Origin of the sequence: Stenotrophomonas sp. RG-453 (genome assembly GCF_033843685.1) — a bacterium.
GTDB classification, from domain to species: domain Bacteria; phylum Pseudomonadota; class Gammaproteobacteria; order Xanthomonadales; family Xanthomonadaceae; genus Stenotrophomonas; species Stenotrophomonas bentonitica_A.
The window spans coordinates 339048-394256 of sequence record NZ_JAMYED010000002.1 but is presented as its reverse complement, the minus strand read 5'-3'; the positions used below and the strand labels follow the sequence as shown (position 1 = coordinate 394256).

Annotated in this window: 57 protein-coding genes, 1 tRNA gene and 1 pseudogene (2 of these 59 running past the window's edge); 38 read left to right on the top strand and 21 right to left on the bottom strand. The window is 67.1% G+C overall.

Annotated elements, in window-relative coordinates; genetic code table 11:
* From NJD74_RS04395 to NJD74_RS04340, 12 genes are all read left to right on the top strand, one after another.
* On the top strand, positions 1–389 hold the end of the coding sequence (locus tag NJD74_RS04395; RefSeq protein ID WP_319623729.1) for a beta-ketoacyl-ACP synthase III. It extends 589 nt beyond the left edge of the window; only the last 389 of its 978 coding nucleotides appear in the window; the start codon falls outside the window, past its left edge; it ends in the stop codon at positions 387–389.
* 75 nt (positions 390–464) lie between these two features.
* A complete protein-coding gene (locus tag NJD74_RS04390; RefSeq protein WP_019185347.1) occupies positions 465–1247 on the top strand; it encodes a serine/threonine protein kinase in 783 nt (260 codons plus the stop codon).
* 81 nt (positions 1248–1328) lie between these two features.
* The gene (gene fabD / locus NJD74_RS04385; protein ID WP_026070121.1) at positions 1329–2273 is read left to right on the top strand and encodes an ACP S-malonyltransferase; all 945 of its coding nucleotides are present in this window, start codon (positions 1329–1331) and stop codon (positions 2271–2273) included.
* Positions 2274–2347: 74 nt separating this feature from the next.
* Positions 2348–3091 carry a 3-oxoacyl-ACP reductase FabG gene (fabG, locus tag NJD74_RS04380; protein WP_070426748.1) on the top strand — a complete coding sequence of 248 codons (744 nt, stop codon included), beginning with the start codon at positions 2348–2350 and terminating at the stop codon, positions 3089–3091.
* A 153-nt stretch (positions 3092–3244) separates the two neighbouring features.
* Complete coding sequence (gene acpP, locus NJD74_RS04375) at positions 3245–3484, top strand: acyl carrier protein (protein WP_017357544.1); 240 nt, start codon at positions 3245–3247, stop codon at positions 3482–3484.
* 136 nt (positions 3485–3620) lie between these two features.
* The gene (gene fabF / locus NJD74_RS04370) at positions 3621–4883 is read left to right on the top strand and encodes a beta-ketoacyl-ACP synthase II (RefSeq protein ID WP_070426749.1); all 1263 of its coding nucleotides are present in this window, start codon (positions 3621–3623) and stop codon (positions 4881–4883) included.
* Between the two features lie 95 nt (positions 4884–4978).
* A complete protein-coding gene (locus tag NJD74_RS04365; RefSeq protein WP_019185351.1) occupies positions 4979–6334 on the top strand; it encodes an aminodeoxychorismate synthase component I in 1356 nt (451 codons plus the stop codon).
* Positions 6335–6400: 66 nt separating this feature from the next.
* On the top strand, positions 6401–7462 hold the full coding sequence (mltG, locus tag NJD74_RS04360; RefSeq protein WP_026070122.1) for an endolytic transglycosylase MltG: 1062 nt from the start codon (positions 6401–6403) through the stop codon (positions 7460–7462).
* Positions 7459–8127 (top strand): dTMP kinase, encoded by a 669-nt coding sequence (gene tmk / locus NJD74_RS04355; protein WP_070471840.1) that lies wholly within the window; start codon positions 7459–7461, stop codon positions 8125–8127. The genes mltG and tmk overlap by 4 nt, the downstream gene beginning before the upstream one ends.
* Positions 8120–9079: a DNA polymerase III subunit delta' gene (locus tag NJD74_RS04350; protein ID WP_319623728.1), complete on the top strand. Its 960-nt coding sequence runs from the start codon at positions 8120–8122 to the stop codon at positions 9077–9079. The genes tmk and NJD74_RS04350 overlap by 8 nt, the downstream gene beginning before the upstream one ends.
* The gene (locus NJD74_RS04345; protein ID WP_019185355.1) at positions 9076–9429 is read left to right on the top strand and encodes a PilZ domain-containing protein; all 354 of its coding nucleotides are present in this window, start codon (positions 9076–9078) and stop codon (positions 9427–9429) included. Before NJD74_RS04350 ends, NJD74_RS04345 begins: the two co-directional genes overlap by 4 nt.
* A gap of 65 nt (positions 9430–9494) precedes the next feature.
* Positions 9495–9569: transfer RNA gene (locus NJD74_RS04340), tRNA-Val, on the top strand.
* Positions 9570–9689: 120 nt separating this feature from the next.
* Here the strand turns inward: NJD74_RS04340 and NJD74_RS04335 are convergent.
* Both NJD74_RS04335 and NJD74_RS04330 read right to left on the bottom strand, forming a co-directional pair.
* Positions 9690–11348: a hypothetical protein gene (locus tag NJD74_RS04335; protein WP_319623727.1), complete on the bottom strand. Its 1659-nt coding sequence runs from the start codon at positions 11346–11348 to the stop codon at positions 9690–9692.
* A 121-nt stretch (positions 11349–11469) separates the two neighbouring features.
* Positions 11470–11661, bottom strand: a pseudogene (locus NJD74_RS04330) (IS30 family transposase); the annotation flags it as partial.
* 265 nt (positions 11662–11926) lie between these two features.
* On the opposite strand from NJD74_RS04330, the gene NJD74_RS04325 reads away from it, so the two are divergent.
* Positions 11927–12838 (top strand): type II CAAX endopeptidase family protein, encoded by a 912-nt coding sequence (locus NJD74_RS04325; protein ID WP_070471850.1) that lies wholly within the window; start codon positions 11927–11929, stop codon positions 12836–12838.
* Between the two features lie 60 nt (positions 12839–12898).
* Here NJD74_RS04325 and NJD74_RS04320 read toward each other — a convergent pair whose 3' ends face one another.
* Positions 12899–13789 (bottom strand): LysR family transcriptional regulator, encoded by an 891-nt coding sequence (locus NJD74_RS04320; protein WP_070473895.1) that lies wholly within the window; start codon positions 13787–13789, stop codon positions 12899–12901.
* Positions 13790–13901: 112 nt separating this feature from the next.
* On the opposite strand from NJD74_RS04320, the gene NJD74_RS04315 reads away from it, so the two are divergent.
* From NJD74_RS04315 to NJD74_RS04285, 7 genes are all read left to right on the top strand, one after another.
* A complete protein-coding gene (locus NJD74_RS04315; RefSeq protein WP_102789132.1) occupies positions 13902–14960 on the top strand; it encodes an alpha/beta hydrolase in 1059 nt (352 codons plus the stop codon).
* A 51-nt stretch (positions 14961–15011) separates the two neighbouring features.
* A complete protein-coding gene (locus NJD74_RS04310; protein ID WP_319623813.1) occupies positions 15012–16166 on the top strand; it encodes an MFS transporter in 1155 nt (384 codons plus the stop codon).
* A gap of 137 nt (positions 16167–16303) precedes the next feature.
* On the top strand, positions 16304–16651 hold the full coding sequence (locus NJD74_RS04305) for a cyclophilin-like fold protein (RefSeq protein WP_070473889.1): 348 nt from the start codon (positions 16304–16306) through the stop codon (positions 16649–16651).
* A 158-nt stretch (positions 16652–16809) separates the two neighbouring features.
* Positions 16810–17478, top strand: a complete 669-nt coding sequence (locus NJD74_RS04300) for a carboxymuconolactone decarboxylase family protein (RefSeq protein ID WP_019185358.1) — start codon at positions 16810–16812, stop codon at positions 17476–17478.
* Positions 17479–17527: 49 nt separating this feature from the next.
* Positions 17528–17905: an antibiotic biosynthesis monooxygenase family protein gene (locus NJD74_RS04295; RefSeq protein WP_202803186.1), complete on the top strand. Its 378-nt coding sequence runs from the start codon at positions 17528–17530 to the stop codon at positions 17903–17905.
* A gap of 651 nt (positions 17906–18556) precedes the next feature.
* Positions 18557–19582 (top strand): DJ-1/PfpI family protein, encoded by a 1026-nt coding sequence (locus NJD74_RS04290; RefSeq protein ID WP_319623726.1) that lies wholly within the window; start codon positions 18557–18559, stop codon positions 19580–19582.
* A 14-nt stretch (positions 19583–19596) separates the two neighbouring features.
* A complete protein-coding gene (locus NJD74_RS04285) occupies positions 19597–20601 on the top strand; it encodes a GlxA family transcriptional regulator (protein ID WP_319623725.1) in 1005 nt (334 codons plus the stop codon).
* Between the two features lie 326 nt (positions 20602–20927).
* On the opposite strand, the gene NJD74_RS04280 is transcribed toward NJD74_RS04285, so the two are convergent.
* Positions 20928–21632, bottom strand: coding sequence for a LytTR family DNA-binding domain-containing protein (locus tag NJD74_RS04280; RefSeq protein ID WP_019185363.1), 705 nt, complete (start codon positions 21630–21632; stop codon positions 20928–20930).
* On the bottom strand, positions 21620–23329 hold the full coding sequence (locus tag NJD74_RS04275; protein WP_019185364.1) for a sensor histidine kinase: 1710 nt from the start codon (positions 23327–23329) through the stop codon (positions 21620–21622). Before NJD74_RS04275 ends, NJD74_RS04280 begins: the two co-directional genes overlap by 13 nt.
* Positions 23330–23488: 159 nt before the next feature.
* Between NJD74_RS04275 and NJD74_RS04270 the strand changes: the two genes are divergently transcribed.
* The 4 genes from NJD74_RS04270 (at position 23489) to NJD74_RS04255 (ending at position 26872) form a co-directional block, all read left to right on the top strand.
* Positions 23489–25006, top strand: a complete 1518-nt coding sequence (locus NJD74_RS04270; protein WP_319623724.1) for an alpha/beta fold hydrolase — start codon at positions 23489–23491, stop codon at positions 25004–25006.
* Positions 25007–25103: 97 nt separating this feature from the next.
* Positions 25104–25400 (top strand): hypothetical protein, encoded by a 297-nt coding sequence (locus tag NJD74_RS04265; RefSeq protein ID WP_019185366.1) that lies wholly within the window; start codon positions 25104–25106, stop codon positions 25398–25400.
* A gap of 123 nt (positions 25401–25523) precedes the next feature.
* Positions 25524–25907 (top strand): YbjQ family protein, encoded by a 384-nt coding sequence (locus tag NJD74_RS04260; protein ID WP_019185367.1) that lies wholly within the window; start codon positions 25524–25526, stop codon positions 25905–25907.
* 86 nt (positions 25908–25993) lie between these two features.
* Entirely contained in the window at positions 25994–26872 is an 879-nt protein-coding gene (locus tag NJD74_RS04255; protein ID WP_026070125.1) for an SDR family NAD(P)-dependent oxidoreductase, read from the top strand.
* A gap of 73 nt (positions 26873–26945) precedes the next feature.
* Here NJD74_RS04255 and NJD74_RS04250 read toward each other — a convergent pair whose 3' ends face one another.
* From NJD74_RS04250 to NJD74_RS04230, 5 genes are all read right to left on the bottom strand, one after another.
* Positions 26946–27758: a sugar phosphate isomerase/epimerase family protein gene (locus NJD74_RS04250; protein WP_070473880.1), complete on the bottom strand. Its 813-nt coding sequence runs from the start codon at positions 27756–27758 to the stop codon at positions 26946–26948.
* 88 nt (positions 27759–27846) lie between these two features.
* Positions 27847–28029 carry a hypothetical protein gene (locus NJD74_RS04245; protein WP_019185370.1) on the bottom strand — a complete coding sequence of 61 codons (183 nt, stop codon included), beginning with the start codon at positions 28027–28029 and terminating at the stop codon, positions 27847–27849.
* On the bottom strand, positions 28026–29162 hold the full coding sequence (locus NJD74_RS04240; RefSeq protein WP_319623723.1) for a PepSY-associated TM helix domain-containing protein: 1137 nt from the start codon (positions 29160–29162) through the stop codon (positions 28026–28028). Before NJD74_RS04240 ends, NJD74_RS04245 begins: the two co-directional genes overlap by 4 nt.
* Positions 29163–29303: 141 nt before the next feature.
* Positions 29304–30674, bottom strand: a complete 1371-nt coding sequence (locus NJD74_RS04235; RefSeq protein ID WP_319623722.1) for an ATP-binding protein — start codon at positions 30672–30674, stop codon at positions 29304–29306.
* The gene (locus NJD74_RS04230) at positions 30667–31350 is read right to left on the bottom strand and encodes a response regulator transcription factor (RefSeq protein WP_019185373.1); all 684 of its coding nucleotides are present in this window, start codon (positions 31348–31350) and stop codon (positions 30667–30669) included. The genes NJD74_RS04235 and NJD74_RS04230 overlap by 8 nt, the downstream gene beginning before the upstream one ends.
* Positions 31351–31527: 177 nt before the next feature.
* Between NJD74_RS04230 and NJD74_RS04225 the strand changes: the two genes are divergently transcribed.
* The 3 genes from NJD74_RS04225 to NJD74_RS04215 all read left to right on the top strand — a co-directional run bounded on the left by NJD74_RS04225 (position 31528) and on the right by NJD74_RS04215 (position 36185).
* A complete protein-coding gene (locus NJD74_RS04225) occupies positions 31528–32733 on the top strand; it encodes an efflux RND transporter periplasmic adaptor subunit (RefSeq protein ID WP_051010540.1) in 1206 nt (401 codons plus the stop codon).
* Between the two features lie 7 nt (positions 32734–32740).
* Positions 32741–35854, top strand: a complete 3114-nt coding sequence (locus tag NJD74_RS04220; RefSeq protein WP_019185375.1) for an efflux RND transporter permease subunit — start codon at positions 32741–32743, stop codon at positions 35852–35854.
* Between the two features lie 112 nt (positions 35855–35966).
* Positions 35967–36185 (top strand): hypothetical protein, encoded by a 219-nt coding sequence (locus NJD74_RS04215; protein WP_235319017.1) that lies wholly within the window; start codon positions 35967–35969, stop codon positions 36183–36185.
* Here NJD74_RS04215 and NJD74_RS04210 read toward each other — a convergent pair.
* Entirely contained in the window at positions 36182–36592 is a 411-nt protein-coding gene (locus NJD74_RS04210) for a GFA family protein (protein WP_319623721.1), read from the bottom strand. The genes NJD74_RS04215 and NJD74_RS04210 overlap by 4 nt on opposite strands.
* 212 nt (positions 36593–36804) lie before the next feature.
* On the opposite strand from NJD74_RS04210, the gene NJD74_RS04205 reads away from it, so the two are divergent.
* On the top strand, positions 36805–37782 hold the full coding sequence (locus NJD74_RS04205; protein ID WP_019185378.1) for a DUF4105 domain-containing protein: 978 nt from the start codon (positions 36805–36807) through the stop codon (positions 37780–37782).
* Positions 37779–39728 (top strand): alpha/beta hydrolase, encoded by a 1950-nt coding sequence (locus NJD74_RS04200; RefSeq protein ID WP_319623720.1) that lies wholly within the window; start codon positions 37779–37781, stop codon positions 39726–39728. Before NJD74_RS04205 ends, NJD74_RS04200 begins: the two co-directional genes overlap by 4 nt.
* Positions 39729–39748: 20 nt before the next feature.
* On the opposite strand, the gene NJD74_RS04195 is transcribed toward NJD74_RS04200, so the two are convergent.
* Entirely contained in the window at positions 39749–41122 is a 1374-nt protein-coding gene (locus tag NJD74_RS04195; protein ID WP_102789127.1) for an MFS transporter, read from the bottom strand.
* A 90-nt stretch (positions 41123–41212) separates the two neighbouring features.
* On the opposite strand from NJD74_RS04195, the gene soxR reads away from it, so the two are divergent.
* Complete coding sequence (gene soxR, locus NJD74_RS04190) at positions 41213–41647, top strand: redox-sensitive transcriptional activator SoxR (RefSeq protein WP_172838051.1); 435 nt, start codon at positions 41213–41215, stop codon at positions 41645–41647.
* Positions 41648–41713: 66 nt separating this feature from the next.
* On the opposite strand, the gene NJD74_RS04185 is transcribed toward soxR, so the two are convergent.
* The 3 genes from NJD74_RS04185 to NJD74_RS04175 form a co-directional block, all read right to left on the bottom strand.
* Positions 41714–42316, bottom strand: a complete 603-nt coding sequence (locus NJD74_RS04185; protein WP_019185382.1) for a short chain dehydrogenase — start codon at positions 42314–42316, stop codon at positions 41714–41716.
* 150 nt (positions 42317–42466) lie between these two features.
* Positions 42467–43288: a pyrroline-5-carboxylate reductase gene (proC, locus tag NJD74_RS04180; protein ID WP_019185383.1), complete on the bottom strand. Its 822-nt coding sequence runs from the start codon at positions 43286–43288 to the stop codon at positions 42467–42469.
* Between the two features lie 27 nt (positions 43289–43315).
* The gene (locus NJD74_RS04175) at positions 43316–43996 is read right to left on the bottom strand and encodes a YggS family pyridoxal phosphate-dependent enzyme (RefSeq protein ID WP_019185384.1); all 681 of its coding nucleotides are present in this window, start codon (positions 43994–43996) and stop codon (positions 43316–43318) included.
* 108 nt (positions 43997–44104) lie between these two features.
* Between NJD74_RS04175 and NJD74_RS04170 the strand changes: the two genes are divergently transcribed.
* From NJD74_RS04170 to NJD74_RS04155, 4 genes are all read left to right on the top strand, one after another.
* On the top strand, positions 44105–45142 hold the full coding sequence (locus tag NJD74_RS04170) for a type IV pilus twitching motility protein PilT (RefSeq protein WP_019185385.1): 1038 nt from the start codon (positions 44105–44107) through the stop codon (positions 45140–45142).
* Positions 45143–45193: 51 nt separating this feature from the next.
* A complete protein-coding gene (locus tag NJD74_RS04165) occupies positions 45194–46330 on the top strand; it encodes a PilT/PilU family type 4a pilus ATPase (RefSeq protein ID WP_019185386.1) in 1137 nt (378 codons plus the stop codon).
* 111 nt (positions 46331–46441) lie between these two features.
* A complete protein-coding gene (locus NJD74_RS04160) occupies positions 46442–47005 on the top strand; it encodes a hypothetical protein (RefSeq protein ID WP_319623719.1) in 564 nt (187 codons plus the stop codon).
* A 277-nt stretch (positions 47006–47282) separates the two neighbouring features.
* The gene (locus tag NJD74_RS04155; protein WP_019185388.1) at positions 47283–48266 is read left to right on the top strand and encodes an aldo/keto reductase; all 984 of its coding nucleotides are present in this window, start codon (positions 47283–47285) and stop codon (positions 48264–48266) included.
* 103 nt (positions 48267–48369) lie between these two features.
* Here NJD74_RS04155 and NJD74_RS04150 read toward each other — a convergent pair whose 3' ends face one another.
* Complete coding sequence (locus tag NJD74_RS04150; RefSeq protein ID WP_019185389.1) at positions 48370–49191, bottom strand: alpha/beta hydrolase; 822 nt, start codon at positions 49189–49191, stop codon at positions 48370–48372.
* Between the two features lie 204 nt (positions 49192–49395).
* Between NJD74_RS04150 and NJD74_RS04145 the strand changes: the two genes are divergently transcribed.
* Complete coding sequence (locus tag NJD74_RS04145) at positions 49396–50103, top strand: YitT family protein (RefSeq protein WP_019185390.1); 708 nt, start codon at positions 49396–49398, stop codon at positions 50101–50103.
* A 6-nt stretch (positions 50104–50109) separates the two neighbouring features.
* Here the strand turns inward: NJD74_RS04145 and NJD74_RS04140 are convergent, their stop codons facing one another.
* Together NJD74_RS04140 and NJD74_RS04135 are read right to left on the bottom strand one after the other, a co-directional pair.
* Positions 50110–51249: a hypothetical protein gene (locus NJD74_RS04140; RefSeq protein WP_037553868.1), complete on the bottom strand. Its 1140-nt coding sequence runs from the start codon at positions 51247–51249 to the stop codon at positions 50110–50112.
* Positions 51246–51782, bottom strand: a complete 537-nt coding sequence (locus NJD74_RS04135; protein ID WP_319623718.1) for a DNA-3-methyladenine glycosylase I — start codon at positions 51780–51782, stop codon at positions 51246–51248. The genes NJD74_RS04140 and NJD74_RS04135 overlap by 4 nt, the downstream gene beginning before the upstream one ends.
* A gap of 110 nt (positions 51783–51892) precedes the next feature.
* On the opposite strand from NJD74_RS04135, the gene NJD74_RS04130 reads away from it, so the two are divergent.
* The 3 genes from NJD74_RS04130 to NJD74_RS04120 are packed head-to-tail and all read left to right on the top strand — an operon-like array spanning position 51893 to position 53916.
* Entirely contained in the window at positions 51893–52459 is a 567-nt protein-coding gene (locus NJD74_RS04130) for a YqgE/AlgH family protein (RefSeq protein ID WP_019185393.1), read from the top strand.
* Positions 52452–52949 carry a Holliday junction resolvase RuvX gene (ruvX, locus tag NJD74_RS04125; RefSeq protein WP_019185394.1) on the top strand — a complete coding sequence of 166 codons (498 nt, stop codon included), beginning with the start codon at positions 52452–52454 and terminating at the stop codon, positions 52947–52949. Before NJD74_RS04130 ends, ruvX begins: the two co-directional genes overlap by 8 nt.
* 16 nt (positions 52950–52965) lie before the next feature.
* Complete coding sequence (locus NJD74_RS04120; RefSeq protein ID WP_019185395.1) at positions 52966–53916, top strand: aspartate carbamoyltransferase catalytic subunit; 951 nt, start codon at positions 52966–52968, stop codon at positions 53914–53916.
* 122 nt (positions 53917–54038) lie between these two features.
* Here NJD74_RS04120 and NJD74_RS04115 read toward each other — a convergent pair whose 3' ends face one another.
* From NJD74_RS04115 to mgtE, 3 genes are all read right to left on the bottom strand, one after another.
* On the bottom strand, positions 54039–54839 hold the full coding sequence (locus NJD74_RS04115; protein WP_102789124.1) for a prolyl oligopeptidase family serine peptidase: 801 nt from the start codon (positions 54837–54839) through the stop codon (positions 54039–54041).
* A gap of 67 nt (positions 54840–54906) precedes the next feature.
* On the bottom strand, positions 54907–55173 hold the full coding sequence (locus NJD74_RS04110; protein WP_319623717.1) for a hypothetical protein: 267 nt from the start codon (positions 55171–55173) through the stop codon (positions 54907–54909).
* A gap of 13 nt (positions 55174–55186) precedes the next feature.
* A protein-coding gene (mgtE, locus tag NJD74_RS04105) for a magnesium transporter (RefSeq protein WP_019185398.1) crosses the window boundary here: on the bottom strand, positions 55187–55209 show its final stretch. The gene runs 1339 nt beyond the window's last position; the window shows 23 of its 1362 coding nt (coding positions 1340–1362); its start codon lies beyond the right edge, outside the window; it ends in the stop codon at positions 55187–55189.

The following is a 55209-nucleotide window of genomic DNA, read 5'->3' as shown; positions in this document are numbered from 1 at the left end:
TGGGCGTCTCGGCCGGTTTCGGCGAGGGCGACAATGCCCGCGGCGCGATCCTGATGAAGGGCAACGACGTGTTCAAGTACGCCGTCAAGGCGCTGGACTCGGTCGTCGATGAGACCCTGGAAGCCAATGCGCTGACCAAGGCCGACCTGGACTGGCTGATCCCGCACCAGGCCAACCTGCGCATCATCGAAGCCACCGCCAAGCGCCTGAAGATGTCCATGGACCAGGTGGTGGTGACGGTCGACAAGCACGGCAATACGTCCTCGGCCTCCGTGCCGATGGCGCTGGACCACGCGGTCCGCTCCGGCCGTGTGGAGCGCGGCCAGCTGCTGCTGCTGGAAGCCTTCGGCGGCGGCTTCACGTGGGGTTCTGCTCTGCTGCGCTATTGATAGTGTCAGTTACGACAACGTGACGCTGTCGTTACGGCCCCATTACGGGGCCGTAAGCATTTCAGGAGAACTGTCATGGTTGAGCCCATCGTCATCGAAGGGCAGCGCGCCTGGCTGAAGCAGTACGGCGAAGGAAGCCGCGTGGTCGCGCTGGGGCTGCTGAACTTCATCGCCCGCCGCTTCCAGCTTGATGCCCTGCGCCCACCACCGCACCGCGGGGGCGATGCCGCCCGCGAAACCGAAGCCCGCCGCCTGGCCGAACTGCAGGCCCAGGGCGTCAACGTCCCCAGCGTGATCGGCAGCGGCCACGCCGCCCTCGTGCTGGGCGACAACGGTTCCTCGTTCAACACCTGCCTGCGCGAAGCCGACGATGCCGGCCGCGACCGCCTGGTGTCCGCGGCGATGAACGCCATCGCCCAGGCCCACCGCAAAGGCGCTTATTTCGGCCAGCCACTGCCGCGCAACCTGACCTGGGACGGCAACGAGATCGGCTTCATCGATTTCGAAGAAGACCCCCTGGAAGTCATGGACCTCGCCCAGGCCCAGGCCCGCGACTGGCTGATGTTCGGCTACGGCGTGGCCAAGTACTACGAAGATCGGCCGCAGCAGCTGCAGAGCCTGATGGCGCAGGCCATGGACGGCGCCGAAGCGCCGGTCCTCGCCCATGCCCACGATGTCACCGGTCGCCTCCAGGGGCTGGCCCGTTACAGCATGAAAATGGGCCGCTCGGCCCGCGCGCTGGCCCACTCGATCCTGATCGTCCACGGCGCCACGACCCTGGGCGTGCTGATGCTGGCCGTGATCTGCATCGACTTCTTCAGCGACGGCGACCTCGACATCCTCCAGCTGTTCACCTGAGCCCACATACGCGGCAGTACAGACGAAGGGCGACGTTCCCCTTTATCATTCGCCGTTCGATTTTTGCAGGCGGATGATCGCGTGACCGATACCAATCTCGCATTCGTGTTCCCGGGCCAGGGCTCGCAGTCGCTGGGCATGCTGGCCGAACTGGCCGAGCTGCACCCGCAGATCCGCGAGGCCTTCACCGAGGCCTCCGACGGCGCCGGTGTCGACCTCTGGGCCCTTTCCCAGGGCGGCCCGGAGGAAATGCTCAACCGCACCGAGTACACCCAGCCGGCCCTGCTGGCGGCCAGCATCGGCGTCTGGCACGCCTGGAACGCCGTTGGCGGCGCCAAGCCGGCCGTCCTGGCTGGCCACAGCCTGGGCGAGTACACCGCCCTGGTCGCCGCCGGCGCGCTCTCGCTGCGTGACGGCGCCCATCTGGTGCGACTGCGCGGCCAGTTGATGCAGGAAGCCGCCCCGACCGGCGTGGGGGCCATGGCCGCCGTCCTCGGCGCGGAAGACGCCCTCGTCGTAGAGGTCTGCGAACAGGCCGCCGGCAGCCAGGTGGTCGTCCCGGCCAACTACAACTCGCCCGGCCAGATCGTCATCGGTGGCGACGCCGCCGCCGTGGACCGCGCGCTGGCCCTGTTGGCCGAGAAGGGCGTCCGCAAGGCCGTCAAGCTCGCCGTCAGCGTGCCCTCGCACACCCCGCTGATGCGCGAAGCCGCCAACCGCCTGGCTGAAACCATGGCTGGCCTGGACTGGCGCGCCCCGGCCCTGCCGGTGGTGCAGAACGTCGATGCCCGCGTGCATGACGGCGTGGACGCCATCCGCCAGGCGCTGGTCCAGCAGCTGTACCTGCCTGTCCAGTGGACCGGCTGCGTGCAGGCGCTGGCCGCCCGCGGCGTCACCCGGGTGGCCGAATGTGGCCCGGGCAAGGTGCTGAGCGGATTGATCAAACGCATCGACAAATCGCTGGACGCGCGCACACTGTCCACGCCCGCCGATTTCGAGACGGCCCGCGAGACCTGGGCCGCCTGATGTCTTCCGATCGTGCCCGCGCTGGACTGGCCTCGCGCCAGACCGGCCAGGCCGATCCCGTTCGAGGAAATGAGATGAGCAAGCCCCTTCAGGGTGAAATCGCACTGGTCACCGGCGCCAGCCGGGGTATCGGTGCCGCGATCGCCGACGCACTGGCCGCGCAGGGCGCGACCGTCATCGGCACCGCCACCACCGACGCCGGTGCCGCCGCCATTGGTGAGCGCCTGGCTGCCGTGGGTGGCCACGGCCGCGCGCTGAACGTCACCGACGCTGCTGCGCTGGAGGCCGTGCTGGACGGCATCGCCAAGGAATTCGGCGCCATCAGCATCCTGGTCAACAACGCCGGCATCACCCGCGACAATCTGTTGCTGCGGATGAAGGAAGAAGACTGGCAGGCGATCCTGGACACCAACCTGACCAGCGTCTTCCGCACCTCCAAGGCCGTCATGCGCGGCATGATGAAGGCGCGCAAGGGCCGCATCATCAACATCGCCTCGGTGATCGGCGTGACCGGCAATGCCGGCCAGGCCAACTACGCCGCGGCCAAGGCCGGCATCATTGCCTTCTCCAAGTCGCTGGCCAAGGAAATCGGCTCGCGCGGGATCACGGTCAACGTGGTCGCGCCGGGCTTCATCGACACCGACATGACCAAGGCCCTGCCGGAAGAGCAGCGCACCGGCCTGGTCAAGTCGATCGCCCTGGAGCGGCTCGGCGAGCCGTCCGATATCGCCAACGCGGTGGCGTTCCTGGCCGGTCCTTCGGCCAGCTACATCACCGGCGAAACCCTCCATGTGAACGGCGGCATGTACATGCCGTAAGCATGTGGCGCAAGGAGTGCGCCGCAAGTGGTTGATCCGTTTGATGTTTTGCTGCAATGCAAGGTGTCGCTGGTTTCCACTACACTATCCCACGGTCATCCCTCACCGGATGGCGTCATTTTTGAACCACTACTCCATCTGGAGCGATATCCAATGAGCACCATCGAAGAACGCGTCAAGAAAATCGTCGTCGAACAGCTTGGCGTCAAGGAAGAGGAAGTCACCAACAGCGCATCGTTCGTCGATGACCTGGGCGCTGACTCGCTGGACACCGTTGAACTGGTGATGGCGCTGGAAGAAGAGTTCGAGTGCGAAATCCCGGACGAAGAAGCCGAAAAGATCAGCACCGTGCAGGCTGCGATCGACTACATCAACGCCCACGTCAAGGCTTGATGTCAGGCGGCTCGCGCGCGGCCGTGGCGATTGCTGCGACCGCGTGCGGCAAACCCATGGGGCCGCGCTTGCGGCCCTGTGCTTTTGAGCGTTATACCGCGTGATACCCGCAACACCCGGGTCAGGAGAATCTGCAATGAAGCGTCGCGTCGTCGTTACCGGCATGGGCATGGTCTCGCCATTGGGCAATGATATGGCCAGCAGTTGGAAGGGCATCACCGAAGGCCGTTCCGGCATCGGTCCGCTGACCAACGTTTCGCAGTCCTACCTGGACCGTTTCACCACCAAGATCGCAGGTGAGGTCAGGGACTTCGACATCACCGCCGACAACGAACAGTTCGGCAAATTCCGGGTCACTGGCAAGGATGCCAAGAAGATGGACCCGTTCATTCATTACGGCCTCGGTGCCGCCTTCATGGCCTTGAACGATTCGGGCCTGGAGATCACCGACGGCAACGCCGAGCGCGTCGGCGCCATCGTTGGCGCGGGCATCGGCGGCCTGCTGGGCATCGAAGAGCAGACCATCGATTTCCACGAGGGCAAGAAGATCTCGCCCTTCTACGTGCCCAAGACCATCATCAACATGCTCCCGGGCCAGCTGAGCATCATCACCGGCCTTAAGGGTCCGTCGTTCTCGGCGGTCTCCGCCTGCGCGACCTCCAACCACTCCATCGGCACCGCGATGCGCATGATCCAGTACGGCGATGCGGACGTGATGGTGGTCGGTGGTGCCGAGCGCGGCTCCTCGCCGACCGCCCTGGGCGGCTTCTGCGCGATGAAGGCGATGAGCACCCGCAACGATGCACCGGCGGAAGCCTCGCGCCCGTGGGACAAGGAACGCGACGGCTTCGTGCTGGGCGACGGTGCCGGCATCCTGATCCTGGAAGAGTACGAACACGCCAAGGCGCGTGGCGCGCGCATCTATGCCGAGCTGGCCGGTTTCGGCGCCAGCTCGGATGCGTACCATATGACCGCCCCGAGCGAGAACGGCGAAGGCGCGGCACGCTGCATGACCATGGCGTTGAAGGACGCCGGCGTGACCCCGGAGCAGGTCGGTTACCTCAACGCGCACGGCACCTCCACGCCGCTGGGCGACCTGGGCGAAACCATGGCCATGAAGACCGCCTTCGGTGACCACGCCTACAAGATGATGGTCAGCTCCACCAAGTCGATGACCGGCCACCTGCTCGGCGCGGCCGGCGGCGTGGAAGCGATCTTCTCGGTGCTGGCGCTGCGCGACAACATCATTCCGCCGACCATCAACCTGCATGAAGCGGGCGAGGGCTGCGACCTGGATTACGTGCCCAACACCGCACGCGAGGCCAAGGTCGATGTGGTGATGTCCAACGGCTTCGGCTTCGGCGGCACCAACGGCACGCTGGTGTTCAAGCGCGTCTGACCGCCCGTTCCGTGCACTCCCACCCGGGCCGCCATCATGGCGGCCTTGGTGTATCTGGCCCCCGCGCACGCTGCGCGCCCTTCCGGTGTCCTGTCATGTTCCAGACGCTTCCGCTGCCCGCCACCACCGACCTGCTGGCCCTGCAGCGCCTGGCCCCGCAGCGCTACCCGCTGCTGATGGAGTCCACCGCCTCGGGCACCGCGCAGGGGCGCTGGGACCTGCTGCTGATGGGCAGCGGCGAAGCGCTCGCGCTGCACGCCGACGGCGTGGTGCGTGATGCCGATGGCGTGGCGCATGACGGCCGCTTCCTCGACGTGCTGGACGCGCACTGGGCCGCCCTGCGGTTGCCGCGCGAGGAGACGACACTGCCGTTCCGCGGTGGCTGGGCACTGATGCTGGATTACGAACTGGCCGGGCAGATCGAAGACGTGCTGGCCTTGCCGGCGCGCGCCGATGGGCTGCCGTCCGCGCTGGCGCTGCGCTGCCCGGCGGCCGTGCTGCACGATCGCGTGCTCGGCCAGTTCCATGCCGTGTGCGAGAGCGGTCAGGCCGCGCTGCTGCAGACCCTGCAGGACGACCTTGCCGCGGCCGCCGCGCTGGCCCCGTTGCCGACGTGGCAGCCCCCGGTGGCGATCGGCGAAGACGCGCCACCGCGCTTCACCGACGGCGTCGGCAGGGTGATCGATTACCTGCGCGCGGGTGACGTGTTCCAGGTGAACCTGTCCCGCCGCTGGAGCGCGCAGTTCACCGAGGCGCTCTCGCCACAGGCGCTGTACGCGCAGCTGCGCGTGGCCAACCCCGCACCGTTCGCCGGGCTGTTCATGGCGCAGGGCAGGGCGGTGGTCAGCTCTTCGCCCGAGCGCCTGGTCTCGGTGCATGGCGATGACGTGCAGACCCGCCCGATCGCCGGCACCCGCCCGCGTTTCGCTGGCGACGACGATGCCGCGCGGATCCAGGAACTGGTCGGCCATCCCAAGGAGCGCGCCGAGCACGTGATGCTGATCGATCTGGAGCGCAACGACCTCGGCCGCATCTGTGCGCCGGGCAGCGTGGAGGTGGATGAGCTGATGACCGTGGAGAGCTACGCCCACGTGCACCACATCGTCAGCAACGTGCGTGGCCGCCTGCGCGAGGACGTCAGCCCCGGCCAGGTGATCGCCGCGACCTTCCCCGGCGGCACCATCACCGGCTGCCCCAAGGTGCGCTGCATGCAGATCATCGCCGAGCTGGAGCAGACCGCGCGCGGCGCCTACACCGGCGCGTTCGGCTGGCTGAACCGCGATGGCGACCTGGACCTGAACATCCTGATCCGGACCGCCGAAGTGGCCGGCGATACCGCCAACTTCCGCACCGGGGCCGGGATCGTGGTCGATTCGGTGGCCGACAAGGAACTGGACGAGACCCGCGCCAAGGCCCGTGGCCTGCTGCGGGCGCTGGGCAGCGATGCCTGAGCCGTTTGGCGGTGTGCAGTACCCGCGCGGTATGCTGCGCGGCGAAGAATTTGATTCGAGGTGACCATGGCGGGTGCGAAACGGGGATGTCTGGCCGTACTGGCCGTGTTGCTGGTGCTGGCCCTGCTGGTCGCGGCCGCAGGCGCATGGTTCTGGCATCGCCAGGGCGCGTTCGCCGATGCGCCGGTCACCCCCAGTGCGGAGAGCGTGGTGATCGCCTCGGGGGACGGCTTCAGCACCGTGCTCGGCAAGCTGCGCCAGGCCGGCGTGGACGAAGGCAGCGACACCCAGTGGCAGCTGCTGGCACGCCAGCTCGATGCCGCCGGCAAGCTCAAGGTGGGTGAATACGCGCTCGATCCGGCGCTGACCCCGCGCGAGCTGCTGACCCGCATGCGCCAGGGCCGCGTCCTGCAGCACCGCGTCACCATCGTGGAAGGCTGGAACATCCGGCAGCTGCGCGCTGCGCTCAAGCGCGCCGATCCGCTGGTGCACACCACCGATGCGCTGGACGATGCCGCGCTGATGAAGGCGATCGGCTTCCCCGGCGAACACCCGGAAGGCCGTTTCCTGCCCGAGACCTACGTCTACCAGCGCGGTGACAGCGACATCGACGTGCTCAAGCGCGCGCATGCCGCGATGGAAAAAGAACTCACTGCCGCGTGGGACAGCCGCGTGGACGATCTGCCCCTGAACTCGCCGTATGAGCTGCTGATCCTCGCCTCGATCATCGAGAAGGAAACCGCACTGCCCAGCGAGCGCCCGCAGATCGCCGGGGTGTTCATGCGCCGCCTGAAGATCGGCATGCGGCTGCAGACCGACCCGACCGTGATCTACGGCATCGGCAGCAGCTACGACGGCAACATCCGCAAGCGCGACCTCACCACCGATACGCCGTACAACACGTACACGCGCGCCGGCCTGACCCCGACCCCGATCGCCATGCCCGGGCGTGACGCGCTGCATGCCGCCGCGCAGCCAGCCAAGGGGGACGCGCTGTACTTCGTGGCCGTGGGCGATGGCAGTGGCGCGCACATCTTCTCGGCCAACTACACCGACCACAACGCCGCCGTTGCCCGCTACCTGCAGCAACTGCGCAGCAAACGCACCAACGAGGCCGCCCCCCAATGAGTCCCGCGCTGCACCGGCACCCGCACTTCGTCAGCCTGGAAGGGGGCGAGGGCGCCGGCAAGACCACCGCCATCAACGCGATCCGCGAGGCCCTGCAGGCGCGTGGGCATGAGGTGGTGCTGACCCGCGAGCCCGGCGGCACCGCGCTGGCCGAGCGCATCCGCGCGCTGGTGCTCAAGCCGGACGAGGAGATCGCCGCCGAGCCGCTCTCGGCCGAAGCCGAGCTGCTGCTGGTGTTCGCCGCCCGCGCCCAGCACGTGCGCCAGGTGATCGCCCCGGCGCTGCAGCGCGGCGCCTATGTGCTGTGCGACCGCTTCACCGATTCCAGCTACGCCTACCAGGGCGGTGGCCGCGGCCTGGACCCGGCGTGGATCGCCGATCTGGAGCGCCGCGCCGTCGGCCTGCTGCCCGGCCTGACCCTGCTGCTGGATGTGGACGTAGCGGTCGGCCGTGCGCGCGCCAACGGCCGCGACCTGTGGCCGGACCGCATTGAAAGCGAGCACGATGATTTCTTCCAGCGGGTGCGCGCGGTGTTCCGCCAGCGTTCCAGCGAGGACCCCGCACGTTACCGCCTGATCGATGCCAGCCAGGACCAGGCCGGCGTCGCCGGCGCGGTGGTGGCGGCCGTGGATGCATGGTTGGCACAGGAGCCGGAACGTGGCTGAACCCTTTTCCCCCTGGCAGCAGCGCGCCTATGACCAGACCGTGGCCGCGCTCGACGCCGGTCGCCTCGGCCATGGCCTGCTGTTCTGCGGCCCGGCCGGCCTGGGCAAGCTGGGCGTCGCGCTGCGGCTGGCCGAGCACGTGCTGGAGCAGGGCGAACCTGCCGCGGCCAAGCGCAGCGCCCAGCTGCTGGCCGCGGGGACCCACCCGGACCTGCAGCGGATCTCGTTCATTCCCAACAAATCCGGCGACAAGCTGCGCACCGAAATCGTGATCGAGCAGATCCGCGAGGTCTCGCAGAAGCTCTCGCTGACCCCCCAGTACGGCGTGGCCCAGGTGGTGATCGTCGATCCTGCCGACGCCATCAACCGCGCCGCCTGCAACGCCCTGCTCAAGACCCTGGAAGAGCCGCAGCCCGGCCGTTACCTGTGGCTGATCAGCGCCGACCCCGCCCGCCTGCCGGCCACCATCCGCAGCCGCTGCCAGCGCCTGGAGTTCAAGCTGCCGCCGCGCGAGGAAGCGCTCGCCTGGCTGCAGACCCTGGGCCACAGCGAGGCCAGCGCCCGCGAAGCGCTGGACGCCGCGCGTGGCCATCCCGGCCTGGCCGACCAGTGGCTGCGCGAGGACGGCCTGGCCCTGCGCCGCCAGGTCGCTACGGATCTGGAAGCGCTCGTCGCCGGCCGCGCCGGCGCGGTGGAACTGGCCCAGCGCTGGACCGCCGACGACAACGCCGCCCTGCGCCTGCGCCACGCCGCCGATCTCGCCCTGGCCCAGGCCACCGGCGGTGGCTTGACCGATCCTGATCGATTGCACAAGCTGGCCGCCTGGTTCGATGCGGCCAACCGCACCCGCGACCTGCTGCGCACCACGGTGCGCGCCGATCTTGCGGTGGTTGAGCTGCTGCTGGCCTGGGGAAAGGTCAACGAACGGCACGCCAAGGGGAATAGAGCATGAGCGCCACCAACGCCCGACAGGGCATCCTGTCCCTTGCCGTCAAGGACAAGGCCGCGCTGTACAGCGCCTACATGCCGTTCGTGAAGAACGGCGGCATCTTCGTGCCCACGCCCAAGCGCTACTTCCTGGGCGATGAGGTGTTCCTGCTGCTCACCCTGCCGGACTCCGGCGAGCGCCTGCCGGTGGCCGGCAAGGTGATCTGGGTGACCCCCGCCGGGGCCCAGGGCAACCGCGCGGCAGGCATCGGCGTACAGCTGGCCGATGGTGCGGAAGGGGAGACCGTCCGCCACCGGATCGAGACCCTGCTGGCCGGCATCCTGACCGCGGACAAGCCCACGCACACGATGTGAAGAAATTTCGGCGAAACCGTTGACGTCCAAATTTGCCGCCCTATAATGAGCGGCTCAGCAGCATCGGGCGGTTAGCTCAGCGGTAGAGCATTGCCTTCACACGGCAAGGGTCACAAGTTCGAACCTTGTACCGCCCACCATGATTCAGTCGAAAAAGCCTCCGGAAACGGCGGCTTTTTTGTTGGTCGTGCGCTCCACCTGCCGCTTATCGCGGAGCTGATCGTCAATGCGTTGGCTGCCAGCGCTCTCCGCTATGAGCGCTATTCCCCCGCACCATCGGCCAGGCTGTCCCAGATGCGCCCGTCACGTTGCGCTTCCGTGGTGATGTTGACCACCGCCTGTTCGCCCAGACGATCACGCAACTGCTGCAGATACAGGCTGCGAGGTGTCACCACCTGGCCCATCGCCTGCACGATCCCCGCTGGCTCCTCCGGCGGGAATTTCCCGGGTGCAATGGCGCCCACCTGTCCCACGCTCCAGTTCATCGCGAAGGGCGGCGCCTGGACCACGTAGATGTCGTGCTCGGTGTTCCAGAACATCTGCTGTGCGCCTGCCCACCCGTGTCCCGTGCCGCTGTACCGGCGGTTCTGCGCTCGCAGCATGTATCCCTTGGTGTTGTCGTACAGCGTGCCAGTGGACCAGCGGTGATGGGGGCCGCTGTCGTTGCTGTCGCCCACGGCCAGGCAGTCCAGAAACACGTTGGGGCCGGGCACCCGTGCACCGATGACGAAGGTATGCCGGCCGCCCTGGTTGTAGCAGCGCTGGATCAGATTGAAGGCGGCGTTGCCCTCGTACAGGAACACATAGCGGCGGGCGCCCTGGGTCTCGCCATACCTCGGGTCGAGATAGGCGATGTCCTGCAGGGTATTGAACTGCGCGCCATTACGGGTCACGAAGCCATGCGATACATAACGCACGGTTACATCGCGAACCCATGAGTTGTGGGTTGCACCCAGGCGGAGTGCGGTAAAGGGGCCGGCATCGGCGGTGCCGTTGACCGTGCCGGTCTCGGGGTCACCTTCAAGGCGGAGGTCTTCGATGCCGACTTGGGAGATGCGGATCGGATCCGTGCGATAGATGCTGCCGCCACCAAAGCGGGACTCGATGGCATCCATGATCGGGGCATCGAGAGTGATGGTGTCATGGTCTACCGCGGTGACGACGCGTTCGCTGTACATGGCATAGTCGCTGGCCGTCCACCGGTATCGCGCGGTATCGATGCCCTCTGGGCCGACCCAGCGCGCGTTGGGTTCCCTCGCGATCGACACCGTATCGCCCACGCGATAGCCGGCTGCGGACGTTAACTTGATCCGCATCGCCCCCACCGGGACGTAGTCCATGGTGATTGCGGTACGGCGTGGATCCAGAGCGGCGCGGGGAACCGCGGATTCGCTGCTGCCCACTTCAAGAATTCTGCCCTGCCGATCGCTGATTTCGGAGCGGACCACCGTGCCGTCTGCACCTCGCCCTTCACCGCGCAGCACCACGCCGCCTGCACGGATGGTCAGCGTCCTGCTCACCCTGTAGTGGCCGCGACGGAGCAGGACCGCGCCGCGCAGGCCCCGGCTGTCCGTGGCACGTAGGGAGACCGCATCGATCGCTGCCTGGATGCGGGGATAGTCGTCACCCTCCGCGTTTGGCTCAAGGACCTCAATAACAGGAATGCTGGAGCGGGTGGGCAGGCTGACGCCGCCTCCCTGGTAGCCGGCGCGGGAGAAGTCCGGGAGGATGTTGCGGGCCTGATCGCCACCGCGCTCGGTATACACGCCATAGCGAAGCAATCCATCGCTGCCCAGGCTTGCCAAAGGGGCGTCTTTGGCACGGTTGATGGGGTGGGTGAAGGCGCTGGTCTGATAATCCGGCTCCGCCGCTGACAGGGTAGCGAATGGCCAGACTGGCAAGGCCACGACCGTCAGCATGGCGACTCGCCAAAACGCCGGGGGCAAAGGCATGCGGGCGACTTCCTTCCAGGAGGCGTGGCCTGCAATGTTAGCAACTGCTGCCATACCTTCAGTCCGTGCAGCGAGTCCGGCAGGTCTGCTATTGGCCGAAAGCGGAAGCTCGTTGATATCGCTCGATTGGTGTCTGGAAGTCCAGGGTCTTGCGTGGCCTCTCGTTTAGTTGCCTGGCCACGCTGTTGAGCTTGGCTTGGGAGAAGCTCGACAGATCAACGCCTTTCGGGAATTACTGACGCAGCAGCCCGTTCGTGTTTTCGTTCGAGCCGCGCTGCCAAAGACGCTCGGGAATCGACGCGGTGTCGCTGATGCGGCCGTGGTCCGCCTCCGCGACACTCCTGCTGCTTGGGCAGCTGTCTGTGTTTCATCGAACATACGAAACCGCCACCCAAAGCGGACACCACGGGCGACGACTCAGCGCCATTTCGTCGGCGATCCGGGAGATTCATCGGCGGCTTCTGTGTCTTGGTCGCAAACCGGTTGCCACGCCCCCCGCGCGGACGGCACCTTGCAGCGACGATCACGTCGACCTGGTGCCCTGCATGACCCCCGTTGCCCTGTATTCGCCCGATCCGGCCCGCGGCTGGCTGCCCTGGGCCTGGCTGACGCCGATCCTGATGATCCTGTTCAACGCGGTACCGGTGATCGCGCTGGACGGGTGGATGCAGTCACAGCATTGGTCGACGCCGGGCGGCGATCCGATCGGTCTCGCTGGCTTGTATGCGCTGCTGTGGATCGGCTTCGCGCCGACGCTGGCGGCCGTGCTCGCCTGGGTACGCTTCGTCGAAGGGCGCTCGCTGGCGAGTATCGGACTGACCGGTCCGGCACCGCTGAAAACCTTCCTGCGCGGACTGGCCGTTGGATTCGGCACGATCGCGCTGGTCGTAGTCGCGATCTGGATGGCTGGCGGCATGCAGGCGGCGGGCTTGGGGCAGGCCTGGCGGTCGCCCGTCAGCCTGCTGCACATCGGTCTACTGCTATTGAGTTTCATGTTCCAGGCGAGCGTGGAGGAAGTCATCTTCCGCGGCTGGATGCTGTCCGTGGTGGCGCGCAAGACCAATGTCACGGTGGCAGTGCTGCTGGTGTCGCTCGCTTTCTGCTTCCTGCATTTCAGTCCGCACCAGCCGCTCCGGGTCATGCTCGGCACGTTCCTGTTCTCGCTGTTCGCCTGCGCCTGGGCGCTGCGGACCGGCAATATCTGGGGCGTGATGGGCTGGCACGCGGGGTGGAACTGGTTGCTCGCGACCGGCTTCGAGCTGCCTGTCACCGGCATCGATACGCACTTGCCGGCGCTGCTGGTGGCGCTGCGCCCGCAAGGCCTCGACACCCTGACCGGTGGCGCGCAAGGGCCGGAAGGCAGTTACCTGTGCAGCGTCTTCTTCGTCGCCGCGGTCGCGTGGATCCAGTGGCGAAAGACGCGTGGAGCCCAGAACTTCTCGCCGACCAGCAGGTAGCGCCACTGCCCGGGCGGTATCGACACACTGGGCGATTCAATCCGAGCTTTCTGCTCCTCCTCATTCCAGCCTCAGCCACCCAACCAGCGCCGTAAATGCGGGCGAGGGCTGCCGGCGGTTTGGGTAGTAAAGGTGGTAGCCGGGGAAGGGTAAGCACCACTTATCGAGCACGGCAACCAGCCTGCCCGCCGCGATATGCTCGGCGACCATCGGCTCGGGCGCATAGGCCAAACCCAGGCCGTCCATGGCGGCATTGATGACGTGGGTCATGCTGTTGAAGACCAACGGTCCATCGCCGCGCACCGTGAACTCCTTGCCCTTCTCCTCAAACTCCCACGCGTAAATTGCACCGTTTGGGCGATGCCGGATGTGTACGCAACGATGTCGGGTGATGTCGGCGGGCTTCCTGGGCTTGGGATGTTTCTGGAAGTAGCCGGGGGATCCAACCACCACCAGCCGCCAATCCGGTCCGACCCTGACAGCGATCATGTCCTTGCTCAGCGCTTCCCCGAGCCGGATGCCAGCGTCGAAACGCTGCTCCACCACGTTGGTAAAGCCGTAATCCACGTAGAACTCAAGCGTGATGTCCGGGTACTCGGCCAGGAACCCGGCAAGCCGTGGTCGGATGATGGTCTCCATCGAATCATCCGTGCAGGAGATCCGTAGCGTTCCCGCCGGCCGGTCGCGCAGGTCCCCCAATGCTTCCACGCTGGCACCGATAGCCTCGAAGTGCGGTGCGATGGAGCGCATAAGGCGCTCGCCGGCTTCAGTGGGGGAAACGTTGCGGGTGGTGCGGGCCAGCAGGCGAATGCCCAGGCGCTCTTCCAGCAACCGCATCGAATGGCTCAGCGCAGAGGGCGTCACCCCAAGGCGAACGGCGGCCTTGGTGAAGCTCTGCTCCTGGGCCACCACCAGAAAGGCTTGCAGATCATTGGTCTTCACGGCGCTCATGGACCAATTGTGAGCTCAACTCAACAATGCATCAACTTTCAGCCGGCTTATCGCAGTAGCGGGCGGAGCCTATCGTGGCGACCTCAGTCCCCCCAACCGAGGCCGCACTCGCATGAAACCGACCACGTTGCTGCTGGCGCTGCTTGCCAGCTACGTACTTCCGCTTCCCGCCATGGCTGCCGAAACGCCTGGGGCAGCCCGTCCGGCCGGGGCAGACAACTTCTACCGCAGCCCCACGGTCACGGGTGAGCGCGTCAGCTTCCACAACCAGTACCAGATGGAAGTGGTAGGCACGCTGTACCGCCCTCATGGCTTGCCTCGCGGCGGCCGCGCGCCCGCCGTGGTGGTTGGCCACCCGATGGGCGCGGTGAAGGAGCAGAGCTCGCAGCTCTACGCGCAGAAGCTGGCCGAACAGGGCTTCGTTACGCTGGCGATCGATCTTTCCTTCTGGGGAGAGAGCGGCGGCGCCCCGCGGCACATGGTGGCGCCGGAAATCTATTCAGACGACATCAGTGCGGCCGTCGACTTCCTGAGTACGCAGGCCTATGTGGACCCGGATCGGATTGGCGGCCTGGGCATCTGTGGCAGCGGCAGCTTTGTGATCAGCGCCGCCAAGATCGACCCGCGCATCAAGGCCATTGCTACGGTGAGCATGTACGACATGGGTGCGGCGGCACGGCAGGGGCTGAACAACGGGCAATCGCTGGAGCAGCGCAAGACGATGATCCAGTCCGCAACGGGCCAGCGCCTGGCAGAGTTCAAGGGCGGGGCGGCAGTGTACGTGCCAGGCACGGTGAACAAACTCGATGCTGACACCCCTGCCATCCAACGCGAGTTTTTCGACTTCTACCGTACCCCGCGCGGCGCCTACACGCCAAAGGGCGATACGGCAGAGCTGACGACCCAGCCGCTCTTCAGCAGCTTGGTCAAATTCATGAACTTCTATCCCTTCAATGACATCGAGACCATCTCACCCCGGCCGATGCTGTTCGTCTCCGGCGACGCCGCACATTCACGCGAGTTCAGCGAAGACGCATACCAAAGGGCCGGCCAACCGAAGGAACTCTACTGGGTGAAGGGTGCGGGTCACGTGGACCTGTATGACCGCGCCAACCTGATTCCCTTCGAGAAACTGACGACGTTCTTCCAGCGCGGCCTGGCCGGGAAATGAGCCGCACACACGCGATTGCAGATCGCGCCAACTGGGGGGGGCGTGCTCGCGATGACGTTGTGCGTCTTCGCGTTGATAGCCTCGGAATTCATGCCGGTGAGCCTGCTTACTCCCTTGGCGGCAGATCTGGGCGTGACCGAAGGGCTTGCCGGGTACGGCATTGCCATTTCGGGAGCCTTTGCGGTGCTGACCAGCCTGTTGATCTCCCGGTTGGCGGGCAACATGAATCGACGAACGTTGCTGCTGATCCTCACCGCATTGATGGCAGTGTCGGGTGTGGTGGTGGCCCTGGCTCCGAACTATCCGGTCTACATGATGGGGCGTGCACTGATCGGCGTGGTGATCGGTGGGTTCTGGTCACTGTCTGCCGCAACGGCAATGCGGCTGGTTCCGGCTGCGAAGATTCCGCGAGCCTTGGCGATATTCAATAGCGGCAACGCGCTTGCAACGGTAGTTGCGGCGCCATTGGGCAGCTACCTGGGCGGCATGATCGGATGGCGCGGCGCTTTCTTGTGCCTTCTGCCGGTGGCTGCCATAGCTCTCGCATGGCAGTGGGTTTGTCTGCCCTCCATGCCCGCGGAGAGCGGGCAGTCACAAGGCGGCTTGGTCGCGCTGTTCCGGCGGCGTGTGGTGGCACTTGGCATGCTTGCCTGCGGTGCCTTCTTCATGGGGCAATTTGCCCTGTTCACCTACGTGCGGCCGTTCCTGGAGCGGGTGACCAGTGCAGGAGCGTCTGCTGTACCACTGGTGCTGCTGGCCATCGGCATAAGTGGCTTCGTGGGCACGCTCGTCATTGGCGCGTTCATCAGGCGTGGGCTTTACCGAACGCTGGTGACCATTCCAGCCTTGATGGCGCTCATTGCTGTGGCCTTGGTTCCACTGGGGCACCAGCTTTGGCCGACCGCCGCACTGCTCTCGGCATGGGGCCTGCTGGCAACGGCCGCGCCGGTGGGCTGGTGGAGCTGGCTGGCCCGCACTTTCACCAACAACGCAGAGGCCGGCGGCGGGCTGATGGTGGCGGTGGTGCAGTGCTCCATCGCACTTGGCTCGACCGTGGGCGGACTGCTGTTTGACAGTCTCGGCTTTGCCAGTACGTTCCTGGCCAGTGCTGGCCTGTTGCTGTGCGCCGCGCTGCTCGCTTATGCCACGGCGTCCGACCGGGCGACCACGCCCGGGCCGGTGGTCGCTGTGGAGGCACGGGGCTGATGAGGCGCGTTACGTCGTTCACAGGAAAGCTACTTTGCCTCCTGCTTGCATTCGGGGGAATAGCGGCATGCTCTGCCGAGCCCGCTCATCACGCCATTGCAGCCAGGAAGGTAGAGTCAAACCCGGAAGTTCATTCCATGAAGATTCGACTGATCATCAACGATCAGGTGCTGTCGGCCACCATGGAAGACAGTATCCCGGCGCGCGAGTTCATCGCCCAGTTGCCGCTGACGCTGCAGCTTGAGGACTACGCCGCGAACGAGAAAATCGCGCAGCTTCCGCGCCGTCTCAGTGTGGCGGGTGAGCCGGAGGGATTCACGCCGGCGGCGGGCGACATCGCCTTTTATGCGCCGTGGGGAAATCTGGCGATTTTCCACAGGCCATTTGCGTACTCGAAGGGTTTGATCCGACTGGGTCGAATCGAAGGAGGACTGCAGGTCCTTCGCACGGAAGGTCCGCTCGCGGTTCGGATTGAGTCCGAGTAGCCGTTGGTTGCATGCCCAACCACACCACAAATGGGTGAGCTACATGGAAATCAAACGCCATGGCGCCCAAGCGTCCATCAAAGGATCGACGGACTGGTTTACGGGCACGGTCCGCATCGATCCGCTCAATGCCGCCTTTCGCACACGAAGGAGAAGCTATGAACGTCAACTCAGACGGGGGTTCTACCACCGAACTGGATTCCCGCCAGCAAGCCATCATTCCGATCAGCGCCTCCGCAGCTGCCGGCAACATGGATAGCCTTCGGGAGGCGCTGAATCAAGGCTTGGACGCGGGGCTGAGTCTTGCCGAAGCGCGAGAAATCCTCGTGCAGGTTTACGCCTATGCGGGCTTTCCGCGCAGCCTGAACGCGTTGACCGGACTGATGAAGGTGGCGGAGGCGCGCAGGCAGAGGGGCATCCAGGATGAAGCTGGCCGCGAACCTGCCAAGCCGATCCCCAAGGGCGCCGCGTTGCTCGCTGCAGGCACCGCGAATCAGACCAAGCTGGCTGGTGGTCCGGTCTCAGGGCCATTGTTCGATTTCGCACCGCAGGCAAACGACTATCTGCGTACGCACCTGTTTGGCGACATCTTCGAGCGCGACAACCTGGATTGGCAGAGCCGTGAGTTGGCCACGGTCAGCATGCTGGCGGCGATGTCCGGGGTGGGCCCTCAGTTGCAGTCTCACATAGGCATGAGCATGAACATCGGACTGCGGCCAGAGCATTTGTACCAGCTGGCTGATGTGCTCGAAGCGCACGTCGGCGTGGAGGCCGCGGAACGTGTTCGCGTCGGCATTCAAACTCAGCTGGAAGTGCGGAAAGAATGATGCCTGCGCGAAAGACTTCTTTACTGTCATGCGCACCTGGGAGACCCAAGTGAACAAGATCATCATGGCCACGTTGTTCAGTATGTTGGCGTGCTCCTTCCGTGTTGGAGCGGAGGAGGCACAGATGACACGACTATCAAAGATCACCGTTGATGCAGACCATCTGCCCGCCTATCGAGACGAGTTGGCGGAAGAAGTTCGCGCCTCAATGGCGCTTGAGCCAGGCGTGCTGTCGTTGTATGCGGTTTTTGACAAGGAAGATCCTACTCGGCTGACGATCCTTGAAATCTATGCGAGTCGTGAGGCTTACGAGCAGCATCTGAAGAGTCCGCACTTCCTCAAGTACAAGAACGGGACGCTGCACATGGTCAAGTCCCTGGAGCTGGTTGATGTTGACGCTCTTCTGCCGGAGCTGAAGATCAAGTAGCAGTGAGCCTGGCTGGACGGACACGTCGGCCCGTCAGCTCGGCATTCACAGATGTGCTGACAGTGTTCGGAGTCCGCTTTTGGTCAGGAGCAGACGCGTACGGAGATTTTGCAAAGAGCACCTGGCCAAGGCGACCTCGGTCTGCAGGAGCGGGAAGATCCGCTCGATGACCCGACGGATCGCAATGGATTTTGGCCACTGAGGAGATCGCGCTGCACCGCTGTCCCTCGGCCTGCATGAGCAGGAAGGAAGGTTGGTGGTCACCTGCGCTGCTTGGCCTTGCTGCGGATGTCACGGCGCCAAAGCTTCACTATCTCAGCGCTGTGCACCCACGCTGCGCGTGAGCCGGACCTGCTCAAGGCGGACTTCGCGGCAGGCATCGAAGCGTAGCTGGCGGTCTCTCCTCAACCGGAAGGACAGGGTCATGGCAGGAAATGACGCAACCGCGACATTGTTGCCGTGGCGCAGGGAGCAAAGAATGCACGCACATCACTTACCTATGGCAGCACCATGGTATCTCGCACTTTCCCTGGACGCGGTCTGCATGCCGCGTGGGCTGTATCTGTGGTGCTGGCCGGATGTGCAGGGCCGCCAGCCAGAACGACGCGACCCGCCGAGCAAGCGTCGAGTGCCTCTTCCACCCAGGAGTCGGTGATCCCCGCCTATCGTCCAAGGCCCGGCCGCGCCCGGGCCGTGATCGCGGTAGTGGGGGAAAACATCGGCGTGGAGGTCAGCGACTTCCTGGTGCCGTTCGCGATCCTGTCCCGTACCGGCACCCTCGATGTGTCCGCGGTGACGCTCGACCCGGGGCCGCTGTCCACATTTACCGACCTCGGGCGGCCAGGGTTCCGGATCGCGACGGACACCACGGTGGCGCAGTTCGATGTGATCCATCCAGAGGGGGCCGACTACATCATCGTGCCCGCGCAGGCCGCCACGCCGCGCCTCATCGCGTGGCTGAAGCGGCAGTCCGGCCAAGGGGCGATGATCGTCACCATCTGCAACGGTGCCCTTGTCGCCGCGCAGATGGGGACGTTCGATGGGCGGCGCGCCACAGCGCATTGGTCGACCGCTGCGACGCGGGGAAAGCAGTACCCCGGGATACGCTGGTTGCCGAATCGACGGTATGTTGCCGATGGAAACTGGGTGTCGACCGCGGGCGTAAGCGCTGCCATCCCCGCGTCCATCGCGCTCGTGGAGGCCATCAGCGGGCGTGAGCAGGCCCAGCACGTTGCCCGGGCGGTGGGCGTCATGGCGTGGTCGGCGGAGCATGACAGCGATGCCTTTTCCCCCCGGTTGGGCACAACGGCGGTGCCGCTGGCAAAAGTGCTTTACACCAATCGATGGCTGCACGGCCGCGATCAGATCGATGTGATGGGGGTACCGGGAATCGATGAGGGCGCGCTCGCGTTGACCATCGATGCGTACTCGACCACCGGCCGCAGCCAAGCCTATCTTGTGTCCACCACTGGCGAACCCTTTGTGACACGCCACGGACTGCGCGTCCTGCCTGATCGCCAGCGCATGACTGACAGTGACGCCCCGTTGGTGATTGCCGCCGACCTGGCGCCAGTGAGGGCACTGGATGCTGCACTCGATGGCATCATGCATCGATATGGCCGCGCAACGGCCACGGGCGTCGCGCTGGCGTTCGAGTACCCCGACTTTCCGCGTTGAACGCACAGGGCCCCATGTCCGACCCATCCGCAACGCGTCACGTTGTACTGCTCGCCCACGAGAACATGAACGTGCTTGATCTCACCGGGCCGCTCCAGGCGCTGCACACGGCCAATCAGTGCAGGCCGCTGGCCGAGGGCAGGCTGCGCTATGAGATTACCGTCGTATCCGAACATGGCGGTCTGGTGGCCACCAGCGCCGGGCTGCAGGTGATGTCGAAGGCACTGGCCAGCCTGGAGGACGTCGCGATCGATACGTTGATGGCGCCAGGTGGCTGCCGCGGTGACGTGTACGAGGCATCCGCAGCACTGGTGACGTGGGTGGCAGCGCGGGGCCAGACAGTGAGGAGATTGTGCTCGATCTGCACGGGCGCGTTCCTGTTGGCCGCCGCAGGGCAGTCGGAGGGGCGGCGCGCGGCAACGCACTGGGACTGGGCAACGCGGCTATCGAGCCTGTACCCCGGCGTACACGTGGATGCTGACCGGATCTTCGTGCGGGATGGCAATGTGTGGTCCTCGGCAGGTGTCACCGCAGGCATCGATCTGACGCTTGCGTTGATCGAGGATGATCACGGACACCGGCTCGCCATCGACGTGGCGCGACAGCTGGTCGTGTTCGTCAAGCGTTCGGGCGGGCAGTCGCAATTCAGTGCGCCGCTGTCGGCGCAGTCCAGCACCGGTGGCGATTTCGCCGAGCTTCACGGCTGGATGGCGGCTCACCTGCACGAGGATCTGCGCGTGGATGTGCTGGCTGACTGGATGAACATGTCGCCGCGCACTTTCGCCCGTGTCTACCGCAGCAGATGTGGCGTCACGCCTGCCAAGGCAGTGGAAATGTTGAGGCTGGAAGCCGCACGGCGCCTGCTCGAGTCCGGCACATTGCCGATCAAGCGGGTTGCGGCGCTGACGGGGCTGTCAGACGAACAGACCCTGCGTCGTGCCTTCCTTCGTGTGCTTGGCGTGGCACCCGGCGACTACCGGGAGCGCTTTCGCAGCAGCGCTCCTGTCCAAACGGGTTGACGGCGGAAGCTGCGGCGCGTCAATCGTGCTGATGCCAAGAACATGGCAGATCCGGACAGCGTCAGTCGTCACAAACCCGAACCTCACCATCGTTGGTGCGAGCCATGGTTGATCATGCTGAGAGCCGTGGATATGAGGCGCAGTACCATTGCCAGTGTGACAACGTCGCATCGAATGCGCTTGCACAGTCGCTCGGGCTGACGCCGTACGGCAAGTGGGAAGTTGCATTCGCGCCGTAGCCTTGCCGGTCACTGGTGCATGAAGTGAAGCCAGCGTCCCACGGGCAAACAGTGCTTGTGTTTTACATGCCGGTTCTGGACTGGGATTCAAGCAGTCGACCCGATGTCCCTACGAATCTCTTCAACAAACGCCCGCCCCACCGGCACCTCAGCCCCATCCTTCAACATCAACCAATACCGGCTCCCCGACGCCGCGTGCAGCGTCCGCACATGCTTCAGATTGACCATATACGACCGGTGGCAGCGCACAAAATCCGGCGGCAGCACGGCAGTAAGACTCGCCAGCGATTTGTCATGCAGTTCACTGCGCCCATCACGCATGCGCACCTCGCTGTAATCCCCATCAGCACGGATCCAAAGCACGTCCGCCAGCTCCACCATTGCGGTCCCCTGTGCATGCCAGACGCCCAGGTAACGCGCCGCGCCAGACCGATACCGCCCGACATCCAGCAGTCGCTCCAGCGCCTGCCCCAGCCGTTCGCGTGAGAAGGGCTTCGGCACGAAATCCAGCACGCCATGCTCAAACGCCTGCAGCGCCCGCTCCCGATGCGCGGAGACCACCACGCAGTGGTATCGGCCAGCCACCACGCGCTTCAGCAGGTCGAAACCATCCTCCCCACCCAGATTCAAATCCAGCAGCAGGCCGTCATACACGCTGCGCTGCAGCCGGTCACCCGCGGCGTCCAGGTCGGCCACGGCATCGAATCGGGCGCGGCTGCCAGCCAGTTCGGTGCACATCCGCAGCAGCCTCTGGCGGACCAGCAGTTCATCCTCGACGATCAGGATGCGCATGTCAGCTCCATGCGGCCGTACCAGTCGTTGCCATCGGCGCCCTGCTCAAAGTGCCAGCCCTCCGGCCAGGTGGCGGCCAAGCTTGCCTCAATGTAGCGGGTGCCCGTGCCTTGCCTGCGATGCGGGGCGGTTCCGCGTGCGCTACGAAGCTCCAATATCCATCGGTCGCCCTCGCGTTGAACACGCAGGCGGAACGGATGCCCGGCGCACGCCACCGCCCCCGCATGGGTGAGGGCATTCTCGACCTGTGCATGCAGCACGCCGGGTGGCAGCCACAGGCCCGTGTGTTCGCCCTCGACCTCAAGACCGATGTGGCGATCCAGCGCGAGCCCGACGATGTCCAGGTGGTTGCGGCACAGCGCCAGCTCTTCCTCCAGCGGCACGCTGGGGCGGGTGCTGCTCTCGCGCAGGCGGTCGAACTGCTCGGCCAGCGATTCGACCAGGCGGCTGGCGCGCATCGGTGCCTGTTCGATCAGTTCCTGCAGCCCGGTGAGGGTGTTCATCAGCCAATGCGGGTGAATCCCTCGCTGCAGCAGCTGCAGCGAGAGGCGGGCGCGCTCTTCGCGCAGCTGCGCGTTGTGGTGGTCCAGCCTACGCAGTTGCGCGGCGTGGCGGATCAGCAGGAAGCCCATCAGCACCGCCAGGAACAGAAAGTAGGGGCCATCGAGGACGATGCCGCCGGCCAAGGGGACGGCAAGCGCGCCTGCCACGACCAGCGTCAGGATCGGCCAGCGTTCGTCAGGCTCGCTATGGGCGCGCAGCAGCACGCAGGCGGAGGTCAGCAGGCTCAGCAGCAGCAGCGCGGCCCCGCGGCCATCGAAGCTGGGCACGAAGGCGGCCAGCGCCAGCAGGGTGGTGAGATAGGCGATGCGGGCGGGCTTCGGCACCGCGACGCCGAAACGACGCGCCAGGTAAGCCGGCAGCAGGATCGCAGCGGCGAGGTGCAGCACAAGCAGCATCAGCAGGCGTGGACCGTGCCACGGGTAGGCATACCCGACCAGCGGCCGCCATGCTTCGACCACGGGCAACACAAGGCCGACGACGCCCAAGGCGAGCAACAGGCGCGCACCGGGCACACGCGGCCGGCCGCGCTGTGCGGCGAGGAAGTACAGGCACGCCGCGCCGAGTGCACCGGTGGCGAGGGCGGCGATCAACCACGCTCCGATGCCGTGGCCGTAGATCGAGGCGGCTGGCCCGACGGCAACGAAGGCATCCGCGCCGCGCGGCGTGATCCACTGGTGATGACTGGAGGCGAGCATTACCACCTCATCGGTGCCGCGGGTCGAGGAGGGCGGAAGCATGCGGATGATGTCCACCTTTCCCGGCTGCTCTTCGTCTGCGCTGCGGCCGACGATGCCGTTTGCGGCCAACGGCTGGCCATTCCAGAAGGGCCGGCTGGCGGCGCGCACCGAGACGCGCAGTGCGCGGTCGGCCGCGTCCTGGTTTGCCGGCGCGGGCAGGCGCCAGCGCAGCCAGTAAGGACCGCGCCACTGCACCAGTTCGCGTTGGTTGGCCGGTTGCCAGGCCAGTGTCTTCGGCGGCGCGGTTGGCAGTGCGCCATCCGCCCCCAGCGTAGCGCGCGCCATCTCCTGGGCTTCGTAGTAGCGCACCCCCGGTGCGGGCGTGACCAACAGCAGCCACGCGGCGATTGCGATGAGCAGGACGGCGGGGGCGGCCAGAGTGCGTGGGATCTGCATGGGCCCATCGTATCGGTTGCATGGAGCTGCTGGACCCCCGTCTGGAGCTGGTCGGCGGACGGGCCGTCCTCGGCCGCCGTGGGGACGGCGATGCTGCAGGCGTGGTGCACGCGCTGTCACTCGCCGCTCGATTCCCTTATCGCCCAACCGGAGGCCGTCATGTCCAACGTCCCGATGTCCCTGTTCCGTTCTCCTGCCCCCGGCCTGTGCCTTCGGGTCACCCGGTGGGCAGCGCTCTGCCTGACCCTGGTCGGTGCGTCACCCGTGCTGGCAGCCGATGCGCCGGCGCCGTTGGTGTTCACCCCGTATGCGTTCGAGACACAGGAGCACGGCACGATCGCGGCCGAGGCGGGCTACCTGGAGGTGCCGCGCCGGCATGCCGATCCGAACGGACCGCGCATGCGACTGCGGGTGGTACGCCTGCCGGCGACCGGTGGCGATCGCCGCGCCGCACCGGTGGTGTACCTGGCCGGCGGCCCGGGTGGCTCGGGAATCGGGACCGGGCGCGGTCCGCGCTGGCCGGTGTTCGATCAGGTCCGGCGCGAGACCGACGTGCTGCTGCTCGACCAGCGCGGGGCGGGCGAGTCCGAACCGCCGCCGCCGTGCCCGCACCAGCACACGTTCGACGATGCACAGCCGCTGCAGCACGACGCCGCGCTCGCCGCGCTGCGCGGGGTGGCCGCCCGCTGCGTGGCGTACTGGCGGGATGCCGGCGTGGATCTGGGGGCCTACACCACCGCCGAGAGTGCCGCTGACCTGGAGGACCTGCGGCGGGCGTTGAAGGTGCCGAAGATCAGCCTGTGGGGCATGAGCTACGGCACCCATCTGGCGCTGGCCACGGTGCGCCTGCACGGTGCTGGTCTCGGCCGGGTAGTGCTGATGGGCACGGAGGGACCCGATGACACATTGAAGCTGCCGCTGTCGGCTGATGCGCTGCTGGCGGAGTTGAGCGGGGCGGCCAAGGAGGCGGGCTTCGATGACCTGACCGGCTCGGCCATGCGGGTGCTGGCAGCACTGCGTGAGCAGCCGCGCCAGGGGCGCAGTGTCATGCATGGCGGCAAGCCGGTGATGATCGGCGAGTACGACGCCCAGCTTGCGATCAGTGCCAGCCTGGGACGCCGCATGACGCAGCAGTGGCTGCCGCTGATCCTGCGCGATGCCGAAAATGGCGACTACGATCTGCTCGCGGCAATGGTGCTGCTGCTGCGCAGTGAGTACGGCAGCTACGGCGCGATGTCGCTGGCGATGGACGTGGCCTCCGGGCAGAGCCCGCAGCGCCGGGCCCTGGCCGAGGCGCAGGCCCGCGAGAGCCTGTTCGGCGATGCGCTGAACTTCCCGTTCCCGGCGCTCGGCGATGGCCTGGGGCTGGTCGATCTCGGCGACGCCTTCCGCGGGCCGCTGCGCAGCAACGTGCCGGTGCTGTTCATCAGTGGCACGCTGGATGGGCGCACGCCGCCGGCCAACGCCGAGGCGCTGCGGCCGGGTTTCCGCGACAGCCGCACGCTGTTGGCGCGCGGCGCCAGTCATGACAACGAGATGTGGCTGGGGAATCCGACCATCGCCGCGGGCATCGCCGATTTCCTGGCCGGACGGGCGGTGGGTGATGCCGAGCTCGACGTAGGCGCACCGGTGTTCGCGCGGAGCAAGCGCGATCTGGTCGATCCGCGGGGTCGCTGAGGGCCGCCGGACGTACCGCGGTGTGCAGGCGCCGGGAACCGGCCGAGGTGTATGGTTTCGGCTGGCCCTGGCGCTTGCGCCCACACAGGAGGACGCGATGACCGATTCAGCGGTGACATCCGTGCACGGCACGCCCGACGATTACGGCGACACGCTGTACCGGGTGTATTTCGAAGTGGGCGAGTGGGAGGGCATCGCGCGCGATGCAATCACCACGTTCCTGGTCGAGCGCGCCAGCGACCACCCTGCCTTCGATTTCGACGCCTCGCTGCTGCACGCGCGTCCACACGGGTACGAAGTGGACCTGCCGATGCAGCTGATTCCCGAGGTGGTGCGGGCGCTGGCCGAGCAGAATGTGGCGGTATACCAGGTGGTCAGGCTCGGTGGCGTCTAGGCGGGGCACTGGAAGGTCACCCGGCATCGCATCCGCGTTCTGCTTGGCGCTATCCTTCGGCCAGCTCCAGCCGCACCCTGCGCGCTGGCCGGATCGATACTCTCACCCTGGATAGAGGCAGCAATGGCGGATCCTTACAACAGCGGTGGCCGCGCAGGCCCCGCAACCCGGCTCGACGATGCGATGGTGACCACGGCGATGGAACTGCCCGGTTTCCGCGTGGTGCGCAGCCTGGGCGTGGTGCGTGGCATCACCGTGCGTTCGCGTTCGATCGTGGGCAATTTCCTCGGCGGGCTGCAGACCATCTTCGGCGGCAACATCACCATCTACACGCAGCTGTGCGAGCAGGCGCGCGAAGAGACCTATCGCGACATGTCCAACCATGCGCGGATGTTGGGCGCCAATGCGATCATCGCGATGCGCTATGACGCCACCGACGTGATGACCGGCCTGACCGAAGTGCTGTGCTACGGCACGGCGGTGATCGTCGAGCCCACGCACGTCTAGGCATCCTGCGTGCGATATGCCCTGAGTATTGCAGCAAGCTGTCATCGGTATTGGCATCCGCGCTGCGCAAGGCGGATGCTGTCTGCATGACGATCAACGACACACTTTCTTTTGCCGGGCAGGTTGCCCTGGTCACCGGTGCCGCTGGCGGACTGGGACTCGCTTACAGTCGCTTGCTGGCACAGCGCGGTGCACACGTGGTGATGCAGGATGTGGGCGCCGCCCTGGACGGCACCGGCACCGATCCGCGGCGGATCGATCAGGCGGTGGCGCGCCTGCATGCACAGAGCCTTTCTGTCGAGGCCAGCCATCATGGCATCGATACCCGCAGCGGGGCAGCAGCGCTGGTCGCCGATATCCTGCAGCGGCACGGCCGCCTGGATGCGATCGTGCACAACGCCGGCTGGGTCGAGTACCAGCGTATCGATGCGGTGGACGAGGATCGTTTCGATCACATGATGGCGCTCGCGGCCAAGGCGCCGCTGTGGCTGGCGCAGGCCGCATGGCCGGCCATGCAGGCGCAGGGCCACGGCCGCATCGTGCTCACCACCTCCGACCGCGCGCTGTATCCGCAGTACGTGCAGCATGGGCTGGCGGCGTATGCGGCGGCGAAGTCGGCCGCGGTCGGGATCGTCAACGTACTGGCAGCCGAGGGCGCGGCGCATGGCATCGTGGTCAATGCGGTATCGCCGGTGGCCAAGACCCGCATGTGGGGCGTGGAGGGCGAACCGGATGAACTGCATCCGGAGGGCGTGGCGCCGGGTGTCGTGTTCCTGGCTTCACGTGCCTGCATCGAGGGCGGCTGGATCCTGCGGGCCAGCAACGGGCAGTTCCATGCGACCCGACTGACCGAGGCCGAGGGCGTGCATTACCCGCGTGATCTGCGGGCAGTTTCCGCCCGCAGTATCGACGACGTCGCCGCGCAGTGGCAGGACATGGCAAGGCCGACCGTCGAGCCGCGCTGACGCCACGCCCGTGCCTGCTTGAGCGCCTGGCGCGGCACACTGGTGCCGTCGCATGTGGGCAGCCGGAAACACATCAGTGCGCCAGCACCGCCTCCAGCGCCGCCATGGCCTCGCGCGCCACCTCATGGGGATCACGGGCCTTCAACGCGTCGTTGAACACCTCCAGCCCGATCGGCCCGCTGTAACCCATCTCGGCCAGCGCATCGATCAGCGTCTCCAGCGGCCAGAGGCCATCGCCCGGCAGGCAGCGGTGATGCCGCGCCTGCGTGGTCACCTGCCCGGGCAACGGCTGGGCCAGTACATCCGACAGCTGCACCAGCGCGATGCGCTCCGCCGGGATGTCGTGCAGGTCATCGGCCGTACGCCCGGCGGCGAACAGGTGGAAGGCATCGACCACGATATCCAGGTTCGGCGCCCCGACCTGCTCGATCTGCTGCCACGCCGAGGGCAGGGTGGAGTGCAGACGACTCCAGGCCATGCCTTCGTAGGCGATACGCAGGCCGTGCTCAGCGGCACGCAGGCACAGCCAGCGCAGGTCGTCGGCAACCCGCTCGGGCGCGTAGTCGGTTGCCGTGCAGGCAGGCACCAGCACAGTGCCTGCACCGACGTCGTTTGCCAGCGCGAGCAACGACATCGCCTCGGCACGCTTGCTCTGGCGAGTGGCGGCTGAAGCGCCATCAAAATCCAGCAGCACCTGCACGTCGGTGAGCTGCAGGCCGGTGCGCGCCACGGCTTTACGCACGTCGGCGACGGATGAGGACGCGACATCCTCACGCCACAGTTCGACCTGCGCGAATCCTGCCGCGGCGACGGCCTCGAGTTTGTCGACCGTGTCGCCGCCAAGCAGGATAGTGTTGAGGAAGCGGGGGCCGGGCAATCGGTTCATCGGGACAACGCCTTTGCACGCAGTGGATCTCGCGCTCCATGCTATCGACCCGGGCATCGGCGTCCTGTGCAGATGCGCCTGCGCCGCGTCAGCGCGTGCGTTTCACCCACGCACGCACCACCAGCGCGATCAACGCGGTGAACACGAGCCAGGAGATGAGGTCCAACAGCCCGTCGCCGATCAGCGCGCTGACCAAGCCGACCACACTGGCCAGTGCAATCCACGCCGGGGCGATGAAGGGGCTGCGCGGTGGTTTCAGCGGTGCGCTCATGCGGCACCCCCATGCTGCGCGGCGCGCTCGATCTCGGTGACGCGTGCGTCGGTACTGCCACGCTTCACCCACAGATACAGGCCGCTGATCAGCACCGCGATGGTGAGCAGGTCCAGCAGGGCCCACATAACCTTCAGCGGCAGCTTGCCGTAGTCGCCGAAATGCAGCGGCTGGCTCAGCAGCAACACGCTCATGTAGGCCGGCAACTGCGGTTGCGCGGTGAGCTCGCCGGTCTTGGCATCGATCAGCACCGGGCGGTACAGGCGCTCGGTGAGGGCGGTGTTGCCCTGCATGAACACGCCATAGTGGTGTTCACCGCTGTAGCCGGTACCGGGGAAGCTGACGAAGGCCGGGCGCATGCCGGGCTCGGCGGCACGTGCGGTGTCCACGGCGGCCTGCAGCGAGGCCAGCGTGGCCGGCCGTGGCTGGCCAGCATAGCGGGCCGCGAACTCGCCGAGCTGCTCGCTCTGCCAGGCCTGTTCCAGCGGCTTGGCGATGGTGTTGATGGCGCCGGTGACGCCCACCACCAGTGCCCAGCCAAGGGTGACCACGCCCAACACGTTGTGCAGGTCCAGCCAGGCCAACCGGCGGTTGCGACCGGTGCGCAGCGTGCCGAAGCGCTGCTTGCGCATGAACGGGCCATACAACACCAGGCCGGAGATGATCGCCACCGCGAACAGCAGCCCCATCGCGCCCATGAACAACATGCCGGGCAGGCCGAGGAACAGATCGGTGTGCAACCGGTACAGGAAGTACATCACGCCTTCGTTGAACTGCGCGGCTGGCAGCACCTCGCCGGTGGTCGCGTGCAGCAGCGCGGTGTGCATCTGCGGTGGCGGGGTGTCCGGACGTGCACCGGTGTTGACGTACACGGTGGGTGCGTCCGGATCCCAGCCGACGAACAGCGGCACATCGCCGGGATACTGCGCCAGTGCGGTGCGCACCTGCGCGTCCAGATCACGCGGCGTGGCATCGGCCGCCGTGGTGACCACCTCTGGCTCGCTGAGGTGGGCGATCTCCTCGCCGAACACCAGCGGCAGGCCGGTCAGACACAGCAGCAACAGGAACAGGGTACAGACCAGGCTGGTCCACTTGTGGATCAGGAACCAGGCTTTGATGGTGGCACGTTGCATGAAGGCTCTCGGGCGATGGCTGGAGGCACGCGGTGTTGCGACCGGCGGGCAGGTCGCGACGGATTATCCGGATGCCGGGTGGGAATACAAAAGAGCCTCCCCCCAGACCGGCCAGACCGGCCAGACGCGATGCGCCCTCGTTCAGCGAAGGCCCTCGGCCGCACAGCGGATGCTCAACCACGCCCCGCCCCCGGGGGCATCCCCGGCGCGGACCCGGAAGCCGTGCAGGCCGGCAATCGCGGCCACGATCGACAGCCCCAACCCGAACCCCTCGGTGGACTCGCCGCCACTGCCGCCGCGGAAGAAGCGCTGGTAGATCAGGGTGCGGTCCTGCGGTGGAATGCCCGGTCCATTGTCGATCACATCGATCCGCGGTGTGCCGCGGTCGTCCACCGCGCGCAGCACGATCCGGCCTTGGGTGGGGGTGAAGTGCAGCGCGTTGGAGAGCAGGTTGGCCAATGCTTCGAACAGCAGCTCGCGGTCGCCCCACAACGTGCCCACCTGCGGGTCGATCTCCAGCAGCAGCTGCTGGTCCTTCTCCTCGGCCAGCGGCAGGTAGAACGCATGCAGCTCCCGCAGCAGCTCGCCCGCATCCAGTTCGACGAAGGCGGAGCGGCGCTGGTGGCTTTCCAGTTCGGAAATGCGCAGCAGCGCCCCGAAGCGGGCCATCAGCCGGTCGGTTTCGTCCAGCGCCTTGTCCAGCTGCGCCGCGCGCGGGTCATCTTCCTCCAGCCCGACACGGGTGCGGTACAGATGCGCGCGCAGGCGGGTGAGCGGGGTACGCAGATCGTGCGCGATGCTGTCGCACACGCCTTTGACTTCGGTCATCAGCTGCTCGATGCGTTCGAGCATGGCGTTGACGATGCTCGACAGGCGGTCGATCTCATCCGGGCGCCCGGACACCGGCAGGCGCTGGCCGAGATCGCCGGCGATGATCCGCTTGGTCGCGGCCTCTATCTCCTGGATCCGCTTCAACGGGCGCCGGCGCAGGATGTGCCAGCCGGCCAGGCCGGGAATGATGGTCAGCGAAACGCCCCACAGCAGTGCATCGAGGATGATGCTGTTGACCGCGGTGAGCTTGCCGCTCTGGCGCACGAACACCAGCAGCCGGCCATCCTGGGTTTCCACCCCGAGCGCGCGCCCGGGGGCATTGATCGGGCCGCTGCGCAATGACCAGCTATCCACTGCCTGGGCATGTCCATCCATGCGCAGGTCGCCGGGAATCGCCAGCAGCGGGCCGGCCAGCGGCTCCCCGGCGCGGCTGAAGATGCCATAGGCATACGCCCCGTGCAGGTCGTAGCGCAGGCTGTCGCGCAGCGCATCGTCCAGCGCCTGGCCGTTGAACTTCTCGAACAGGTGGGCGCGCTGCTGCAGGCCGGATTCGGCGAGGTCGTTGAGATAGTCCGAGACGCGCCAGTACATCACGCCCAGCAGCACGCTGGACCAGGCGACGAACAGCACGCAGTACAGCCCAAGCAGCCGGCTGCTGGAGGAACGCCATTGATCAGACATGGTCGTCCAGGACATACCCGGTGCCACGCACGGTACGGATCGGCTGGGCACGGCCCGGCTGGTCGATGCGCTTGCGCAGGCGCCCGATGTGGACGTCGATCAGGTTGGTGCCGGGATCGAAGTGATAGCCCCACACCTCCTGGAACAACATGGTGCGGGTGACCACCTGGCCGGCGTTGCGCACCAGGAACTCCAGCAGTTTGAACTCGGTCGGCAGCAGGGGGATCTCCTCGCCGGCGCGGCGCGCGGTGCGGGTCATCAGGTCCAGCTCCAGATCGCCGGCACGCAGCTGGTTGCCGGTCACGGCGGGCTGGCCGTGGCGACGGATCAGCACCTCCACGCGGGCCGCCATTTCGTCCGAGGCGAAGGGTTTGGTCAGGTAGTCATCGCCGCCGGCGCGCAGGCCACGGACCCGCTCATCCACGTCGGAAAGGGCACTGATCATCAGTACCGGGGTGGTGATGCCCTGGCGGCGCAGGGAGGTGACCAGGGCCAGGCCATCGATGCCCGGCAGCATGCGGTCCAGGGTGATCACGGCGTAGTCCCCGCGGGCGGCCATCGCCAGGCCGTCCTCGCCGTTGCCCACCCGGTCCACCTCGAAGCCGTGGCTGCGCAGTTCCGTAGCGATTTCCTCGGCGGTGACGAGGTCGTCCTCGATAGTGAGTACGCGCGGCATGGGCCACTTTGACGATTGGGACGGGTGCATCGTCGCAACCCCCTGTGGGGACTGCAAATGAAAAATGTTTCATGCGGTTTTCGCCGGATCCTCGCCCGGGTTCTCCTATATTCGCCCCGAGCAGTGGCCCTGCCATCCGGGCCGCCTGCCCCGTTCTCGCCTGGAATCCCGCCCCCCATGACCGACCCGCTCCCGTCCTCCCCGGCTTCTGGCCCGTTGCCCGGCCCCTGGCGTCTGACGCTGCTGGGGTTGGCGGCGGCGTTGGCGCTGGGCGCCTGCAGCAAGCAGACGCCCAAGGCGCCCGGCGCGGCGCCGGAGGTGACGGTACTGACCCTGCAGGCCCAATCGCTGGCGCTGGCCCAGGAGCTTCCCGGTCGGACCGTGGCGTCGCAGGAATCGGAGGTGCGCCCGCAGGTCTCCGGGGTCTTGCAGGCCCGGTTGTTCGAGCAGGGCGAGAGGGTGAAGGCCGGGCAGCCGCTGTTCCAGATCGAACCGGCGCTGTACCAGGCCGCGGTGAACGAAGCGCAGGCCAACGTGCGCACCGCGCAGGCCACTGCGGTGGCGGCACGGCTGCGTGCCCAGCGCATGCAGCAGCTGGGCGCGGGCCAGCTGGCAGCGCAGCAGGATGTGGATGACGCGGTGGCCACCCACCAGCAGGCGGAGGCGGCGGTGCAAGCGGCGCAGGCAGTGCGCGATACCGCACGTACCAACCTGGGCTTCGCCCGGGTGACCGCGCCGATCAGCGGGCGGATCGGCCGCGCGCTGTTCACCCCGGGCGCGCTGGTGACCGATGGCCAGGCCGAGCCGCTGGCGCGGATCCAGCAGGTGGACCCGATGAACGTGGATATCACCCAGTCCAGCAACGAATACCTGGCGCTGCGCCGGGCGATCGCCGCCGGTGGCGTGGAGGCGACCCGCGCGCCGGTGCAGCTCAAGCTCTCCGATGGCACCGCCTACCCGCTGGCCGGCACGCTGGAATTCGCCGACATCGATGTCGATCAGGAAACCGGCAGCATTACCCTGCGTGCGCAGTTCCCGAATCCACAGGGACAGCTGCTGCCCGGCATGTACGTGCGCGCCCAGGTCGGGCAGGGCACGCGCCAGCAGGCCTTGCTGGTACCGCAGGCAGCGGTGGACCGCAGCCCGAAGGGCGAGGCGCTGGCGTGGGTGGTGGGGGCGGATGGCCGCGTGCATCAACGCACCTTCACCACGGCGCGTGCGGTGGGCGACCAGTGGCTGGTGCTCGAGGGCCTGCGTGCCGGTGAGCAGGTCGTGCTCAGTGGCCGCCAGGGGCTGAGCGAAGGCGCCACGGTACGCATCAAGCCCGCCACCGCAGCCGCACCGGCCCCGGCGCCTGCCGCCGCGCCGGCCGGCGAAGGCTGAGCGGCCGATGCTGCCGCGCTTTTTCATCCACCGCCCGGTCTTCGCCTGGGTCCTGGCCATCTGCATCATGGCGCTGGGCACCATCGCGGTGACCCAGCTGCCGGTGGAGCAGTACCCGGACATCGCGCCACCGCAGGTCAACATCACCGCCAACTACACCGGCGCCTCGGCACAGACAGTGGAAGACAGCGTCACCCAGGTGATCGAGCAGCAGATCAAGGGCATCGACCACCTGTTGTATTTCTCTTCCACCAGTTCGTCTTCGGGCCAGGCGCGGATCACGGTCACCTTCGACCAGCGCGCCAACCCGGACATTGCCCAGGTGCAGGTGCAGAACAGCGTCAACCAGGCGATCAACCGGCTGCCGCAGGAAGTGCAGCAGCAGGGCGTGACCGTGGCCAAATCGCAGGGCGATTCGCTGATGGTGGTGTCGCTGTATGACACCCACCGGCGCATGGAACGGGTGGACGTCTCCGATTTCCTGGTCAGCAATGTGCAGGACCCGATCAGCCGCATCCCCGGCGTGGGCGAAATCAACGTGTTCGGCTCGCCCTATGCGATGCGCATCTGGCTGGACCCGCACAAGCTGCGCGCGTTCGATCTGATGCCCTCGGATGTGCGTGCCGCGATCCAGGCGCAGAACACCCAGGTCACCGCCGGTGAACTGGGCGCATTGCCGACCGGGCCGGAGCAGGCGCTCAACGCGACCGTGACCGCACAGTCGCGGTTGCAGACCGCCGAGCAGTTCCGCGCGATCATACTGCGCACCCTGCCCAGCGGCGCGGCCGTGCACCTGGGCGATGTGGCGCGGGTGGAGATCGGCGCGGAAAACTACCAGACCAGCAGCTTCCTCAACGGCTATCCCGCGGCCGGTTTCTCGGTGACGCTGGCCTCCGGCGCCAACGCGCTGGAAACCGCCGATGCGGTGCGCGCGGAGATCGAGCGCCTGCGTCCCAGCTTCCCGCCGGGGCTGGAAGTGGCCTACCCGCGCGACAGCACGCCCTTCGTGCGGGTCTCCATCGAGGGCGTCATCCACACCCTGATCGAGGCGATCGTGCTGGTCGTGGCGGTGATGTTCCTGTTCCTGCAGAACCTGCGCGCCACCCTGATCCCGGCGATTACCGTACCGGTGGTCCTGCTGGGCACGTTCGGCGTGCTGGCGGTGGCCGGGTTCACCATCAACACCTTGACCCTGTTCGCGATGGTGCTGGCGATCGGCCTGCTGGTGGACGATGCGATCGTGGTGGTGGAGAACGTCGAACGCATCATCCACGAGGAACACCTGCCGCCGCGCGAGGCGACCGAAAAATCGATGGGCGAGATCACCGGTGCGCTGGTCGGCATCACCGTGGTGCTCGGCGCGGTGTTCCTGCCGATGGCCTTGTTCGGCGGTTCCACCGGCATCATCTACCGGCAGTTCTCGATCACGATCGCCTCGGCGATGGCGCTGTCGGCGCTGGTCGCGCTGACGCTGACCCCGGCGCTGTGCGCGACCCTGCTCAAGCCGTCCAGCGCGCAGAAGCCGCCGGGCCGTTTCTTTGCCTGGTTCAACCGCGGCGTGGAGCGCAGCCAGAACGGGTATCGCGGCAAGCTGGGCGGGATCGTGGCGCATCCGCGGCGCTGGATGGCCTTCTATGTGCTGCTGGTGATCGGGGTGGTCGCGTTGTACGCGCGCATGCCGACCGGCTTCCTGCCGGTGGAAGACCAGGGCCAGGTGACGTTCCAGTTCTCCACGCCCGAAGGCACGCCGATGGCGCGCACCGAGGCGCTGGGCGAACAGATCAGCCGCTATTTCATGGAGCATGAAAAAGACAGCCTGGACGTGGTGTTCGTGGTGGTCGGCCGCAACAACGCCGGCACCGGCCAGAACGCCGGGCAGGGGTTCATGGCGCTCAAGCCGTGGTCCGAGCGCGACGCCGAGCACAGCGCCGGGGCCATCATTGCCCGTGCCAACGCGCACTTCCGCAACCTGCCCGATGCGAAGGTCAACGTGCTGGCGCCACCGGCGGTGCGTGGGCTGGGGCAGTCCAGCGGGTTCGAGTTGTGGCTGCAGGACAACAGCGCGGCCGGGCGTCCGGCGCTGCAGGCGGCGCAGGAAAAGGTGGTGCAGGCCGCCAGCGATGACGACCGGCTCACCTCGGTGCGGTTGAATGGCCTTGGCGACAAGGCCGAGCTGCATCTGGACATCGACCAGGCGCAGGCCAGTGCGCTGGGCCTGGCCCAGGCGGACATCAATTCAACGCTGTCTTCTGCGTGGGGCGGCACCTACGTCAACGACTTCCTCGACCGCGGCCGGGTCAAGCGCGTGTACGTGCAGGGCGACCAGCCCTACCGCAGCGTGCCCGATGACATCGGCCAATGGTATGTGCGCGGCAGCAACGGGCAGATGGCCTCGTTCGCCAGTTTCGCCAGCAGCCACTGGTCGCGCGGGCCCCAGCTGCAGCAGCGCTTCAACGGCCTGCCGGCGATGCAGATCCAGGGCAGTGCCGCCGAAGGGCGCAGCTCGGGCGAGGCGATGCAGACGATGCAGTCCCTGGTGGCCGATCAGCCCGGGTTCGCGTTGCAGTGGAGCGGACTGTCCTACCAGGAACAGCTGTCCAGCAACCAGACGTTGTGGCTGTATGCGGCCTCCATCGCCTTCATCTTCCTGTGCCTGGCCGCGCTCTACGAGAGCTGGACCGTGCCGGTGGCGGTGATGCTGGTGATCCCGCTGGGCGTGATCGGCACGGTGATCGCCACCACCGCGGCGGGCTTCGTCAACGACATCTACTTCCAGGTGGGGCTGCTGACCACGATCGGTCTGTCGGCCAAGAACGCGATCCTGATCGTGGAATTCGCCGAGGCCGAGTACCGCGCGGGCAGTTCAGCGGTGGATGCGGCGCTGAAGGGCGCCCGCCTGCGCCTGCGGCCGATCGTGATGACCTCGCTGGCGTTCGTGGCCGGCGTGATCCCGCTGGCCCTGGCCACCGGCGCTGGCGCCGTGAGCCGGCGCGAGATCGGCGTCAGCGTGATCGGCGGGATGCTCTCCGGCACGTTGCTGGCGATCGTGCTGGTGCCGCTGTTCTTCGTGCTGGTGCGGCGGCTGGGCAAGCCCCGCCCGGATAGGGCGGCAGAACACTGAATGGCGGGGCGCCCCGGATCCCGGATTTCATCTTCTTGACCCATTCCGTTCACGGTCTCCATGCCGGCGGGCCATTAGCGTAGATCGTCCCCACACCGCTTGGAGACATGCCATGAATCCCCTGCAGACGGTCGCTCGGACCATGCGAAACGGGTTGGAAGAAGTGGCGGCCCTGCTGGTCGGCCAGCGCGCGGAGTCGCTGCGCCAGGACGATACCGCCGCGCCCGGGGTGGGCATCCCGATGCCGCGCCGGATGCCGCTCAAGCGCCCGCTGCTGCATGGGCGCAAGGGCATGGCCCCGTGGCAGAAGATCGGCCCGGGCCGTCGCTAAACGCGGTTGGCATCGGCGGGGTGGTTGACCCCGTCATTCACCGGCACCTGTTCGATATCGAACGGATTGACGCCGTCCAGGCAGCCGACGTTGTAGCCATATTCATCCGGTGAAGAACGTCGCTGATGGTGCGTGTAGATGCCGCACACGCTGCAGAAGTGGTGGCGGGCGACGTGCGTGTTGAACTGATACAGCCGCAGTTCGTCCTGCCCCTGCACGATCTCCAGATCCGCCAGCTTCGCCGAGGCCACGATCGCGCCGCGGCGCCTGCACATCGAACAATCGCAGCGGCGGGGCGAGACCACGCCGTCCGGCAGGTGCAGGCGCAGCACGACGGCCCCGCAATGGCAGCGCAGCAGATGGTGGCGCTGGATGGGCACCCCCCCGATGGTGGTCAGTCCCTGCATGGGTGGCACGTCCCTGGTAGCCAATGAGTAGCCCCAGTATGCGATCGCGCGGGGCGGCCAGGCCAGGCCCTGACGGCGTCGGGGGTGAACGCAGGGTCGAAGCTGAACAGGCTCGACATGCGGCGAACACAGGGGTTATGGCTAACTAGCGCCCCGGACAGACGACGGATCGATGCGTGAAGAAGGCAGGACGATGGGGGCTGGCGCTGCTGATGCTGCTGGCGGCGCTGTGGATCACCGGTTTGCTGGCCTACCAGCTGCCGGGGCCCGGCTGGTTGCGGTATCTGCTGGTCGGCCTGTGGGCGGTGTTCGCCGTCACCGGTGCGGTTGGCGTCGCGCGCGCGCGCGCCGGGCGCTGGCCGGGCGTGCTGTACGGCGTGGCACTGGTCGCCTCGGGCATCTGGTGGCTGCTGCTCACCCCGCGCCAGGACCGGATCTGGGCCGACGATGTCGCCCAGCGCCTGAAGGTGGTCGAGGTGGATGGCCCACGCGTGGTGCTCGACAACGTCCGTGACTTCACCTGGCGCAGCGAGACCGACTACGACGCGCGCTGGGTGCGCCGCGAGTACAACCTGGACCAGCTGCGCTCGGCCGATCTGATCCTGTCCTACTGGATGGGGCCGGCCATCGCGCACACGCTGATCTCCTTCGGTTTCGACGATGGCCGCTACCTGGTGTTCTCGCTGGAGATCCGCAAGGAGCGCGGCGAGTCGTTCTCCGCGCTGGGCGGGTTCTTCCGCAAATTCGAGATGACCCTGGTCGCCTCGGAGGAAACCGACATCGTGCGCACGCGTACCAACGCGCGTGGCGAAGACGTCTATCTGTACCGCCTGCACGGCATGACCCAGGCGCAGCTCAAGGCCCTGTTCGTCTCCTACCTTGGCGAGGCGCGCAAGCTCGACGCCGCGCCGGCGTTCTACAACACGTTGACCAGCAACTGCACCACCATCGTGTACGAACTGGCCAAGCAGATCGCGCCGGGCCTGCCGATGGATTACCGGCTGCTGGCCTCGGGCTACTTCGCCGAGTACGCGCGCGATCTGGGCGTGCTCACGCCGGGCGTACCGTTCGAAACGCTGAAGGCACGCGGCCGGATTACCGACCGTGCGCGGGCGAGCCATGCAGACGATGATTTTTCACAGGTGATCCGCCGGGGCGTCCCGGGGACAGGGCAGGGAAGCGTTCCATGAGTTCCGCATTGAAGCTGTTGCCGCACCGCGCGTTGCCGATACTGGCCGTGGTGCTCTCGCTGCTGCTCTCCAGCGGCTGCGCGATGGTCACCATGAAACAGGTGGCCCCGACCGAATACCTGGCCAACAAGCGCGGCGACGTGCTGACCTCAGGCAAGCTCAGTGCCGCTTCGCAGGAAACGCTGAGCGTGATCGGGATGGACGTGGCGCAGTGCGAAAAGGACGTGGCCACCTGCCAGAAGACGTTGGAAGACACCGACGTGCTGCCCGAGGAACAGCGGCTGTCCGCACAGTCCGAGCTGTGGGTGAAGACCGCGCTGGCGCTGACCCCCAAGCCCAAGGACCGCGAGAAGACGCCGATGTCCGATGCGGCGCTGGATGCATGGCTGGAAGCTGCGCGCTATGCCTACGCCTACCTGTTCTTCAGCGGCCGAACGCCTTCGGACCGCGCCTTCGAGGATCGCCAGACCCAGGTTCGCGATTACTACAACTACGCTGCCGAGCAGACCGCCTCGGTGGTGTTCAAGCGCAGCCGCGAGAGCGCGCTGGAAGGCGAGGACTACAACGCCGCGGTGGCCGGTGAGCGCTGGACGCTGACCTCCGATTTCGATGAGCTGCGCATGCAGAGCATCCCGACCCGGATGGTGTCCGCCTCGGCGGTGAGTTTCGCCGGCCTGCGCAGCACCTATCGCCGCGATGGCTTCGGCGCCGAGCTGGTGGTGATCATGGACCCGCCCAAGCTGGTGGCACCGGCCGATGGCGAGAAAGCGGAGATTCCGCAGTACAGCGAGATGTCGGCGATCAACGCCACCGCCCTGCTGCGCTTCAAGGGCGACAACCTGCAGCAGGTGCTCGATACCACCCAGGTGCTGTTCGACGTGTACTCGCCCGAGTCCACCGAGAGCGTGGACCTGCACGGTGAGAAAGTGCCGCTGGCGGGCAACTTCACCGCGGCCTACGGCTTGTGGCTGGCCCAGTCCGGCTTCGCCACGCAGTCGCTGCGCACTCTGTTCGGCATGAGCGAGGGCATCGGTGCGCCGCACATGTACCTGATGCAGCCGTGGGACCCGAACCGCCGCATCATCTTCATGCTGCACGGCCTGGGCAGCAGCCCGGAAGCCTGGGTGAACGTGGCCAACGAGATCATGGGCGATCCCGAGCTGCGCCGTCATTTCCAGGTCTGGCAGGTCTATTACCCGACCAACGCGCCCATCGCGCTGAACCGCTACGAGATCAACCAGGCCTTCAACAACACCCTCAAGCACTTCGACCCGACCGGCAGCACACCGGCGGCCAAGGACATGGTGTTCATCGGCCACAGCATGGGTGGCGTGCTCGCGCGACTGCTGGTGACCTCCTCCGGCGATGTGCTGTGGAACGACCTGCTGGCCAACTACGACCTCAAGGGCGAGCGCTTGAAGCGGGTGGAAGCCAAGCTCGGCCCCCTGCTGCATTTCACCGCCGAGCCGAACGTGGAGCGGGTGATCTTCATCGCGGCCCCGCACAAGGGCACCGACATCGCGGGCAATCGGCTGGGGCGCCTGATCGGCCGGCTGGTGCGCCTGCCGATCACGATCCTGGGCAAGTTCGAGGATGTGTTCCTGACCCTGCAGGAATCCGAATCGGCCAACAGCACGACCAAGCTGCAGATTCCCAACAGCATCGACAATCTCAAGGCCAGCGATCCGTTCGTGAAGGCCGCTGGCGCGCTGCCGATCACGCCGGGGCTGAAGTACCACTCGATCATCGCCCAGCGCAAACCGGAGGTGCCGTTGCAGCAGTCCGATGATGGCCTGGTGCCGTACTGGAGCGCGCACCTGGATGGCGCCGTGTCGGAGAAGGTCATCATCTCCGGGCATAGCGTGCAGGAGACCCCGCAGGCCGTGCTGGAGATCCGCCGCATCCTGCACGAGGATCTGGAAGAGGTCGGCGACACGCATCCTTAGGATGCGTGGCATCTCCTGCTTCAGATGCGCCGCGCCACCACCACGCTGAGCATGGCCAGCACCAGCATGATCGCGAAGGTGAGCAGGTAGCCCAGCGTCTCCCGGCCCTCCAGGAACAGCGCGAACAGCGACCCGGACACGGCCAGCGTGGTCGCCACGCCCAAGGCCTCGCTGAGCTGCAGGGCGGAGGTGTTGGCGCCCTGCTGCGCTGGCGGTGAAAGCGACAGCGTGAGCACCGACAGGCTGGGATAGATCAGCCCCATGCCCAGCCCGGTCAGTACCCAGCCGGCCATGGCCGTCCACAGCGGCACGCCGGGCTGGATCGCCAGCGAGGTGGCCAGGATGCCCGTGCACATCAATAAGGCACCGGCCTGCAGCAGTTGCCGGCGCGACCAGCCACGCTGCTGGTGGCCCTGCAGCCACGAGCCGGAGAACCAGCCCAGTGCCCCCAGGCTCAGTGCCACGCCGGCCACGACCGGCGTCAACCCGCGCTCGCGCTGCAGCAGCAGCGGCAGGAACGCTTCGCAGCCGAAGAAGGCCGAGGCCGCGATCCCGCGCAGGGCGATCACGCTGGGCAGGCCGCGACGCAGGCGCAGCGTGCCGGTCGGCAGCAGCTTCCAGCTGCACAGGGCGAGCAGGGCGAGGGCGGGGGCCAGCAGTGCCACGGCGAGCCATCCCTGCTGCTGGCCGCCGATGTACAGCGCAAGCGCGCCGAAGGCGGCCCCTACCGCCCAGGGCACCACGTTGCGGCTGCTGGTGCCGGTGGCGACCGTGCCCACCTGGCGCAGGGCCGGGCGCAGCAGCAGTGCCGCCGGGATGGCCAGCAGCGGCACGATCAGGAACACCCAGCGCCAGCCCAGGTGCTGCACGATCAGGCCGCTGATGCTGGGGCCGACCAGCGAGGGCACCACCCAGCCGGCCGAGAAGGCGGCGAACACGCGCGGCCGCATCGGTTCGGGGAACGAACGTCCGACCAGCACATACAGCGCTACGGAAATCGCGCCGGCCCCCAGGCCCTGCATCAGCCGCCCGAGCACCAGCACCGGCATGTGCTGGGCGAAGCCGGCCACCAGCAGGCCGGCAACGAAGCAGGCCAGGCCCAGCCACAGCGGCCGTGCCGGGCCACGCTGGTCGCTCCAGCGGCCGGACAGCGTCATCCCGATCACGCTGGTGGCCAGGGTGCCGCCGAACGCCAGCGCGTACAGGCGCAGGCCGTCCAGGTCATGGGCAACGGTCGGCATCGCCGCAGCCACTGCCAGCGCTTCGAAGCCATGCAGCGAGACCAGCGCGACCATGCCGATGGTGGTCGCCCGGTAGGCCGGCGACAGGATCGAGGGGATCGGGGCATCCTCCACCGGAGCGGTGGCGGGCGGAGTGGAGGCGTCAGCGGACATGCGGATTCCAGACATCGGGGGGAGGGCCGGGGTTGCAGTGCACTCCGGCGGCGCGCAGGATGCCACCTGAACCAAGGTTGAGGTCAAGCAGTGATCGCGCAGGAACTGAGTGTAGGCGAAGTCGCCAAACGGAGCGGCGTTGCCGTCTCGGCGTTGCATTTCTACGAGCGCAAGGGCCTGATCCGCAGTCTGCGCACCGCCGGCAACCAGCGCCGCTTCGCCCGCGACGTGCTGCGCCGGCTGGCGGTGATCCGGGTCGCCCAGCGGGTCGGGATGCCGCTGGAGGCGGTGGCGACCGCTTTTGCCGCCCTGCCGGAGAACAAAACGCCGACCAAGGCCGAGTGGGCCAGGATGTCGGCGCTGTGGCGCAGTGAGCTGGACCAGCGCATCGAGCAGTTGCTGCTGCTGCGCGACCAGCTCACCGACTGCATCGGCTGTGGCTGCCTGTCGTTGAAGCGTTGCCGCCTTACCAATCCCGGCGACACGCTTGGCGATCAGGGCGACGGCCCGCGCCGCTGGGAGTAGTGCCGGCCAGCGGCCGGCGGGGGCCCCCGCTTGCCACCCGTAGTGCCGGCCGCTGGCCGGCTGCCCTCACCAGACGGTGAACACCTGCCCGCTCTGGATGCCTTCCACGCTGCGCTGGTAGGCCAGCGACGCGCGCTGCGCCGTCACCGGTTCAAAGCCCGGGAAGTAGGCGCCGTAGTCGTCCATCGATTCGGCCAGCACGTTCGGGCTGACTGCATTGATGCGCAGCCCACGCGGCAGCAGCTCGCAGGCTGCGGCGCGCACGAAACCTTCGAGCGCGGCGTTGGCTGCCGTGGCGTTGGCGCCGTCGCGGATCGGCTGGGCGCTGATGATGCCGCTGGTCAGGGTGATCGAGCCGCCGGTGTTGAGGTGATGCTGGGCGGCCAGGCTCAGCCGCACCTGGCCCAGCAGTTTGTCCTGCAGCCCCAGGTTGAAGTCGGCCGGCCGCATCTGCGCCAGCGGACCGAAGTGGACCTGGCCGGTGGTGGCGATCACCGCGTCGACCTTGCCCACCTTCTCGAACAGCGCCTGCACGCTGGCGTCGTCGGTGAGATCCACCTGCACGTCGCCGCCGTGGCGGCCGGCGCGGATCAGTTCGTGGTGCACGCCGAGCGTACTGGCAACCGCCTGGCCCAAGGTGCCGCTGGCACCGACAAGCAGGATCTTCATGTGCATGTCTCCCGTAAACGTAGGGGTAGAGCCACGCCACGCGTGGCTGCTTCTTGTTCCCGCATCGCGGGCCAGCCACCCAAGGGGTGGCTCTACCCGGTCAGGGGGCGGCCAAGGTAACGCCACGCCATGCGTGGCGACGCTTGGTCCTCAGTCATTCGCCGCCGACAATGCCTGCCCGCGCGTGGTCGCCGCGTCGATCGCGCGCGCCACGATCGCCTCGAAGCCATCGCCTTGGAAACTTTCGATCGCCGCCTGGGTCGTGCCGTTCGGCGAGGTCACCCGGCGACGCAGTTCGGCCGGCGCTTCGCCGGATTCATCCAACATGCGCGAGGCACCGAGCAGGGTCTGCACCACCAGCGTGCGGGCCGCCTCGGCCGGCAGGCCTTGCGCGATCCCAGCCGCCTCCATCGCTTCGGCCAGCAGGAACACGTACGCCGGGCCGCTGCCGGAGACCGCAGTAACGGCATCCATGCGCGCTTCGTCGTCGATCCACACGGTGCGCCCTGCCGTGGCCAGCACGGTATCGGCCTGGGCGCGTTGCGCGGCGCTGACCGTGGCAGTGGCGAACAGGCCGGTGACACCGGCGCCGAGGAGGGCGGGCGTGTTGGGCATCGCACGGACCACGGCGTGGCCGCCGCCCAGCCAACGGTCCAGCTGGCTGCTGGTGATGCCAGCGGCGATGGAGACCACCAGCGGTTGCTTGCCGTGGGCGACGGCGGTGAGCGAGGCGCAGACATCGCGCAGCACCTGCGGCTTGACCGCCAGCACCCACACGGTGCCCTGCGCGGCAGCTTCGGTCGCGCTGGCGTAGGTCCTGACGCCGAATTCGGCCGTGAGCGCGTCACGCAGCTCGGTCACCGGCTCGGCGACATGGATGCTGGCCGGGGCCACGCCCTGGCGGACCAGGCCGGCGATCAGGCTGCGGGCCATGTTGCCGCCGCCGATGAAGGTGATGGGGGACGTGCTCATGAACTCTCCTTGGAACGGGCGGGGCGCTCAGGCCGGTCGCGGGCGTGCACCGAACAGCGCGGTGCCGACGCGGACCAGGGTGGCGCCATGGGCGATGGCCTCAGGGTAATCGCTGCTCATGCCCATCGACAGCGTATCCACCTGCGGGTGCGCTGCCGCCAGCTTGGCAAACAACGTGGCCATGCGGGTGAAAGCGGCCTGCCGGCGTTCAGCGTCAGGCCACGGGGCCGGGATCGCCATCAGCCCGCGCAGGCGCAACTGCGGCGCGGCAGCGATGGCGGTGGCGAGGGCATCGATGTCCTCCGGCGCGCAGCCGTGCTTGCTGTCTTCGTCGTCGATGTTGACCTGGATCAGCACGTTCAGCGGCGGCTGGCCGGCCGGGCGATGCGCGGCCAATGCGGTGACCAGCTTGAGGCGGTCCACGCTCTGCACCCAGTCGAAATGGCGGGCGACGAGTTCGGCCTTGTTCGACTGCAGGTGACCGATCAGGTGCCACTCCAGGCCCAGCGATGCCAGTGCCTCGATCTTGGCGACCGCCTCCTGCACGTAGTTCTCGCCGAAAGCGCGCTGGCCCTGCGCGGCCAGGGCCTGCACGGCCTCGGCCGGCTGGGTCTTGGAGACCGCCAGCAGGACCGGATCTGGCCGCCCGGCGGCCGCGGCCGCGTTGTGCAGGTTCGTCAGGAGGGTGGGCAGAGGCTGGGGGGTCACGGCGGGTCCGGTGGATCAGGGGCTGGCGCGTATTGTGCACATCTCGCTCTATACTGCCGCCCGGGGAAAGAACCTTCCAGTCGCAGCAGTTATGGGGAGTAGCAGCGCATGGATATCGCCGAACTGTTGGCGTTTTCCGTAAAGAACAAAGCGTCGGATCTTCATCTGTCGGCCGGCCTGCCGCCGATGATCCGCGTTGACGGCGATGTCCGTCGCATCAATATTCCGGCCCTGGACCACAAGCAGGTCCACGCGCTGGTGTACGACATCATGTCGGACAAGCAGCGTCGCGATTACGAAGAGTTCCTCGAGGTCGATTTCTCGTTCGAGATTCCCTCGCTGGCGCGCTTTCGTGTCAACGCTTTCAACCAGAACCGCGGTGCGGGTGCGGTGTTCCGTACCATTCCCTCCGAGGTGCTCACCCTGGAAGACCTGGCCTGCCCGCCGATCTTCCGCGAGCTGATCGATCAGCCGCAGGGGCTGATCCTGGTCACCGGCCCGACCGGTTCAGGCAAGTCGACCACGCTGGCGGCGATGATCGACCACATCAACAAGAACGAATACGGCCACATCCTCACCGTCGAGGATCCGATCGAATTCGTGCACACCTCGCAGAAGTGCCTGATCAACCAGCGCGAAGTGCATCGCGATACGCACGGCTTCAATGAAGCGCTGCGCTCGGCACTGCGTGAGGATCCGGACATCATCCTGGTCGGCGAACTGCGCGATCTGGAAACCATCCGCCTGGCGCTGACCGCCGCGGAAACGGGCCACCTGGTATTCGGCACGCTGCACACCAGCTCGGCCGCCAAGACCATCGACCGCATCATCGACGTGTTCCCCGCCGGCGAAAAGCCGATGGTGCGCTCGATGCTGTCCGAGTCGCTGCGCGCGGTGATCTCCCAGGCCCTGCTGAAGAAGGTCGGTGGTGGGCGTACGGCTGCGTGGGAAATCATGGTCGGCACGCCGGCCATCCGCAACCTGATCCGCGAAGACAAGGTCGCGCAGATGTACTCGGCGATCCAGACCGGCCAGCAGATGGGCATGATGACCCTGGACCAGCACCTGCAGGACCTGGTCAAGCGCAGCCTGATCACCCGCAACCAGGCACGCGAGTACGCCAAGGACAAGCGGATTTTCGAATAGTGGTAGTGCCGGCCGCTGGCCGGCTCCTGAAAACCTCCGGAGTACACCGCGATGAGCACCACCACCATCGACTTCACCTCGTTCCTCAAGCTGATGGCGCACCAGAAGGCCTCGGACCTGTTCATCACCGCGGGCATGCCGCCGGCGATCAAGGTCAACGGCAAGATCTCGCCGATCACCCAGACACCGTTGACGCCGCAGCAGAGCCGCGACCTGGTGTTGAATGTGATGACGCCGGCGCAGCGCGAAGAGTTCGAAAAGACCCACGAATGCAACTTCGCCATCGGCCTGTCCGGTGTCGGCCGCTTCCGCGTGAGCTGCTTCTACCAGCGCAACCAGGTCGGCATGGTGCTGCGCCGGATCGAAACGCGCATTCCCACCGTGGAAGAGCTGAGCCTGCCGCCGATCGTCAAGACGCTGGCGATGACCAAGCGCGGCATCATCCTGTTCGTCGGCGCGACCGGTACCGGTAAATCGACCTCGCTGGCGGCGATGATCGGCTACCGCAACCACAACTCGACCGGCCATATCATCACCATCGAAGACCCGATCGAATTCGTGCACAAGCACGAAGGCTGCATCATCACCCAGCGCGAAGTCGGCATCGATACCGACAGCTGGGAGGCGGCGCTGAAGAACACCCTGCGCCAGGCCCCGGACGTGATCATGATCGGCGAGGTGCGTACCCGCGAGGGCATGGACCACGCCATCGCCTTTGCTGAAACCGGCCACCTGGTGCTGTGTACGCTGCACGCCAACAACGCCAACCAGGCGATGGACCGCATCATCAACTTCTTCCCGGAAGATCGTCGCAACCAGCTGCTGATGGATCTCTCGCTGAACCTCAAGGGCGTGGTCGCCCAGCAGCTGATCCCCTCGCCGGACGGCAAGACGCGCAAGGTCGCGATGGAAATCATGCTGGGTACGCCGCTGGTGCAGGATTACATCCGCGACGGTGAGATCCACAAGCTCAAGGAAGTGATGAAGGACTCGGTCCAGCTGGGCATGCGCACCTTCGACCAGAGCCTGTTCGAGCTGTACCAGGCCGGCGAGATCAGCTACGAAGACGCCCTGCGCTACGCCGATTCGCAGAATGAAGTACGCCTGCGCATCAAGCTCTCGCAGGGCGGCGACGCACGCACGCTGTCGCAGGGGCTGGACGGGGTGGAGATCTCCGAGATCCGCTGAGCGGGGGCTGTAAAAGCCGGCGCGGCTCTGCGATAGTCGCGCCGTCGCGGGCCACCGCGATGCAGGGGGCGCCGGCACCTCGCCGGTATCAACGTATCAGGTGATGGGCATATGGACATGCACGATCCGTACCGCGCGCCGGCGGCGTCTTCCGCACTGCCGGCGGCGACTTTCGCCACCAACGGCGTCGCAACGTACTACGCACCACCCACGCTGAAGATCGCGGCGTTGTCGCTGGCCACGCTGGGTCTCTATCCGGTGTACTGGTTCTGGCGCAACTGGCGCGCGATCAAGCGTGAAACCGGTGGAGATCAGTGGCCGTGGGCGCGCGGGTGGTTCTCACCGCTCTGGTCGTTCCTGTGCTTCAGCGACCTGCGCGATGTGGCCGCCAATCGCCGCCGCACGCTGGCGATCGCACCGGGCCTGCTGGGCGTGGCCTACTTCCTGCTGTATGTGGCCAGCCGACTGCCCGATCCCATGTGGCTGGTCGCGCTGTTCACCTTCGTCCCGCTGTTGCCGGTCAACAGCCTCCTGCGGCGCTACCATCGTGATGAAGGCATGGACACGCGGGCGCTGGACCGCTTCGGGGTGTGGCACATCCTTGCGGTGGTCGTGGGCGGTCTCTTCCTGCTGCTCACGCTGGTTGGCACCCTGCGCGGCGATGGCGTTTCCTGAGGGCTGGATAATGGTGGCAGTGCGCAGCTGATCCTGATCGACGACGAGCACGTGCAGCTGAAGACCTTGGATCCAACAGCTGCAGCAGCGCCGACGCATAACGATCAAGGCTGAAAAGATTACTTGCACGCTACCGGGATGATGCGTATCTGCCTCGTGCATGGATTGATTAGCCACGCTCATGACCGACAGCACTCCACACCCTCCAATCCCGGCAGCCGGCAGGGCTATGGTGGCACTCCCCCATGACGCCGGTCCCACCGGCAGGAGTACCACCATGCAGACACGTGAACTGGGCCGCAGCGGCCTGCGGGTTTCGCCCCTCGGGCTCGGCTGCATGGGGCTGAGCTACGGCTATGGCCCGGCCACCGACCGTACCGAGGCGATCGCCTTGCTGCGCGCGGCGGTCGAGCAGGGGGTCACCTTCTTTGATACGGCCGAAGCCTATGGGCCGTTCCTAAACGAGGAACTGCTGGGCGAAGCGCTGGCGCCGTTCCGTGACCAGCTGGTGATCGCCACCAAGTTCGGCTTCAAGGATGGCCACGCCGACGCCGGCCTGGACAGCCGCCCCGAGCGCATCCGCGCGGTGGCCGAGGCCAGCCTGTCGCGTTTGAAGACCGACCGCATCGACCTGTTCTACCAGCACCGGGTCGACCCGAATGTGCCGATCGAGGACGTGGCCGGTACGGTCAAGGACCTGATCGCCGAGGGCAAGGTGAAGCACTTCGGGTTGTCCGAGGCCGGCGTCGATACCATCCGCCGGGCGCACGCCGTGCAGCCGGTGGCGGCGCTGCAGAGCGAATACTCCCTGTGGTGGCGCGAGCCGGAACAGGCCGTGCTGCCGGTGCTGGAAGAACTGGGTATCGGCTTCGTGCCGTTCAGCCCGCTCGGCAAGGGCTTCCTGACCGGGGCGATCAACGTAGGCACGCAGTTCGCGGCCGATGACTTCCGCAACAGCGTGCCGCGGTTTGCGGCCGAAGCCCGCCAGGCCAATCAGGTGCTGGTGGACCGCATCAGCGCGATAGCCGCCGACAAGCGGGCCACGCCGGCCCAGATCGCCTTGGCCTGGCTGCTGGCGCGCAAACCGTGGATCGTGCCGATTCCCGGCACGACCAAGCTGCATCGCCTGACCGAGAATCTGGGCGCGGCTGCGGTGGTGCTGAGTGAGGCCGACCTGCAGCAGATCGGTGCGGCGCTGGACAGCATCGCCATCGTCGGGGATCGCTACAACGCCGAGCGGCAGAAGCTGGTCGCGCGCTGAGCGGGGCGCTGGGCGCACGACACCGGCCAACGCAGCCAGGATCGGCTCGCGCGATACCGTCCCACACATTCGGGTAGGTGCCGACCGTTGGTCGGCACACACCTCACCCGCGAATGAACGCCAACAGATCCGAGTTGATCACGTCCGCATGGGTGGTGCACATGCCATGTGGGTACCCTTTGTAGACCTTCAGCGTGCCGTGCCTGAGCAGCTTGATGGCCAGCTCCGCCGAATCGGCGATCGGCACGATCTGATCGTCATCGCCGTGCATCACCAGCACCGGCACGTCGATCTTTTTCAGGTCGTCGGTGAAGTCGGTTTCCGAGAAGGCCTTGATGCAGTCGTAGTGCGCGTTGATCGCGCCCATCATCCCCTGCCGCCACCAGTTGTCGACGATGCCCTGCTGTGGCGGCGTGCCCTCGCGGTTGAACCCGTAGAACGGAATCGGCACGTCGCGGTAGAACGCCGCACGACCCGCGACCAGTGCCTGCCGGAAGCCGTCGAAGACCTCCTTCGGCGTGCCGCCGGGGTTGGCCTCGCTCTTGACCATGATCGGTGGCACCGCACCGATCAGCACCGCCTTGGCCACGCGCCCGGGCTTAGCCTGCGCGACGTAGTGCGCGACTTCGCCACCGCCGGTGGAATGCCCGATGTGGATCGCATCGCGCAGGTCCAGGTGATCGGCCAGCGCATTGACGTCGGCAGCGTAGGTGTCCATCTCATGCCCCCCGCTGGTCTGCGAGGAGCGGCCATGGCCGCGGCGGTCGTGCGCGATCACGCGATAGCCCTGCAGCAGGAAGAACTGCAGCTGGCTATCCCAGTCATCGGCGCTGAGCGGCCAGCCGTGATGGAACACGAGGGGCTGACCCTTGCCCCAATCCTTGTAGAAGATCTCGGTGTTGTCGGCGGTGGTGACGTAGGGCATGGCACGGAACTCCTGAGGGAGGGGAGGGCACGGCGGGGTACCCGCACATGCTGCGGCTGGGGGGTGTTCAGCGGGGATGAACGGCGGATGTCGGTCCGGGGTCGGTGGCCCGGCACCTCCGCCGGCGGCGGCTGAATCAATTTCACCAGCAACTGTCACGCCGATCGTGTCTAATACCGCTCCCCACGCCACACCCCCACCCCCATGTCCCTTGAATCCCATGGCCCCGCGCCGTGCGACGACGCTGACGGCCACCTGGTCACCGCAGGCCCGCTGACCCCGCCCCCCGACAGCGCCGGCACCGTGGCCGACGAGAAAGCCCTGCGCCATTCCGTGGCCGAGGACGTGCAGGGCATGATCCTGGCCACGCTGGTGGCGTCGCTGGGCCTGGCCATCTTCGCCAAGGGCGGGCTGATGATCGGCGGCATGGCCGGGCTGGCCTTCCTGGCCCACTACGCCTTCGGCTGGAACTTCGGCCTGGTGTTCGTGCTGGTCAACCTCCCTTTCTACTGGGTGGCCGTGCGGCGCATGGGCTGGGAATTCACCCTGAAGACCTTCGCGGCGGTAACCGCCTGCGGCGTGCTGACCGACCTGCTGCCGCGCTGGGCCGACTTCGCCCACATGAGCTCGCTGTACTCGGCGATCGTCGGCGGCGCGCTGGCCGGCCTGGGCATCCTGTTCTACATCCGCCACCGGGCCAGCCTGGGGGGCATCGGCATCCTGGCGGTGTACCTGCAGCGCACGCGGGGCTGGAGCGCCGGCAAGGTGCAGATGTCGTTCGACACGCTGCTGATGTGCGTGGCGTTCTCGGTACTGTCCCCCTCCAAGGTGATGTACTCGGCGATCGGTGCGGTAGTGCTCAGCCTGGTGCTGATGTTCAACCACCGCCCGGGCCGCTACATGGGCGTCTGACGCCGGTTACTCACCCTGCGGCGGCACCGGCACGACGGTCACGCCGGAGACCCAGCGGCGGCTGCGCAGGTCCAGCGTCGCCGCCTGCTGGCCCGGGCCGCGGTACAGCCACAGCTGGCAGCACAGCGCGTGGTCGCCGGCATAGCTGCTGCGCAGGGCGATGAGCGAAGCGCTGTAGCACTGGCCTCCCGAGCGGATCACGGTGTCGGCGGCGGTATCGAAGGTATAGCTGCCGGCGCCGCGCCAGGGCCACGCGCCGGTCTGGTCCGGGTCGGTCCCGGCCGGCATCGGGCAGCGCCCCTGCTCATCGCCGACGTGTGCGACGCCGTCACCATCGATGGTCAGGCCAGCCAACAGCTGGTCGATGTGCGTGAGCAGGCGCCGGTCCGCTGCGATCGCCGCGGCATCGGCATCCAGCGGTTCGCCATCGACATGCATCACCGGGTCGGCCAGCCAGTGCTCGCGGCCGTAGCGCACCTGCAACTGCACCGCCGGGCTGCGCTCGCGCGGGTCAACCGACAGCGGCCGGTTCAGCAGCAGGGTGTCGCCGTAGTAGTCGCCATCGCGGTAGGCGATGTAGCTGACCCCATCGATGCGCAGCCAGTACAGGGCCTGGTCGCTGCCGCGCCCGCTGATGCCGTACTGCCCCTGTGCCCAGGGGCGCTGCGGGTCGAGACTGTCGGGTACCACGAAGCCGCGCTGCGGATCGCGCCGCAGCATCTCCACCTGCGTATACAGGCCGGTGCCGCCGCTGTAGGCGCTCTGCACCAGGTCGCGCTTGCCGTCCCCATCCAGATCGAGCAGGGAGAGCGACAGCTCGCCCATCTCCACCGGTACGATGTGCCGGGCGTCGGTCTCGCGCAGATAGCGGGTCACCGCCGCCCAATCGGCCGGGGTGACAGTGGGTGGGCGCACCAGCGCGGGTAGCGGGGCATCGCTATCGCCGGCCACCGGAATCTGCAGGTCGATGCCGGTTTCGTCGCGGTAGCGGGCCAGCACCGTATCGATCGGGGCCGGGTCGTCGGCCGCCACGGCGGCGATCTCCGCGCGAAGGCGCTCCAGCACGTTGTCCAGGTCGCTTGCGGCCGCCAGCGGGGGCAGGCTCAGGGCAGCGAGCAGCACAGCCCGCACGACGGGGTGCGTCACGCCTGGCGCCAGGCCGGCTTGAGCGTGTCGATGCGCTTGAACACCGGGCAGTCCGGGCTGTGCGCGCCAGGGAGGTAGCCCAGGCTCATCAGGAACTCGCCGGTGATCTCCCCGCCGGTGAAGCGGAACGTCTTCTTGAACAGCTTCACCCACGCCGCCTTGTCCAGCGGATGGTGGGCATCCAGCCAGCCGGCGAAGCTGCCGTGGCTGGCCCGCAGCTGCTGGATCACCTGGGCATTGTGGACTGCCGCGTGCACCTTGAGCCGGTTGCGGATGATCCGGGCATCGTTGAGCAGGCGCTCGATATCGCGCTCGCCATAGGCGGCCACGGTGTCCACTTCGAAGCCGTCATAAGCGGCGCGGAAGCCCTCGCGCTTCTTCAGGATGGTCTCCCAGCTCAGGCCGGCCTGGTTGATCTCCAGGATCAGGCGCTCGAACAGCTCGCGCTCTTCGCGCTGCGGGAAGCCGTACTCGTGGTCATGGTAGTGGCCGTGGACCGGATGGCCGGGGGCGATGAGGCAATAACCGGACACGTGCAGCTCCTTGCGATGGCGGATCAGGCGCGCGGGCCGGGGGCACGCGCGCAGGCCTGCATTATGTCAGCGCGAAAGCGCACATCACGGCCAGCGGCTAGAATGGGGCCATGTCTGAACTGTCCACTTCGCTTGCCCACCACCTGCTGGTCGCGCTGCCGTCGCTGACCGACCCCACCTTTGCCCGTACCGTGGCGCTGATCTGCCAGCACGACGAGAACGGCGCGATGGGCGTGCTGGTCAACCAGCCCTCCGAGTACACCCTCGGCGAGGTGCTGGCCCAGATGGAGATCACGACCACCAGTGACACCCTGCGCGGCCAGGTCGTGCTCAACGGCGGCCCGGTGCACCCGGAGCGTGGCTTCGTGATCCACGATGATGCGCGCAGCTGGGATTCCAGCCTGGCCGTGGGCGAGGGCGTCTTCCTCACCACCTCGCGCGACATCCTCGAAGCCATGGCGCGCGGCGAAGGCCCGCGCAATGCGCTGGTCACCCTGGGCTGTGCCGGCTGGAGCGAAGGGCAGCTGGAAACGGAAATCGCCGAAAACAGCTGGCTGGCCGTGCCGGCCGATGCCGAACTGCTGTTCAGCACGCCGCTGGACGAGCGCTGGCAGGGCGCGGCCGCGCGCATCGGCGTGGACCTGTTCCGCCTCACCGATTACAGCGGCCATGTCTGAGCCGGCCACGCCTGCGCCCGCCGCGGCCGCACCGCCGACGATCCGTCGTGATGGCACGGTGCTCGGTTTCGATGTCGGCTCGCGCCGGATCGGCGTGGCCATCGGCAGCTCGTTCGGCACCCATGCGCGTGCGATCGCGGTGGTCGATGTACATGGCAACGGGCCGGACTGGACCGCCGTGGAGCGCCTGATCAAAGAGTGGCGGCCGGATGGCCTGGTGGTGGGCGATCCGCTCACCCTGGATGGCCAGGACCAGCCCAACCGCAAGCGCGCGCAGGGCTTTGCCCGCCAGCTGCGGGAACGTTTCAAACTGCCGGTGGTGCTGGTCGACGAGCGCTCCAGCTCGGTCGAGGCCGCGCGCCGGTTCGCGGTCGAGCGCGCCGAAGGCCGCAAACGCCGCCGCGACGCCGCCGCCCTGGATGCAGTGGCTGCGGCGGTGATCATCGAACGCTGGCTTTCCTGCCCGGATGACGCCACCCCCGTTTCCTGACCCTCAGACCCTGCCCATGACCGCCTCGCAACTCGATTCCGATGGACGCCTGCGCCACCTGCTGACCCTGGAAGGTCTGCCCCGCGAAACCCTGCTGCAGCTGCTCGACCGCGCCGGCCAGATCCGCGATGCGGCCGTCGGGCGGGTGGGCAACAAGCGCCACGTGCTCGGCGGCTCGGCGGTCTGCACGCTGTTCTTCGAACCCTCCACGCGCACCCGCAGCTCGTTCCAGCTGGCCGCGCAGCGGCTGGGCGCGGACGTGCTGAACTTCGATGCCTCCACCTCGTCCACCCGCAAGGGCGAGACCGCCTGCGACACGCTCAAGAACCTGGAAGCGATGGGCGTGCGCGGCTTCGTGGTGCGTCATCCCGATGATGGTGCGGTGGCGGCGCTGGCTGCCGCAGCGGGCGAGGGCACGGCCCTGGTCAACGCCGGTGACGGCCGCAGCTCGCACCCGACCCAGGGCCTGCTGGACATGCTGACCCTGCGCCAGGCCAAGGGCAGCGATTTCTCGAAAATGAAGGTCATCATCGTGGGTGATGTGAAGCACTCGCGCGTGGCCCGCACCGACCTGCATGCCCTGCGCACGCTGGGCGTCGGCGAGATCCGCGTATGCGGCCCGCAGTCGCTGCTGCCGGACGATGACACCCTGAAGGGCTGCATCGTCGGCGACGATTTCGACGCGATGCTGGAAGGCGCCGATGCGCTGATGATGCTGCGCCTGCAGCGCGAGCGCATGGAAGAAGGCCTGGTGCCCTCGCTGGAGCAGTATCACGCGCAGTACGGCCTGGATGCGACGCGCCTCAAGCGCGCCGGCACCGATGCCGCCGTGTTGCACCCGGGCCCGATCAACCGCGGCGTGGAGGTCACCGACGAGGTGGCCGATGGTCCCCAGTCGTGGGTGCTGCGCCAGGTCGCCAACGGCGTGGCCGTGCGCATGGCGGTGCTGGAAACGTTGTTGGGGTGAGCGTCCGTTTAACACGGTAGGCATCGACCGTTGGTCGATGCATGACCGGTAGTGCCGGCCGCTGGCTGGCTCCCGATGTCTGTTGCGGAGCCGGCCAGCGGCCGGCACTACCGAAAATGCCATTACCGCTTCTGCGCGAACAGCCACTCCCACATCGCCGCATCGGCATAGGTGGCGTCCCAGGCGTTGTGGTTGCCTTCGGGATACTCGGTGTAGCGCACGTCCTTCGCGCCGGCCTGCTGGAACGCGGCGTGCAGCTTGCGGTCGTCATCCGGCGGCACCACGTCGTCCAGCGCACCATGGAACATCCAGATCGGCACCTGTTTCAGGCGCTGGGCGATGGCTGCGTACGGATCGGCTTCGTGGGCGACGTCCTCCACGAACAGGGTGGGGCGCACTGCACGCGGCGCCAGCACTGCGCCGCAGACCGGCACGATGGCGGCGAAGCGGGTCGGTTCGGCCAGCGCGATGTTCCAGCTGCCGTAGCCGCCCATCGACATCCCGGTCAGGTACTGGCGCTGTGGATCCGCACCGAATTCGGCGATGGCGGCATCCAGTGCAGCCAGCGCGATGCGGTTGTTCTCGCCCGACCACTCCTGGTCATCCGGCGTCTGCGGCAACACCACCAGCGCGGGGAAGGTGGAGGCGTGCTGGCGGAGGTATGGCCCCAGCCCGGCCTGGGTCTGGCGGCGGCCGTCGCGGCCCCGTTCACCCGAGCCGTGCAGGAACAGCACCACCGGCAGTTCGCCACGTGAGGCCGCTGCATTGCGCGGCACGAACACCTGGTAATACGCGGTCTGCCCATCCACTTTGACCGCACGGCCGACGAACTGGCCGCCGGAGGCCGCCGGAGTGCTCGCGCAGCCGGCTACCGTCATCATCGCCACTGCCCACAGCAGCCATCCACTCCAACGTCGCGCCATTGTCGTGCCTTGTCTGAAATCGATTTCAGTCTAGGCCCGGTAGCGTGTCGGAGCATCTTGCAGTGCATCAGTCCGGGCGCGGCGCCGCGGCGAGGATGTCCAGCTGTTCGACGGCTTCAGGGTGGCCTTCGGCGGCTGCCGCCTGCATCTGGGCCAGGCTGGGGTGGACCACCAGCAGGATCGGGTTCTCGCACTGCGGGCAGTCGAACTGGGCTTCGTCTTCGTGCAGTTCCATCGGCATCTGCCGCGCGCTGCCCTGCCATTCGCAGGCAGCGCAGGTATACGTCGCGTCGCGCCAACCGGGGACGAAATAATTGTCGAGGGTCACGGCCATGCGGGGTCTAGGGTCAGTGCAGCAGGATCAGGGTGG

Coding starts and splice junctions, on each gene's coding strand:
- NJD74_RS04275 (WP_019185364.1), bottom strand. CDS start 23,329: ATGCAGATCCCACGCACTCTGGCCGCCCCCGCCGTCCTGCTCATCGCA.
- NJD74_RS04150 (WP_019185389.1), bottom strand. CDS start 49,191: ATGCCCTACGTCACCACCGCCGACAACACCGAGATCTTCTACAAGGAT.
- ruvX (WP_019185394.1), top strand. CDS start 52,452: ATGTCTGAGCCGGCCACGCCTGCGCCCGCCGCGGCCGCACCGCCGACG.
- NJD74_RS04210 (WP_319623721.1), bottom strand. CDS start 36,592: ATGCAGGGACTGACCACCATCGGGGGGGTGCCCATCCAGCGCCACCAT.
- NJD74_RS04255 (WP_026070125.1), top strand. CDS start 25,994: ATGACGATCAACGACACACTTTCTTTTGCCGGGCAGGTTGCCCTGGTC.
- proC (WP_019185383.1), bottom strand. CDS start 43,288: ATGAGCACGTCCCCCATCACCTTCATCGGCGGCGGCAACATGGCCCGC.
- NJD74_RS04145 (WP_019185390.1), top strand. CDS start 49,396: ATGTCCCTTGAATCCCATGGCCCCGCGCCGTGCGACGACGCTGACGGC.
- NJD74_RS04185 (WP_019185382.1), bottom strand. CDS start 42,316: ATGAAGATCCTGCTTGTCGGTGCCAGCGGCACCTTGGGCCAGGCGGTT.
- NJD74_RS04245 (WP_019185370.1), bottom strand. CDS start 28,029: ATGAGCGCACCGCTGAAACCACCGCGCAGCCCCTTCATCGCCCCGGCG.
- NJD74_RS04300 (WP_019185358.1), top strand. CDS start 16,810: ATGAACGTCAACTCAGACGGGGGTTCTACCACCGAACTGGATTCCCGC.
- NJD74_RS04305 (WP_070473889.1), top strand. CDS start 16,304: ATGAAGATTCGACTGATCATCAACGATCAGGTGCTGTCGGCCACCATG.
- NJD74_RS04225 (WP_051010540.1), top strand. CDS start 31,528: ATGACCGACCCGCTCCCGTCCTCCCCGGCTTCTGGCCCGTTGCCCGGC.
- acpP (WP_017357544.1), top strand. CDS start 3,245: ATGAGCACCATCGAAGAACGCGTCAAGAAAATCGTCGTCGAACAGCTT.
- NJD74_RS04390 (WP_019185347.1), top strand. CDS start 465: ATGGTTGAGCCCATCGTCATCGAAGGGCAGCGCGCCTGGCTGAAGCAG.
- mltG (WP_026070122.1), top strand. CDS start 6,401: ATGGCGGGTGCGAAACGGGGATGTCTGGCCGTACTGGCCGTGTTGCTG.
- NJD74_RS04220 (WP_019185375.1), top strand. CDS start 32,741: ATGCTGCCGCGCTTTTTCATCCACCGCCCGGTCTTCGCCTGGGTCCTG.
- NJD74_RS04320 (WP_070473895.1), bottom strand. CDS start 13,789: ATGAGCGCCGTGAAGACCAATGATCTGCAAGCCTTTCTGGTGGTGGCC.
- NJD74_RS04285 (WP_319623725.1), top strand. CDS start 19,597: ATGTCCGACCCATCCGCAACGCGTCACGTTGTACTGCTCGCCCACGAG.
- NJD74_RS04215 (WP_235319017.1), top strand. CDS start 35,967: ATGAATCCCCTGCAGACGGTCGCTCGGACCATGCGAAACGGGTTGGAA.
- NJD74_RS04235 (WP_319623722.1), bottom strand. CDS start 30,674: ATGTCTGATCAATGGCGTTCCTCCAGCAGCCGGCTGCTTGGGCTGTAC.
- NJD74_RS04345 (WP_019185355.1), top strand. CDS start 9,076: ATGAGCGCCACCAACGCCCGACAGGGCATCCTGTCCCTTGCCGTCAAG.
- tmk (WP_070471840.1), top strand. CDS start 7,459: ATGAGTCCCGCGCTGCACCGGCACCCGCACTTCGTCAGCCTGGAAGGG.
- NJD74_RS04335 (WP_319623727.1), bottom strand. CDS start 11,348: ATGCTGACGGTCGTGGCCTTGCCAGTCTGGCCATTCGCTACCCTGTCA.
- NJD74_RS04155 (WP_019185388.1), top strand. CDS start 47,283: ATGCAGACACGTGAACTGGGCCGCAGCGGCCTGCGGGTTTCGCCCCTC.
- NJD74_RS04310 (WP_319623813.1), top strand. CDS start 15,012: ATGACGTTGTGCGTCTTCGCGTTGATAGCCTCGGAATTCATGCCGGTG.
- NJD74_RS04240 (WP_319623723.1), bottom strand. CDS start 29,162: ATGCAACGTGCCACCATCAAAGCCTGGTTCCTGATCCACAAGTGGACC.
- NJD74_RS04270 (WP_319623724.1), top strand. CDS start 23,489: ATGTCCAACGTCCCGATGTCCCTGTTCCGTTCTCCTGCCCCCGGCCTG.
- NJD74_RS04280 (WP_019185363.1), bottom strand. CDS start 21,632: ATGCGCATCCTGATCGTCGAGGATGAACTGCTGGTCCGCCAGAGGCTG.
- NJD74_RS04230 (WP_019185373.1), bottom strand. CDS start 31,350: ATGCCGCGCGTACTCACTATCGAGGACGACCTCGTCACCGCCGAGGAA.
- NJD74_RS04205 (WP_019185378.1), top strand. CDS start 36,805: ATGCTGCTGGCGGCGCTGTGGATCACCGGTTTGCTGGCCTACCAGCTG.
- NJD74_RS04265 (WP_019185366.1), top strand. CDS start 25,104: ATGACCGATTCAGCGGTGACATCCGTGCACGGCACGCCCGACGATTAC.
- NJD74_RS04250 (WP_070473880.1), bottom strand. CDS start 27,758: ATGAACCGATTGCCCGGCCCCCGCTTCCTCAACACTATCCTGCTTGGC.
- NJD74_RS04325 (WP_070471850.1), top strand. CDS start 11,927: ATGACCCCCGTTGCCCTGTATTCGCCCGATCCGGCCCGCGGCTGGCTG.
- NJD74_RS04115 (WP_102789124.1), bottom strand. CDS start 54,839: ATGGCGCGACGTTGGAGTGGATGGCTGCTGTGGGCAGTGGCGATGATG.
- NJD74_RS04120 (WP_019185395.1), top strand. CDS start 52,966: ATGACCGCCTCGCAACTCGATTCCGATGGACGCCTGCGCCACCTGCTG.
- NJD74_RS04160 (WP_319623719.1), top strand. CDS start 46,442: ATGGACATGCACGATCCGTACCGCGCGCCGGCGGCGTCTTCCGCACTG.
- NJD74_RS04365 (WP_019185351.1), top strand. CDS start 4,979: ATGTTCCAGACGCTTCCGCTGCCCGCCACCACCGACCTGCTGGCCCTG.
- NJD74_RS04130 (WP_019185393.1), top strand. CDS start 51,893: ATGTCTGAACTGTCCACTTCGCTTGCCCACCACCTGCTGGTCGCGCTG.
- fabF (WP_070426749.1), top strand. CDS start 3,621: ATGAAGCGTCGCGTCGTCGTTACCGGCATGGGCATGGTCTCGCCATTG.
- NJD74_RS04195 (WP_102789127.1), bottom strand. CDS start 41,122: ATGTCCGCTGACGCCTCCACTCCGCCCGCCACCGCTCCGGTGGAGGAT.
- NJD74_RS04165 (WP_019185386.1), top strand. CDS start 45,194: ATGAGCACCACCACCATCGACTTCACCTCGTTCCTCAAGCTGATGGCG.
- NJD74_RS04170 (WP_019185385.1), top strand. CDS start 44,105: ATGGATATCGCCGAACTGTTGGCGTTTTCCGTAAAGAACAAAGCGTCG.
- NJD74_RS04200 (WP_319623720.1), top strand. CDS start 37,779: ATGAGTTCCGCATTGAAGCTGTTGCCGCACCGCGCGTTGCCGATACTG.
- fabG (WP_070426748.1), top strand. CDS start 2,348: ATGAGCAAGCCCCTTCAGGGTGAAATCGCACTGGTCACCGGCGCCAGC.
- NJD74_RS04110 (WP_319623717.1), bottom strand. CDS start 55,173: ATGGCCGTGACCCTCGACAATTATTTCGTCCCCGGTTGGCGCGACGCG.
- NJD74_RS04315 (WP_102789132.1), top strand. CDS start 13,902: ATGAAACCGACCACGTTGCTGCTGGCGCTGCTTGCCAGCTACGTACTT.
- NJD74_RS04260 (WP_019185367.1), top strand. CDS start 25,524: ATGGCGGATCCTTACAACAGCGGTGGCCGCGCAGGCCCCGCAACCCGG.